This window comes from Burkholderia sp. D-99, assembly GCF_011605345.1.
GTDB lineage: Bacteria > Pseudomonadota > Gammaproteobacteria > Burkholderiales > Burkholderiaceae > Burkholderia.
This window is the reverse complement of record NZ_JAAOXM010000012.1, coordinates 112,731-170,401: the sequence shown is the minus strand read 5'-3', so window position 1 is coordinate 170,401 and position 57,671 is coordinate 112,731. Positions and strand designations below refer to the sequence as shown.

Genomic DNA, 57,671 nt, shown 5'->3' with positions numbered 1-57,671 from the left:
AGGTCGTGAAGAAGCTGTCGGGCGGTATCCGTACCGACCTCGCGCAGTACCGTGAACTGGCTGCATTCGCACAGTTCGCATCGGACCTCGACGAAGCGACCCGCAAGCAACTCGAGCGCGGCCGCCGCGTGACGGAACTGCTGAAGCAGCCGCAGTACCAGCCGCTGCAGGTGTGGGAACTGGCCGTGTCGCTGTACGCCGCGAACAATGGCTACCTCGACGACCTCGACGTCAAGCAAGTGCTGTCGTTCGAGAAGGGCCTGCGCGAAAACCTGAAGACCAGCCACGCTGACCTCATCAAGCGCATCGAAGACACCAAGGATCTCTCGAAGGACGACGAAGGCGCACTGCGCTCGGCGATCGAATCCTTCAAGAAGTCCGGTGCCTATTGATCCGCGAGTGACACACTGAGGCCGCGCGGGTGCTGATGCGCCCGCGCCGCTTCGGTCAAGGAGCAAGCTATGGCTGGAATGAAGGAAATTCGCGGCAAGATCAAGAGCGTGCAGAACACGCGCAAGATCACGAAGGCGATGGAGATGGTGGCCGCATCGAAGATGCGTCGCGCGCAGGAACGCATGCGCGCCGCTCGTCCGTATGCGGACAAGGTCCGTGCCATCGCCGCGCACATGAGCCGCGCGAACCCGGAGTACCGCCACCCGTTCATGGTGGCGAACGAAGGCACGAACACGGCCGGCATCATCCTCGTCACGACGGACAAGGGTCTGTGCGGCGGTTTGAACACCAACGTGCTGCGTGCGACGGTTCAGAAGTTCAAGGAACTGGAAGAGAAGGGCCAGAAGGTCGAAGCCACGGCGATCGGCAGCAAGGGCCTCGGTTTCCTGAACCGCTTCGGCGCGAAGGTGATGTCGCAGGTCGTGCACCTCGGCGACACCCCGCATCTGGACAAGCTGATCGGCGCCGTGAAGACGCAGCTCGATCTGTACTCGGAAGGCAAGCTGTCGGCGGTTTATATCGCTTACACGCGCTTCGTCAACACGATGAAGCAGGAAGCCGTGATCGAGCAGCTGCTGCCGCTGTCGTCGGAACACTTCGAAGCCGATGACGGTACGCCGGCCACGTCGTGGGATTACATCTACGAGCCGGACGCGCAGGCAGTCGTCGACGAACTGCTCGTGCGTTACGTCGAGGCGCTGGTGTACCAGGCCGTCGCGGAAAACATGGCGTCCGAGCAATCGGCGCGCATGGTCGCGATGAAGGCCGCGTCCGACAACGCGAAGACGGTGATCAGCGAACTGCAGCTCGTGTACAACAAGAGCCGTCAGGCCGCGATTACGAAAGAACTGTCGGAGATCGTCGGCGGCGCAGCCGCTGTTTAAGCGCGCGCCACGGACGACAACTGCGCCTTTGCGCGAGTAAAGAATCAGGTATTTAAAGGAAAAGCGATGAGTACTGCTGCTTTGGTAGAAGGCAAGATCGTACAGTGCATCGGCGCCGTTATCGACGTGGAATTCCCGCGCGACAGCATGCCGAAGATCTACGACGCGCTCATTCTCGATGGCTCGGAACTGACGCTCGAAGTCCAGCAGCAGCTGGGTGACGGCGTGGTCCGGACCATCTGTCTGGGTGCATCCGACGGCCTGCGCCGCGGTCTGGTGGTGAAGAACACGCGCAAGCCGATCTCGGTGCCGGTCGGCAAGCCGACCCTCGGCCGGATCATGGACGTCCTCGGCCGTCCGATCGACGAAGCTGGCCCGATCGAAAGCGCAACGACGCGTTCGATCCACCAGAAGGCTCCGGCGTTCGACGAACTGTCGCCGTCCACCGAACTGCTCGAAACGGGTATCAAGGTCATCGACCTGATCTGCCCGTTCGCAAAGGGCGGCAAGGTTGGCCTGTTCGGCGGTGCTGGCGTGGGCAAGACCGTCAACATGATGGAGCTCATCAACAACATCGCGAAGGAACACGGCGGTTACTCCGTGTTCGCGGGCGTGGGCGAGCGTACCCGTGAAGGGAACGACTTCTACCACGAAATGAAGGACTCGAACGTTCTCGACAAGGTCGCGCTGGTGTACGGCCAGATGAACGAGCCGCCGGGCAACCGTCTGCGCGTCGCGCTGACCGGCCTGACGATGGCCGAGCACTTCCGTGACGAAGGCCTCGACGTGCTGTTCTTCGTCGACAACATCTACCGTTTCACGCTGGCCGGTACCGAAGTGTCGGCACTGCTCGGCCGTATGCCGTCGGCAGTGGGCTATCAGCCGACGCTGGCTGAAGAAATGGGCAAGCTGCAAGAGCGCATCACGTCGACCAAGAAGGGCTCGATTACGTCGGTCCAGGCCGTGTACGTCCCTGCGGATGACTTGACCGACCCGTCGCCGGCTACGACCTTCGGCCACCTGGACGCAACCGTCGTTCTGTCGCGTGACATCGCTTCGCTGGGTATCTACCCGGCGGTCGACCCGCTCGACTCGACGTCGCGCCAGATCGACCCGAACGTGATCGGTGAAGAGCACTACTCGATCACCCGTCGTGTTCAGCAGACGCTGCAGCGCTACAAGGAACTGCGCGACATCATCGCGATTCTGGGTATGGACGAACTGTCACCGGAAGACAAGCTGTCGGTCGCGCGCGCTCGTAAGATCCAGCGTTTCCTGTCGCAGCCGTTCCACGTTGCTGAAGTGTTCACGGGCTCGCCGGGCAAGTACGTGCCGCTGAAGGAAACGATCCGCGGCTTCAAGATGATCGTCGACGGCGAGTGCGACCACCTGCCGGAACAGGCGTTCTACATGGTCGGCACGATCGACGAAGCCTTCGAAAAGGCCAAGAAGATCTCGTAAGGATTCGAGTGAGTCGCACGGCGCGTGCCAGTCGGGATTAACAGTCGGACTGATAACCCTGGCCGGTCGCGCCGACCGCAACACGCTCAATCCGCCGTGCATGGGACGAGGGCGGGCGCCTCGAGGCGTTCGCACTCGTTGACAGGAGTCGATATGGCAACCATCAAAGTAGACGTCGTCAGCGCGGAAGAGCAGATCTTCTCGGGCGAGGCGAAATTCGTCGCGCTGCCGGGCGAAACGGGTGAGCTGGGTATTTTGCCGGGCCACACGCCGCTGATCACGCGGATTCGTCCGGGTGCGGTGCGCATCGAAGTCGAGGGCGGCAACGACGAATTCGTGTTCGTCGCGGGCGGCATTCTCGAAGTGCAGCCGGGCGCCGTGACGGTGCTCGCCGATACCGCGATCCGCGGCAAGGACCTCGACGCGGCGAAAGCCGAGGAAGCGCGCAAGCGTGCCGAGGAAACGCTGCAGAACGCGAAGTCGGATCTCGACCTCGCGAAGGCGCAATCCGAGCTCGCGACCGCGATGGCGCAGCTCGAAGCGATCCAGCGTCTGGCGAAGATCCGCAGCCGGCACTGAGCCGCGCCGCGTATCCCGCGAAAGAAAGCAGCCTCCGGGCTGCTTTTTTTTCGCCTGTCGTTTTCGTCTGCTTTTTTTGCGGGTCGGATCATTCCGTCCGGTCGTGCTATTTCACCCGCCTGCCGCGATTCGATGTCAGAGTGTCGTCAGCGGAGCGCGGCATCATCCGCGGAGAGGCAGTCCGCCGCGATGGCGGCGGAGCAGGCGCGCGTGAGCCGCGTGCCGGGCCGATCAGACAAAAACGGACGGAGACATTCATGACAGCAGACCTTGGCGTGGGCGCGCTGATCGCGCCCGAAAACGGCTTGTCGTACGTGCGCGGCACGACCGACGTGCCGCTCTCCGAAGCGACGATCGGCCGGTTCCTGCTCGACACGGCCGGCCGCTTTCCCGATCGTCCGGCCGTCGTGTTCCGCGAGCAGCAGGTGCGCTGGACCTGGCGCGAGTTCGCGAACGAGGTCGATGTGCTGGCGTCCGGGCTGGCCTCGCTCGGCATCGTGAAGGGCGATCGCGTCGGCATCTGGTCGCCGAACCGCAGCGAATGGCTGCTCACGCAGTTCGCGACCGCGCGGATCGGAGCGGTGCTCGTCAACATCAATCCGGCCTACCGGCTGTCGGAGCTCGAATACGCGCTGAACAAGGTCGGCTGCAAGGCCGTGATCGCCGCCGAGCGCTTCAAGACGTCCGCCTACGTCGAGATGCTGCAGACCATCGCACCGGAGCTCGCGACCGCGACGCCGGGCGACCTGCATGCGGCGCGCGTGCCGAGCCTGCGCACGGTCGTGTCGATGGGCGACGTCGCGCCGGCCGGTATGTTCCGCTTCGCGGACGTGATGGCGCGCGGCCGCCAGGCCGTCGATCCCGCGTTGCTCGATGCGATCGGCGCGACACTCGCGGCCCATGAGCCCATCAACATCCAGTTCACGAGCGGCACGACGGGCAGCCCGAAGGGCGCGACGCTCACGCATCGCAACGTCGTCAACAACGGGCGCTCGATCGCGACCGCGATGCGCTTCACCGAGCAGGACACGCTGTGCATCCCGGTGCCGCTGTATCACTGCTTCGGGATGGTGCTCGCGGTGCTCGCGTGCGTGTCGAAGGGCGCGGCGATGGTGTTCCCGGGCGAAGCGTTCGACCCGGTCGCGACGCTCGCGGCGGTGGCGGACGAGCGCTGCACCGCGCTGCACGGCGTGCCGACGATGTTCATCGCGGAGCTCGATCATCCGGCGTTCGCGCAATTTGACCTGTCGACGCTGCGCACCGGGATCATGGCTGGCTCACCGTGCCCGATCGAGACGATGAAGCGCGTCGTGTCGCAGATGCACCTGTCGGAGATCACGATCGCGTACGGGATGACGGAGACGAGCCCGGTGTCGTTCCAGAGCTCGACCGACGATCCGCTCGAGAAGCGCACGACGACGGTCGGCCGCATCCAGCCACACCTGGAAGTGAAGGTCGTCGATCCGGGCGGCGATATTGTGCCGGTCGGCGCGACGGGCGAGCTGTGCACGAAGGGTTATTCGGTGATGCTCGGCTACTGGGACGACGACGCGAAGACGCGCGAGGTGCTGGTGGACGGCTGGATGCATACGGGCGACCTCGCGACGCTCGACGCGGACGGTTACTGCAACATCGTCGGCCGGCTGAAGGACATGGTGATTCGCGGCGGCGAGAACGTCTATCCGCGCGAGATCGAGGAATTCCTGTTTCGGCATCCGAAGATCCAGAGTGCGCAGGTATTCGGCGTGCCCGATGTGAAGTACGGCGAGGAGCTGTGCGCGTGGATCGTGCTGCGCGCGGACGAGCAGATGACCGAGGACGACGTGCGTGCGTTCTGCAGCGGGCAGATCGCGCACTACAAGATCCCGCGCTATATCCGCTTCGTCGACGAGCTGCCGATGACGGTGACGGGCAAGGTGCAGAAGTTCGTGATGCGCGACCGGATGATCGAGGAGCTGAAGCTCGACGTGCAGAAGACCGCGTAGCGCGGCAGGAAGGCGGGAAAAAACGTGGCGGCCTGCGGGCCGTTACGCTTTCGATGGACGAAAAAAAGCGGGCTTATTAGCCCGCTAAAAACCACACGCTACGGGGTTAGCGCGAGGAGACCAAAGATGAAACCGAGTCCGGCGGGGGGCCGGAAACGACTCCAACAGGGATGCCCCTCGGAAGGGCTTCGGTACGTGACCGACTGGCTCGCAGCGCTTCGCGTCCGCTCACACTTGGCACACGAGACCGCATCCGTGTTGAAACCGTTGAGGCCATTGTGGGCGAATTAATGACCCCTCGCGGTAACAAAGTGTTTCAGGTTGTAACGCCCGCCAGATAAGGCTTTCCGGGATTTTTTGCTGTTTTTGAGGGCCGGGAAAAGGTCATTTTTACCCATATTTTCCGCAGCGTTTTCAGCGCATGCGCACGATGCGTTTTTCGTGCGTATCAGGCGCGACGAATTGCCGATTTTCACGCGAGAAAATGCGCGGTTCGGCCGATACCGCGCATGACGATTCATTCGTCAGAAAGATTTTGAAACGTGATTGGCATGCATGGAAGTCGGCCGTTCGGCCAGTTCACCGGCTTCGGGCCGATTTTGCCGGCGCCGACACGCTGCGTCGAAGTGTAACGGCGGCGATTCGGCCGCCGCCGCACAGCCACTTTCGCGGGCGCTGGCCGCGGGGTCGGTGCCCGCTAAAGTCGCTGCGGGCAGCCGCGTGCGAACCCGCTTACTTCAGCCATTTGTCGGAAATCGCCTGGTATTCGCCGGTCGACAGCGCGAGATGCAGCCACTGATCGACGTACTGCTGGAACGCAACGTCGCCGCGCGGCACCATGTATGCCTTCTCGCCGAACTGGAACGGCTTGTCCGGATGCACCGAGCACAGGCCCGGATTCAGCTTTTGCTGCAGCAGCGTCTCGGACGCATCCGTCACCATCACGTCCGCCTTGCCCGCGAGGATCTGCTTGAAGATCGTTACGTTGTCCGGATAGACGGTCAGGTTCGCGTGCGTGAAATACTGCTTCGCGAATCGCTCGTTGGTGCCGCCCGGGTTCACGATCACGCGCGTTTCCGGCCGGTCGATCTGCGCGACGGTCTGGTATTTGTCGGCGTCCGCGCAGCGCACGATCGGCGTCTTGCCGTCCACGACGTACGGCTGCGTGAAGAACACGCGCTTCTGGCGCTCGAGCGTCGTCGAGACGCCGCCCACCGCGACGTCGCATTTCGCGACGAAGTCGCCGGTCAGGTTCGGCCAGCTCGTCTTCACGTAGTCGGTCTTCACGCCGAGCGATTTCGCGAGCGATTCGGCCATGTCGATGTCGATGCCCTCGAAGCGGCCGTCCGCGCGGTAATACGAATACGGCTTGTAGTCGCCCGTCGTGCAGACGCGCAGCGTGCCGCGCGCGAGCACGTCGTCGAGCCGCGAGCCGGCGCCCGGTGTGGCCGAGGCTGCGCCCGCGGCGGTCTGCGCGTGCGCGGCGGCGCAGCACAGCAACGCGGCCGCGGCGAGCGTGGCGAATGGTTTCATCGGTCTCCTCCGTCGTTTCGTTCGATATGAGCGTCCGATCATAACGGAGCCATCGCGCGCGTCATATGGCCGCCATCGCGTCGGGATGTGCAGCCTGGCGGCGGCTGTCCGGTAAAATGCCGCTTTGCCTTCGCATCGTCGCTCCTACCGTGGCCCATACCCTGCTCAACGACACCTTCCTGCGTGCGCTTCTGCGCGAGCCGACCGACTACACGCCGATCTGGCTGATGCGCCAGGCCGGCCGCTACCTGCCCGAATACAACGCGACGCGCGCGCGTGCCGGCAGCTTCCTCGGTCTGGCGAAGAATCCCGACTACGCGACCGAAGTGACGCTGCAGCCGCTCGAGCGCTTTCCGCTCGACGCCGCGATCCTGTTCTCGGACATCCTGACGATTCCTGATGCAATGGGGCTCGGCCTCGACTTCCAGGTTGGCGAAGGGCCGAAGTTCGCGCACCCGGTGCGTACCGAGGCCGACGTCGCGAAGCTCGCGGTGCCGGACATCGAGGAGACGCTCGGCTACGTAACGGGCGCGGTGCGCGAGATTCGCCGCGCGCTCACCGACGGCCAGGGCCGCCAGCGCGTGCCGCTGATCGGCTTTTCGGGCAGCCCGTGGACGCTCGCGTGCTACATGGTCGAAGGCGGTGGGTCGGACGATTTCCGCACGGTGAAGTCGATGGCGTATTCGCGCCCCGACCTGATGCACCGGATCCTCGACGTGAACGCGCAGGCGGTGGCCGCGTACCTGAACGCACAGATCGAAGCGGGCGCACAGGCCGTGATGATCTTCGATACGTGGGGCGGCGCGCTGGCCGACGGCGCATACCAACGCTTCTCGCTCGACTACATCCGCCGCGTGGTGTCGCAACTCAAGCGCGAGCACGACGGCGAGCGCGTGCCGGTGATCACGTTCACGAAGGGCGGCGGGCTGTGGCTCGAGGAGATCGCGGCGACCGGCGTCGACGCGGTCGGGCTCGACTGGACGGTCAACCTCGGCAAGGCGCGCGAGCGCGTCGGGGGCCAGGTCGCGCTGCAAGGCAACCTCGACCCGACGATCCTGTTTGCGCCGCCCGCCGCGGTGCGCGAACAGGCGCGCGCGGTGCTCGACAGCTACGGCAACCATCCGGGCCATGTATTCAACCTCGGGCACGGCATTTCGCAATTCACGTCGCCCGATCACGTCGCCGAACTCGTCGACGAGGTGCATCGCCACAGCCGCGCGATCCGTAGCGGAGCCGCCGGCTGAACGCAAGCGCTGTCATGCTGCACCGCGGGGTGACAGTGTTTCGTTATTGAAACTAAACAGGGCGCAACCCCGCACCGGTTGCCGATTCAGTGCTTGTCAAGACTTGACTTATACACATTTTCCACGTTGCAGCGCGGTAGAGCCCTGTATCGGTCAAATTGTCTCGCTATGGTTCGGTAATTTGAATAGCAGCCTTATGGAATAAGGCTCCGCGGGGCGCCGCGACAAGCGGTCAAAATCAGCGGAAAGCGCGGCCCCGCGTGCGTTGCGGCCCGTGAGCGGCGAGTTCTCAACAAAGTTATCCACAGGCTGGGCAGGGTATACGGCGATTCCTAATGCGAATCCAAAACTTAGCGCCGAATCTGAAGTTTTTCTTTAAGTCCGTCGCCCCGATGCGGACGCGGATGCCGGCTGTCCATGCAGTGCATGCCCCCGGCGGAGCGCCGCGATGAGCGGCACCTACCTGCGCGTCGCGCTCGACCATCCGCTCGCCACCCTGTTCGACTACCGCTGCGACGCGCAGCCGACACCCGTGCCCGGCACGCTCGTGCAGGTGCCGTTCGGCAAGCGGCAGGCCGTCGGGCTCGTCTGCGAAGTGACGACTCACACCGATGTGCCGCCGTCCCGGCTGCGCGCGATCGACGCGATCTGCACCGACCTGCCGCCGTTGTCGCCGGATTGGCTCGCGCTCGTGTCGTTCGCCGCCGACTACTACCAGCGCGGGCGTGGCGAGGTCGCGCTGCCGGCGCTGCCGCAGGCGCTGCGCGATGCGGGGCGCTGGGGGCGGCTGCTCGCGCCCGAGGTGCGCTACCGGCCGACGGAGGCCGGCCGCGCGGCGCTGCCCGATGCCTTGCCCGCTCGCGGGGCCGCGCTGCGGCGGCTCGCGCAGGCGCTGGTCGACACCGGCTCGCTGGCGCTGCCCGATGCGCGCGCGCTGCACCCGAAGGCGGCCGCGACGCTCGACGACTGGGCGGTGCGCGGCTGGGTCGACGTCGAGGAGATCGGCTGGGCCGATGCGCCTGTGCCCAAAGCTGTGGATAACCTGTTGGCAGCCGGTGGACGAACTGTGCCCCCGGCGCTCACGGACCAGCAGGCCGAGGCGCTCGACGCGATCCGCGCCGCGCAGGGCTTTGCGCCGTTCCTGCTGCACGGCGTGACGGGCAGCGGCAAGACCGAGGTCTACCTGCATGCGCTCGCATCGCTGCTCGACGCCCGGCCGGACGCGCAGGCGCTCGTGCTCGTCCCCGAAATCAACCTGACGCCGCAGTTCGAGGCCGCGTTTCGCGCGCGCTTCGCGGGTGCGCTCGCCGACGACGCGATCGTCACGCTGCACAGCGGGCTCGCCGAGGGCGAACGTGCGCGCAACTGGCTCGCCGCGCATACGGGCCGTGCGCGGATCGTGCTCGGCACGCGCCTCGCGGTGCTCGCATCGATGCCGACGCTTGCGCTGATCGTCGTCGACGAGGAGCACGAGCCCGCGTACAAGCAGCAAGAAGGGCTGCGCTATTCGGCGCGCGATCTCGCCGTGTGGCGCGCGAAGCAGCTCGGCCTCACGGTCGTGCTCGGCTCGGCGACGCCGTCGCTCGAAACCTGGTGGCAGGCGGAGCAGGGCCGCTACACGCGGCTCACACTGTCGCGCCGCGCGGTGGCCGACGCGACGCTGCCGACCGTGCGGCTGATCGATCTCGAAGAGGAGCGGCGGCGCGGCCGCGCGTCGATGGGCGGGCTGTCGGGGCCGCTCGTCGCGGCGCTGAAGGCACGGCTCGAGCGGGGCGAGCAGAGCCTCGTGTTCCTGAACCGGCGCGGCTACGCGCCGCAGCTCGCGTGCGATGCGTGCGGCTGGGTCGCCGGTTGCCCGCGCTGCAGCGCGTACGTCGTGCTGCACAAGCCCGAGCATGCGCTGCGCTGCCATCACTGCGGCTGGGAAGCGCGCATTCCGCGGTCGTGCCCCGAGTGCGGGAATGTCGATATCGCGCCGCTCGGGCGCGGCACGCAACGCATCGAGGAGGCGCTCGCCGAGGCCGTGCCGGGCGCGCGCGTGCTGCGGATCGACGCGGACAGCACACGCCGCAAGGGCAGTGCGCAGGCGCTCTTCTCCGATGTGCATGCGGGCGAGGTCGATATTCTCGTCGGTACGCAGATGATCGCGAAAGGGCACGACTTCCAGCGCGTGTCGCTCGTCGGCGTGCTCAATGCCGACACGGCGCTGTTCTCGCACGACTTCCGCGCGAGCGAGCGGCTGTTCGCGCAGCTGATGCAGGTGAGCGGCCGCGCGGGGCGTGCCGGGCTGCCGGGCGAGGTGATGGTGCAGACGCGCTACCCGCGTCACGCGCTGTATCACGCGCTCGGGCGGCAGGATTACGTCGGCTTCGCGAATTCGACGCTTGGCGAGCGCCGGGACGCGCACCTGCCGCCGTTCGTCTATCAGGCGCTGCTGCGCGCCGAAGGGCGCACGCTCGACGCGGCGCTCGGGTTCCTGCTGCAAGCCGCGGCCGCGTTGCCGGGGCTGCCGGGTGCCGATCGCGTGACCGTGTACGACGCGGTGCCGATGACGATCGTCAAGGTCGCGAACGTCCATCGCGCGCAGTTGCTGCTCGAAAGCGCGTCGCGGGCGGCGCTGCAGCATGCGCTGCGCGCATGGCAGCCGGAGCTGCGCGCGCTGAAGGGCGTGCTGCGGTGGAGCGTCGAGGTCGATCCGCTGGACATCTGAGCGCCGCGCCATGCGGCCGTCGTGCCGCGTGCCGCTGCGTTGAAGCCCGGGCCAGCGGGCACCCCGAAGCGTCTCTTGCCGCCCGGTCGCGCCCGGGTGCCACATCCGCCGTCACACCCAGTGCAACCCGTTTTCCCCCGCCGCCGCGCGCGGCGAAGGTTGCGCACGCGTGTCAAACCGGCCCGCTCAGGGAAAACACCGATCCTCCGACCACGGGCAACTCCTAGGTTGCAACCGCATAAGTGGCTGATTATATTGGCTAACTTGTGGGTGCAACCTATCTCGCAATTTGGTTGCACCTTTTTATTGCGTGCCGTAGGATTTCGCGCATCCTCTCACACCACATTGCCGGGCTCGCACCGGCGCACGAACCCACCATGGCAAGCACGACTCTCGGCGTCAAGGTCGACGACCTTCTCCGCTCGCGCCTCAAGGACGCAGCCGCGCGTCTCGAGCGCACTCCCCACTGGCTGATCAAGCAGGCGATCTTCGCGTATCTCGAGCGGATCGAGCACGGCCAGCTGCCGCCCGAGCTGTCGGGCAACAGCGGCGTGACGGAGCTCGCCGACGGTCAGGTCGCGGACGGTGACGACGACAACTCGCCGCATCCGTTCCTCGAGTTCGCGCAGAACGTGCAGCCGCAATCGGTGCTGCGCGCGGCGATCACGGCTGCGTACCGCCGCCCCGAGCCGGAATGCGTGCCGTTCCTGCTCGGCCAGGCGCGCCTGCCCGCGAACCTGCAGGCGGATGTTCAGGCGCTCGCGACGAAGCTCGTCGAGGCGCTGCGCGAGAAGAGCTCGGGTGGCGGCGTCGAAGGGCTGATCCACGAATTCTCGCTGTCGAGCCAGGAAGGCGTCGCGCTGATGTGCCTCGCCGAAGCGCTGCTGCGCATTCCCGATCGCGCGACGCGCGATGCGCTGATCCGCGACAAGATCAGCAAGGGAGACTGGCGTTCGCACGTCGGCCACGCGCCGTCGCTGTTCGTGAACGCGGCGACCTGGGGGCTGATGATCACCGGCAAGCTCGTGACGACCAACAGCGAAGCGGGGCTGTCGTCGGCGCTCACGCGCCTGATCGGCCGCGGCGGCGAGCCGCTGATCCGCAAGGGCGTCGACATGGCGATGCGCCTGATGGGCGAGCAGTTCGTCACCGGCGAGACGATTTCCGAAGCGCTCGCGAACAGCCGCAAGTACGAAGCGCGCGGCTTCCGCTACTCGTACGACATGCTCGGTGAAGCGGCGACGACGGAAGAGGACGCGCAGCGCTACTACGCGTCGTACGAACAGGCGATCCACGCGATCGGCAAGGCGGCCGGCGGCCGCGGCATCTACGAAGGCCCGGGCATCTCGATCAAGCTGTCGGCGCTGCATGCGCGCTACTCGCGCTCGCAGCAGGACCGCACGATGAGCGAGCTGCTGCCGCGTGTGCGCGCACTCGCGCTGCTCGCACGCCGCTACGACATCGGCCTGAACATCGACGCGGAAGAAGCCGACCGCCTCGAACTGTCGCTCGACCTGCTCGAGGCGCTGTGCTTCGACCCGGATCTCGCCGGCTGGAACGGCATCGGTTTCGTGGTGCAGGGCTACCAGAAGCGCTGCCCGTTCGTGATCGACTACCTGATCGATCTCGCGCGCCGCAGCCGTCACCGCCTGATGATCCGCCTCGTGAAGGGCGCGTACTGGGATAGCGAAATCAAGCGTGCGCAGGTCGACGGCCTCGAAGGCTACCCGGTCTACACGCGCAAGATCTACACGGACGTGTCGTATCTCGCGTGCGCGAAGAAGCTGCTCGCGGCGCCGGATGCCGTCTATCCGCAGTTCGCGACGCACAACGCGCACACGCTGGCCGCGATCTATCAGCTCGCGGGCCAGAACTACTACCCGGGCCAGTACGAATTCCAGTGCCTGCACGGGATGGGCGAGCCGCTGTACGAGGAAGTCACGGGCCGCGACAAGCTGAACCGTCCGTGCCGCGTCTACGCGCCGGTCGGCACGCACGAGACGCTGCTCGCGTACCTGGTGCGCCGCCTGCTGGAAAACGGCGCGAACACGTCGTTCGTGAACCGCATCGCCGATAAAGCCGTGCCGGTGAAGGAACTGGTCGCCGATCCGGTCGACGAGGCGTCGAAGGTCGTGCCGCTCGGCGCGCCGCACGCGAAGATCCCGCTGCCGCGCAACCTGTACGGCGACGAGCGTCCCAACTCGATGGGCCTCGACCTGTCGAACGAACACCGTCTCGCATCGCTGTCGTCCGCGCTGCTCGCGAGCGCGCATTTCCCGTGGCGCGCGGCGCCGATGCTCGACGACGACACGCTCGTCGACGCACCGGCACGCGACGTGCGCAACCCGGCCGATCAGCGCGACCTGGTCGGCACGGTCAGCGAAGCGACGGCCGAACACGTGAGCGCGGCGCTCGCGCATGCGGTGGCCGCCGCGCCGATCTGGCAGGCGACGCCGGTCGATGCGCGCGCCGACTGCCTGGTGCGTGCGGCCGACCTGCTCGAAGCGCAGATGCACACGCTGATGGGCCTGATCGTGCGCGAAGCCGGCAAGTCGCTGCCGAACGCGATCGCCGAAATCCGCGAAGCGGTCGACTTCCTGCGCTACTACGCCGCGCAGATCCGCGACGAATTCTCGAACGACACGCACCGTCCGCTCGGCCCCGTGGTCTGCATCAGCCCGTGGAACTTCCCGCTCGCGATCTTCATGGGCCAGGTGGCCGCGGCACTCGCCGCCGGCAACACGGTGCTCGCGAAGCCGGCCGAACAGACGCCGCTGATTGCAGCACAGGCCGTGCGCCTGCTGCGCGAGGCCGGCGTGCCGGCCGGCGCGGTGCAACTGCTGCCGGGCGACGGCGAGACCGTCGGTGCGGCGCTGGTCGCCGATCCGCGCACGCGTGCGGTGATGTTCACCGGTTCGACCGAAGTCGCGCGCCTGATCAACAAGACGCTCGCCGCGCGCCTCGACCCGGACGGCAAGCCGATTCCGCTGATCGCCGAAACGGGCGGCCAGAACGCGATGATCGTCGACTCGTCGGCGCTCGCGGAGCAGGTCGTCGCGGACGTGATGCAGTCGTCGTTCGACTCGGCCGGTCAACGGTGTTCGGCGCTACGCGTTCTGTGTCTGCAGGACGATGTCGCGGACCGCACGCTGACGATGCTGAAGGGCGCGATGCACGAGCTGGCGCTCGGCAACCCCGACCGGCTGTCGACGGACGTCGGCCCGGTGATCGACGGCGAAGCGAAGCAGACGATCGACACGCACGTCGCGGCGATGAAGGACAAGGGCCACGCGGTCACGCAGCTGCCGTCGCCGGAAGCCTGCGCGCACGGCACGTTCGTGCCGCCGACGCTGATCGAGATCGGCACCATCGACGAGCTGAAGCGTGAAGTGTTCGGCCCGGTGCTGCACGTGGTGCGCTACCGCCGCAGCCAGCTCGACAAGCTGCTGGAGCAGATCCGCGCGACCGGTTACGGGCTGACGCTCGGCATCCACACGCGGATCGACGAGACGATCGCGCATGTGATCTCGAATGCGCACGTCGGCAACATCTACGTGAACCGCAACGTGATCGGCGCGGTGGTCGGCGTGCAGCCGTTCGGCGGCGAAGGCCTGTCGGGCACGGGCCCGAAGGCCGGCGGCGCGCTGTACCTGCAGCGCCTGCTCGCGACGCGTCCGTCGGGCCTGCCGCGCTCGCTCGCGCAGTCGCTGATCGCGGACGGCGCGGTCGAAGGCGATGCGCGCGGCAACCCGGCGGCAGCACTCACGACGCTGCGTGACTGGTTGATCGAGCAGCGCGAGCCGGTACTGGCCGCACGTTGCGACGGCTATCTGGCACAGGTGCCGGCCGGCGCGACCGCCGTGCTGACCGGGCCGACGGGTGAGCGAAACACGTATACACTCGGCCCGCGCGGCACGGTGCTGTGTGTCGCGGCCACGCCGGGCGGTGCGCGCGCGCAGTTCGCGGCGGTGCTGGCGACCGGCAACCGTGCGCTGTTCGCAGGCGCGGCCGGCGAGGCGCTGGTCGCCGCGCTGCCGGCGTCGCTGAAGGCGCATGCGAGCGTGCGCAAGCAGGCCGACGTGCCGTTCGACGCGGTGCTGTTCGAAGGCGACAGCGACGAACTGCAGACGCTCGTGAAGGACGTCGCGCAGCGGCCGGGCCCGATCGTGTCGGTGCAGGGCGTGTCGGTGGGCGCGTTCGAAAACGGCGATGCGGAAGATTACGCGCTGGAACGGCTGCTGACGGAGCGCTCGGTGAGCGTGAACACGGCGGCGGCCGGCGGCAATGCGAATTTGATGACGATCGGCTGATCATCCTTGCCGTTCGGATCAAACAAAGGAAGCGGCAAGGCGATCCCGAAGCCGCTCCATTTACCCTGGTACCAAGGAGATGCTATGCAACACACGATGAAAAAGCTGGCAGGCGCGACGTTTGTCGCCGTCATGTCGCTGGCGGGGACGGCCCATGCGGATGACGTGAAGATCGGTTACGCAGGGCCGATGACGGGCGCGCAGGCGCACTACGGCAAGGATATGCAGAACGGGATCGTGCTCGCGCTGGAAGACTTCAACGCGACGAACCCGAAGATCGGCGGCAAGCCGGTGAAGTTCGTGCTGAACACGCAGGACGACCAGGCTGACCCGCGCACGGGTACGACGGTCGCGCAGAAGCTCGTCGACGACGGCATCAAGGGCATGCTCGGCCACTTCAACTCGGGCACGACGATTCCCGCCTCGCGCATCTACGCGAACGCGGGCATTCCGGAAATCGCGATGGCGACGGCGCCGGAATACACGCAGCAGGGTTACAAGACGACCTTCCGCATGATGACGTCCGACACGCAGCAGGGCTCGGTGGCCGGCACGTTCGCGTCGAAGGATCTCGGCATGAAGAAGATCGCGATCGTCGACGACCGCACGGCCTACGGCCAGGGTCTCGCCGACCAGTTCGAGAAGGCTGCGAAGGCCGGCGGCGCGACGATCGTCGACCGTGAATTCACGAACGACAAGGCAGTCGACTTCAAGGCGATTCTGACCAAGATCAAGTCGACGAAGCCGGACCTCGTCTACTACGGCGGTGCGGATTCGCAGGCAGCGCCGATGGTCAAGCAGATGAAGACGCTCGGCATCGCCGCACCGCTGATGAGCGGCGAAATGGTGAAGACGCCGACGTTCCTGAAGATCGCGGGCAACGCGGCCGACGGCACGATCGCTTCGCTGGCCGGCCTCCCGCTGGAAGAAATGCCGGGCGGCAAGACCTACGCCGACAAGTACAAGAAGCGTTTCGGCGAAGACGTGCAGACGTACTCGCCGTACGCGTACGACGGCGCGATGGCGATGCTGAACGCGATGAAGAAGGCCGATTCGACCGATCCGGCGAAGTACCTGCCGGTGCTCGCGAAGTCCGACATGGCCGGCGTGACGTCGACGCACGTCGCGTATGACGCGAAGGGCGACCTGAAGAACGGCGGCATCACGATGTACAAGGTCGAAAAGGGCGAGTGGAAGCCGCTGAAGAGCATCGGCGGCAAGTAAGCAGCCAGTGACGTGACGAACGGGCGGCGGCGCACGTCGCTGCCCCGCCGGTCATGCGAAAAAGCCACCGGGCCGTCGGGCCGGGTGGCTTTTTCTTTTTCCGTGGGCGGGCAAGCGGCTAGTCGCGACGCACGCGCAGCAGGAACTTCTGCAGCTTGCCCGTGGGCGTACGTGGCAGCGCCTGCGCGAACGTGAATTCGCGCGGAATCTTGTACGCGGCGAGCCGGGCGCCGCAGAACGCGCGCAGTGCGTCCGCGTCGGGCACGGTGCCCGCGCGCATCACGACGTGCGCCACGACCGTCTCGCCCCAGTCGGGATGCGGAACGCCGACGACGGCCGCCTCGGCGATGTCCGGGTGCGCGCCGAGCACGTCCTCCACTTCCTTCGAATAGACGTTCTCGCCACCCGTCACGATCATGTCCTTCAGCCGGTCGACGATGAACAGGTAGCCATCCTGATCGATCCGCACGATGTCGCCGGTGCGATACCAGCCGTCCGGCGCGAACGCGGCGCGTGTCGCGGCCGCATCGTCGAGATAGCCGAGCATCATGCTGTCGGTCTTCAGCCAGATCTCGCCGGTTTCGCCCGGCTGCGCATCGATGCCGTCCATCCGCACGACGCGCAGGTCGACGCCCGGGCCGCCGTGGCGGCCGATCGAACCGGCCTTCGCGATCTGCTCGTCCGGATACAGCGTCGTGCCGGCCGGGCCCGCTTCCGTCATGCCGTACACGTGGAAGAACGCGTCGCTGCGATACGCGCGCGCGAGCCGTTCGGCCTGCGCGGTGCCGATCGGGCCGCCGCCGTACAGCCATGCGCGCACGCTCGACAGGTCGAACGCCGCGAAACCGTCGATCGTGTCGAGCGGCAGCAGGTACGACACCGGCGCGCCGAAATACAGCGTCACGCGCTCGCGTTCGATGGCCTGCAGGAACCGCAGCGGATGGTATTCGCGCAGCAGCACGACGGTGCCGCCCGCAACCAGCGTGCCGCCGAACCAGTTGTTCAGCGGCGACGAATGCCAGATCGGCATCGCCATCAGCGTGCGCTCGTTGCGGCCGATGCCGGTCGCGAGTGCCGCCTGCATCGCCGCGAGCGTCACGGTGCGATGGCTGTGCACGCAGCCTTTCGGGTGGCCGGTCGTGCCGGACGTATAGAGGATCTGCGCGATGTCGCCGTCGGCCGGATCGATGCCCGCGAGGCCGTCCATCGTTGCGCACAGCGTGTCGAAGCACGGCACGCCGTCGAGCTCGCCTTCGGTCACGAGCCGCCGCGCGGGATACACGAGGTGCTCGACCACCGGCGCGAGCGCCACGTCGAACAGCAGCGCCTTGCCGCGGCTGTGTTCGAGCACGTAGTCGACTTCCGGTGCCTGCAGCTTGTGGTTGATCGGCACGAACGTGGCGCCGAGCCGCCACGCGCCGAACATCAGGTCGACGAAGGCCGGCGTGTTGAAGCACATCGCGGCGACACGGTCGCCGGCCGCGATGCCGAGCGCGCTCAGCACGGCTGCCGCGCGGTGCGAGCGCTCGCGCGTGGCGGCATAGGTGATCGTCGCGGATTCGCTGACGAGGAACGGCTTGTCGGGCGTCGCACGGGCGGCGCGGTCGAGGGCGGCGACGAGGTTCATCGGGGCTCCGGGCGGGCGAACGAAGGCGAAATGGGTTACCGGGCCGGGCGAACGGGCGTCAGGCCGGGTACGCGCGCTGCAGCAGCGCGGCGACGTCGATCGCGTGCGGGTCGAAGCCGCCCGCGATGCGGCCCCAGTCGGGCGCGGCGAGCCGCGTCGCGACGAACGCGTCGGCGACGGCCGCCGGCGCATCGCGGCGCAGCAGGCAAGCCTGCGCGACGACCGCGAGGCGCTGCGCGAACACGCGGCCCGACGCCTCGAGCGTGTCGGCCGGCGCGTCGAGCATCGCACGCAGCGCGTCGAGCGCCGCGCGGATGCGCGGTTCGCCCGCGCCGAGATCGGCGAGCTCGGTGAACAGCGCGGCCGCCGCGTCGGGCTCGCGCGATACCGCACGCAGCACGTCGAGGCACATCACGTTGCCCGAGCCTTCCCAGATCGAGTTGACGGGCGCTTCGCGGAACAGCCGCGCGATCGGGCCGTCGTCGACGTAGCCGTTGCCACCGAACACTTCCATCACCTCGCCGGTCAGCTCGACCGCGCGCTTGCACACCCAGAATTTCGCGGCGGGCGTGACGATGCGCTTCCACGCACGTTCGCGCGGCGAGTCGTCGCGCTCGAACGCGTCGGCGAGACGCATCGCAAGCACGAGCGCGGCTTCGCTTTCGAGCGCGAGATCGGCGAGCACGGTGCGCATCAGCGGCTGCTCGGCGAGCGCGCGGCCGAACGCATGGCGCTGGCGCGTGTACGCGATCGCCTGCACGACGCCCTGGCGCAGCATCGCCGCACTGCCGACCACGCAATTCAGCCGCGTGTAGGTGGCCATCTCGATGATGGTCGGAATGCCGCGGCCTTCGTCGCCGAGCATGATGCCCCACGCGTCGTTCAGCTCGATCTCGCTGCTCGAGTTGCTGCGGTTGCCGACCTTGTCCTTCAGCCGCTGGATTTCGACCGCGTTCTTCGTGCCGTCCGGCCGCCAGCGCGGCACGTAGAAGCACGACGGGCTGCCGCCCTCGGTGTGCGCGACGATGAGGTGTGCGTCGCACATCGGCGCGGAGAAAAACCACTTGTGGCCGCGCAGCCGGTATTCGCCGCCGCGTCCGCCCGCGCCGACGGCGGTCGCGAGCGTCGTGTTCGCGCGCACGTCGGAGCCGCCCTGTTTCTCGGTCATGCCCATGCCGAACCAGATCGCGCGCTTGTCGGCGACCGGCACGTCGCGCGGATCGTAGTCGTCGCTGTAGAGCTTGTCGCGCAGCAGCGCCCACAGCGCGGGCTCCTTCTGCAGCACGGGGATCGCGGCCTGCGTCATCGTCGCCGGGCACAGCGTGCCGGCCTCGATCTGGCCGTGCAGGTAGAAGCCGGCCGCGGTCGCGGCCCAGCGGCCGCGGCGCGACTCGCGGAACGCGAGCGACACGAAGCCTTCGTGGCGGTATTGACCGAGCAGCGCGTGCCACGCCGGGTGGAAGTCGACGCGGTCGATGCGCCGGCCGCGCCGGTCGAACGTGTTCAGTTCCGGCGTGTGGCGGTTCGCTTCGTCGGCAAGTCGTGCGGTGTCGGCACTGCCGAGCCGCGCGCCGTATGCGTCGAGCTGCGACACGGCCCAGTCGGCGCCTGCGCGGGCGAGCGCGTCGCGCAGCGCGATGTCCGTCGCGAAGAGGTTATAGTCGACCAGTTCGTCGAACTGGTTCGTGACGGCGTGAGTCGATTCGGTCATCGAGGTTGTCTCCGGTCTCATGCTGCGCGGGCAGCCGGCGTCATGCCGCGCGGAGGGCGCTTCGGCGCCGGTTCCGGCCCCCGGTAAAACGCATTCCCTGCTGATTTCCAGAGTAGCAAATATGCCGCCGCGACATGTTCAGGTTCCGGCGCCGCCCGGCCAGCCGGCGGCGCAACCCGCGCCCGCATTGCGTCGCCGGCCGCGCCAGTCGCGTGCCCAGGCGAGTTCCGACGCGCTGCAGCAGGCGTTCGTTCAGCTTTTGCTCGAACGCGGCTACGCAAAAGCGACGATCCGCGAGATCGCGGCCGTCGCGGGCGTCAGCATCGGCACCTTCTACGAGTATTTCGGCGACAAGCAGAGCCTCGCGGCGCTCTGCATCCATCGGCACGTGCTGGCGCTGGCCGACCGGCTGCGCGACGCTGTGGCGCGGCTGCGCGGCGCGCCGCGGGCCGAACTCGCCGCCGCGCTCGTCGACCTGCAGGTCGATGCGATCGGCGCCGACGCGGCGCTGTGGGGCGCACTCTTCGCGCTGGAGCGGCAGGTGTCGCCGCTCGACGCCTACCGCCGGCATTACGACGCGTACGTTGCGCTGTGGCGCGACGCGCTCGCGCACGCGGCCGATCCGCCGCCGGCCGCGCGGCTCGACGGGCTCGCGCGGATGGCGCATACGATCTGCTACGGCGGTCTCTCGCAGGCGTTGCTGACGCTCGGGCCTGCGTTCGACATCGCCGCGCTGCGCGACGAACTGCGGGCCGTGCTGCTTGCGTATCTGGCGGCGGCCGGCCGGTAGCATTCCCTAGGGGAAATGCCCGATTCGCATGTCGGCCCGGCGGGTGAGCCTTGCCACTGTGTACGTCTTTCCATAGGCCATGAGAAAAATGCATGGCCGCCATGACGAACTTTCGTTTGTCCGCCGATATTGGCTCGGGCTAAATCATGCGGCAGAGGCAGGCCGCGCGCGTCGCGCGGGCCGCCCGAAGGACATCAGAAGGAGGAGTCATGCGAAGCGCCACCGCGCCCCGTTCGAAGCTGCCCGACGTCGGGACGACGATCTTCACCGTGATCGGCCAGCTGGCCGCTCAGCACGATGCGTTGAACCTGTCGCAGGGCGCGCCGAATTTCGCGCCCGATCCGGCGCTCGTCGAAGGCGTTTCCCGCGCGATGCGCGACGGTCACAACCAGTACGCGCCGATGGCCGGCGTGATGGCGCTGCGCGAGCGGCTCGCGGAAAAGACCGAGGCGCTGTACGGCGCGCGCTACGACCCGGCCACCGAGATCACGGTGATCGCGAGCGCGAGCGAAGGGCTGTACGCGGCGATCAGCGCGCTCGTGCACCCGGGCGACGAGGTGATCTACTTCGAACCGTCGTTCGACAGCTATGCGCCGATCGTGCGGCTGCAGGGCGCGACGCCGGTCGCGATCAAGCTGTCGCCCGAGCATTTCCGCGTGAACTGGGATGAAGTGGCGGCCGCGATCACGGCGCGCACGCGGATGATCATCGTCAACACGCCGCACAACCCGACCGCGACCGTGTTCTCGGCCGACGATCTCGAGCGGCTTGCGCAGCTCACGCGCGACACGGGCATCGTCGTGCTGTCCGACGAAGTCTACGAGCACGTCGTGTTCGACGGCGCGCAGCACCAGAGCGTCGCGCGCCACCGCGAGCTGGCCGAGCGCAGCGTGATCGTGTCGTCGTTCGGCAAGTCGTTCCACGTGACGGGCTGGCGGGTCGGCCATTGCCTCGCGCCGGCCGAACTGATGGACGAGATCCGCAAGGTGCACCAGTTCATGGTGTTCTCGGCCGATACGCCGATGCAGATCGCGTTCGCGGAGATCCTCGCACGGCCGGACAGCTATCTCGGCCTGTCGGCGTTCTACCAGGCCAAGCGCGACCTGCTCGCGCGCGAGCTGGCCGATTCGAGTTTCGAGCTGCTGCCGAGCGAAGGCTCGTTCTTCATGCTCGCGCGCTTCCGGCACTTCTCGGACGAAAGCGACAGCGATTTCGTGCTGCGCCTGATTCGCGACGTGCGGGTCGCGACGATTCCGCTGTCGGCGTTCTATACCGACGGCACCGACGCCGGCGTGATCCGGCTCAGCTTTTCGAAGGACGACGCGACGCTGGTCGAAGGCGCGCGGCGGCTGCGTTCGCTGTAAGAAACCGGCGACGGGCACCCGGCGACGGGCGCGTCGCATCGACCAGTCACAGGAGATCACGATGAAGCACACGGCCACCCTGAAACTCGCGTTCGCACTCGCGTGCGCAATCGGCTCCGGCGCGGCGCTCGCCGATGCGCAGACGCTGCGCTTCGGCCTCGAGGCGCAATACCCGCCGTTCGAATCGAAAGCGCCGAACGGCGACCTGCAGGGCTTCGACATCGACGTCGGCAATGCCGTCTGCCAGACGGCGAAGCTGTCGTGCAAATGGGTCGAGACGTCGTTCGACGGCCTGATTCCCGCGCTGAAGGGCCGCAAGTTCGACGCGATCAACTCGGCGATGAATGCGACCGAGCAGCGGCGCCAGGCGATCGACTTCACGACGATCATCTATCGCGTGCCGACCCAGCTGATCGCGCGCACCGGCAGCGGCCTGCTGCCGACGCCGGAATCGCTGAAGGGCAAGCGGGTCGGCGTGCTGCAGGCGTCGATCCAGGAAACCTTCGCGAAGGCGCACTGGGAGCCGGCCGGCGTCGCGATTGTCGCGTACCAGGACCAGAACCAGGCGTACACGGATCTCGTGTCGGGCCGTCTCGATGCGACGCTCGTGCTCGCACCGTCCGGCCAGCGCGGCTTCCTGTCGCGTCCGGACGGCAAGGGTTTCTCGTTCGTCGGCCAGCCCGTGCACGACGACAAGATCCTCGGCAGCGGTATCGCATTCGGGCTGCGCAAGGGCGACAGCGCGCTGAAGGCGAAGCTCGACGCGGCGATCGACAAGCTGAAGACGGACGGCACGGTGAAGTCGCTCGGCCTGAAGTATTTCGGCGATATCGACATCTCGACCAAGTAAGCGGGGCGGCGCGATGCAGAACCGGGATACGGTTGGCGCGGGTGGTGAACCGCGCGACGTGCGGCTGTCGGGCGAGGCGCGCGACGCCGTGCTCGTCGCCGAACTGGGCGACGCGCTCGTCACGCGTTCTGCCGACATCGATCCGCGCTACTTCACCGCGTACAACGAGCCGGCCGGCGTGCGGCCGCGCGCGCTGGTACGCCCGCGCAGCGTTGACGACGTGTCTCGCACGCTCGCACTGTGTGCGCGACTCGGGCAGCCGGTCGTGCCGCAGGGCGGGCTGACCGGGCTCGCGCGTGGCGCGGTCGCGCTCGGCGGCGAGGTTGTGCTGTCGATGGAGCGCTTTGCCGGTATCGAGGCGATCGACGCGGCGGCCGGCACGATGACCGTGCGCGCGGGAACGCCGCTGCAGACGGTGCAGGAAGCCGCGGAAGCGGCGGGCTTCACGTTCGGTGTCGATCTCGGCGCACGCGGCTCATGCCAGATCGGCGGGATGCTCGCGACCAACGCGGGCGGCACGCGCGCGATCCGCTACGGAATGATGCGCGAGCAGGTGCTCGGGCTCGAGGCCGTGCTCGCGGACGGCACGGTCGTGTCGTCGATGAACCGGATGCTGAAGAACAACGCGGGCTACGACCTGAAGCAGCTGTTCATCGGCAGCGAGGGGACGCTCGGCGTCGTCACGCGCGCGGTGTTGCGACTGCATCCGCTGCTCGCCGCGCCGGCTACCGCGCTTTGCCGTGTGCGCGATTACGACGCGGTGGTCGAGTTGTGGAACCGCGTGCGCACGTTGCCGGAGGTCGTCAGTTTCGAAGCGATGTGGCCGGCGTTCTACGATTACGTCGCGCGTCATACGCCGGGTGTCTCGGCGCCGTTTGTCGGCGACGATGGCTTCGCGGTGCTGATCGAATGCGCGACGAGTGCACCGGTCGGTGATGCGCACCAGGCGCTGGAAACGGGCCTCGCGGCCGGGTTCGATGCGGGGCTGGTGGACGATGCGGTGCTCGCGACGTCGGAGCGGCAGGCGCGCGACCTGTGGACGCTGCGCGAAGGCCTCGCGATCGATGCGCTGCCGCATCTCGTGAATTTCGACGTGAGTTTGCCGACGGGCGAACTCGGCGCGTTCGCCGAACGCTGCGAGGCGGCACTACGGGCGCGCTGGCCGGAGGTCACGTGCCTGTTCTTCGGCCATGTCGGCGACGGCAACGTGCATATCGGCGTATCGCTGGCCGGGATGACCGACGCGGACCTCGATGCGCTCGATCACTGCGTGTACGCGGTCGTGCGCGACATGGGCGGCTCGGTGTCGGCCGAGCACGGGATCGGCGCGCTCAAGCGCCCTTATCTCGCGCACACGCGCAGCGATGCGGAAATCGGGCTGATGCGACGCCTGAAGGCCGCGCTGGACCCGCACGGCATCCTCAATCCCGGCAAGGTACTTTGACGGGGGCGATTCCCGTGACGGACGGGAATCGCCCTGCGTGATACGTCAGCCGTCCACCCAGCGCAGCGCGCCGATCTTCAGGTGTTCGACGACGCTACGCGCCCAATCGAGCTCCGCATTGAGCAGCACCAGCGCATGTTCGTTCTGCAGCAGGAACAGGCGCGGCACCTGGTCGGCCTGCGCGGTGGCGCGCAGCGCTTCCAGCCGTTCGCGTTCGGCGTCGAGCCGCGCAATCCGCAGTTCGAGTTGATGGCGGGCATTTTCGGCGTCGAGCAGCGGCAGGAACGCGAGGCCCGCGCCGAACGCCGGGAATTCACGCGCGGGCTCCGCGAGCAGCGCATGCAGCCACGCCTGCCCGGCCGTGTGCCCGGCCTCGGTCAGCGCATACAGCGTGCGCTCCGGAAAAGCGCCGTCGCGTTCGGTGTCGTGCACGGCGATCAGCCCGTCGCGCAGCAGCCGGTCGATCGTCTGGTAGAGGCTCGTGCGCTGCCGTACGTTGACGACTTCGTCGTACCCGCGGGCCTTCAGTTGCTGCAGCATCCCGTATGGATGCATCGGCGTTTCGGTGAGCGTCGCGAGGACGGCCAGCGCGAGCGGGGATGGGCGGCTCGTGGACATGAATAGTTATTAAGTGTCTAGTAAGAATATAACTATTCTCGCCGAGACTATCTTATTTCACAAGGGTTTCAGCCGAGGTGCGAGCGCTTCGCAGCCGGCGCGACGGTTTCCATCGTCGCGAGACCATGCACGATGCCGCAATCCTCGACCGAATGCTCGCCGACGCACTGGCGGCGCAATTCGGTGAGCTGGTCGCGCAGATGCGTGAGTTCCGCGAGGCGCGCATCGACGTGCCCGATGTGTTCGTCGAGTAGCGAATTGATCGAATCGCAGGGATCGGCCGGTGTGTCGGTGAGCTGCAGCAGCGCGCGGATTTCGTCATGCGCCATGTCGAGCGCGCGGCAGTTGCGGATGAAGCGCAGCCGTTCGACATGCACGTCGGTGTAGTTGCGGTAGTTCGAGTCGGTGCGCTCTGCATCCGGCATCAGACCCTCTTTCTCGTAGAAACGGATCGTCTCGGGTGTGCAGCGGGCCGCTTTGGCCAGTTCGCCGATCTTCATGCCTTTCTCCCGTGTAAGGGTTGACCTTGTAGTGGCTTCAGGGTGTTAACTCTACACCGTCAAGCCACAAAGGAGGTTGTCATGACCGACGCCAAGCGTACCCACGACCCACGACACCGCCATGCCGGCGGCGCCGATACGTGCTGCGCCGATCCGCGCGACACGCAGCTGGCGACCGTTGCCGATGCGGCGCCGGCGGCCGGCGAGCACGCGCACGGCGAGGCCGACTCGCACCGCCATGACCACGATCACGATCACGCACGCGGCGATACGCATGTGCATGGTGCGTCGTGCTCGCACGGGCATGCCAAGCATGGCGAAGCTGGCCACGATCACGACCATGCATGCGGTGATACGCATGCGCACGGTGCGTCGTGCTCGCACGGGCACGCCAAGCATGGCGAAGCTGGCCACGATCACGACCATGCACACGACGACACGCATGTGCACGGTGCGGCGTGCTCGCACGGGCATGCCAAGCATGGCGAAGCTGGCCACGATCACGACCATGCACGCGGCGATACGCATGTGCACGGTGCGGCGTGCTCGCACGGGCATGCCAAGCATGGCGAAGCTGGCCACGATCACGACCATGCGCACGACGACACGCATGTGCACGGTGCGGCGTGCTCGCATGATCACGCAGCGCTCGACCATGCCGGTCACGACCACGACCACGACCACGACCACGATCACGCGGCCGGCGACTGCTGCGCGCCTGCCGCGCTGACGCTCGCGCCGCTGCCGGTCGCGCAGGCGACCGCGTCGGGCCACGTGCGCTCCGCGTTCCGGATCATGCAGATGGACTGCCCGACCGAGGAAACGCTGATCCGCAAGAAGCTCGGCGGGATGAACGAGGTGTCGGCGCTCGAATTCAACCTGATGCAGCGGATGCTGACCGTCGACCACGTGCCGGGTGCTCAACCGGCGATCGAAAGCGCGATTCGCACGCTCGGGATGACGCCCGAGGCAGCCGCGGCCGGCGCGCCGGCGTCGCGCGTCGTCGACGCGCCCGCGAAGCCGTGGTGGCCGCTGGCGCTGGCCGGCGTCGCCGCGATCGCGTCCGAGGGCGCGACCTGGGCCGGGCTGCCCGTGTGGCTCGCGGCGGCGCTCGCGCTCGCGGCGGTGCTCGCGTGCGGACTCACCACGTACAAGAAGGGCTGGATCGCGATCCGCAACGGCAACCTGAACATCAACGCGTTGATGAGCATCGCGGTGACGGGTGCGATGGCGATCGGCCAGTGGCCCGAAGCCGCGATGGTGATGGTGCTGTTCACGATTGCCGAGCTGATCGAGGCGAAGTCGCTCGACCGCGCGCGCAATGCGATCCAGGGCCTGATGCAGCTCGCGCCGGACACGGCGACCGTGCAGCAGGCCGACGGTTCGTGGCGCACGATCGAGGCCGCGCAAGTGGCACTCGGCGCGGTCGTGCGCGTGAAGCCGGGCGAGCGGATCGGGCTGGACGGTGAAGTCGTCGCGGGCCGCTCGACGGTGAACCAGGCGCCGATCACCGGCGAGAGCCTGCCCGTCGAGAAGACGACCGGCGACGCCGTGTACGCGGGCACGATCAACGAATCGGGTTCGTTCGAATACCGCGTGACGGCCGTCGCGGCGAACTCGACGCTCGCGCGGATCATCCACGCGGTCGAGGAAGCACAGGGCGCGAAGGCGCCGACGCAGCGCTTCGTCGACCAGTTCGCGCGCGTCTATACGCCGATCGTGTTCGCGGTCGCGCTGCTGGTGGCGGTGGTGCCGCCGATCGTGATGGGCGGCGCGTGGCACGACTGGATCTACCGCGCGCTGGTGCTGCTCGTGATCGCGTGCCCGTGCGCACTGGTGATCTCGACGCCGGTGACGATCGTGTCGGGGCTCGCGGCCGCGGCGCGACGCGGGATTCTCGTGAAGGGCGGCGTCTACCTGGAAGAAGGGCGCAAGCTCGCCTGGCTCGCGCTCGACAAGACCGGCACGATCACGCATGGCAAGCCGGTGCAGACCGACTTCGACCTGCATGCGACCGATGCCGATACGGTGCGTGTGCGGTACCTCGGTGCGAGCCTCGCGGCGCGCTCCGATCACCCGGTGTCGCAGGCGATTGCTGCCGCGGCCCGTGACGCCGGCACGACGGCATTTGCCGATGTGCAGGAGTTCGAAGCGATCGTCGGGCGTGGCGTGCGCGGCACGATCGACGGCACGCGCTACTGGCTCGGCAACCACCGGCTCGTCGAGGAGCTCGAGCGCTGCTCGACGGCCCTCGAAGCGAAGCTCGATGCGCTCGAGCGGCAGGGCAAGAGCGTCGTGGTGCTGGTCGACGAAGCGCGCGTGCTCGGCATCTTCGCGGTGGCCGACACGATCAAGGACACGAGCCGTGAAGCGATCGCCGATCTGCACGCGCTCGGCATCCGCACCGCGATGCTGACGGGCGACAACCCGCATACCGCGCAGGCGATTGCGAAGCAGGCCGGCATCGACGACGCGCGCGGCAACCAGTTGCCGGAAGACAAGCTCGCGGCGGTCGAGGAACTGTCCGCCGGCGGCGCGGGTGCGGTCGGGATGGTCGGCGACGGGATCAACGATGCGCCGGCGCTCGCGCGCGCCGACATCGGTTTCGCGATGGGGGCGATGGGCACCGACACGGCGATCGAGACGGCCGACGTCGCGCTGATGGACGACGACCTGCGGAAGATTCCCGCGTTCGTGCGGCTGTCGCGTGCGACGCATCGCGTACTGGTGCAGAACATCGGCTTCGCGCTCGGCGTGAAGATCGTGTTCCTCGGCCTCACGGTCGCGGGGCTCGGCACGATGTGGATGGCAGTCTTCGCCGACGCGGGCGCAAGCCTGATCGTCGTGGCCAACGGTTTGCGGCTGCTGTCGTCCTCGGGGGCGTTCGGTGGCGCGCAGGCCAAGCGTTGAGGAGCACGCGATGAGCTTTCTGAAACGAATCCTGGGCGGCCACGGCGGTGGGCACGGCAACGGCGGCAACAGCGGCCACGGTGGCGGGCATCACGGCGGGCAGCGCCAGGACGGGCATGGCAGCCACGATGCGCGCGGCCGCGATCGCCACGGCTGGGGTTGGCAGGCGCCGGCCGACAGTCGAGGCGGCCAGGGCGGCAATGTGCCGCTGAGCCAGCTCGCCTGTGCGGGCTGCGGCGCACTCAACGCGACGGATGCGCGCTTTTGCGCGCAGTGCGGTGCCGCGCAACGCGGCAAGTCCTGCAGCCGCTGCCACTCGGCACTGGCGGACGACGCCCGGTTCTGTCCCGGGTGCGGGACGCAGGCCGCGTAAGCATGTCGACCATTCGTACCGGCGGCGCATGAGCGCCGGCCGGCGCGGTTCGTTTCACGGCCGGTGCCGGCGCACCGGCCTTTCGATCAGCGCACCGGCTCTTCGATCAGCGCAGCGGCAGGTAGATCTCGGTGCGCAGGTCGGCCGGCGCCGCATCCATCGGCGTATTGAGGTACAGCTCGAACGGCGGCGCGTCGGCGGCTTCGCGGCCCGAATGACGCAGCCAGTCGCCGTAGAGCCACTGGTAGGCCGTCTTCAGGTCCGCATACGGCCCCGTATGCAACAGCACCGCGTATTCGCCGCCCGTCACCGTCGCGCGCTCCACCGGCGGCACGGGCTCGACGTCCGGCGTGCCGTCGGCCGGCATGAAGCAGGCCTTCGCACGCAACTGCGCTTCGGGTGTCGTGTCCGGATCGTCGTAGAAGATCCCGATCATCTTCGCGCCCGGGCCGATCAGTCCGTGCTGCCCGACCCACGCGCCGATCCGCATGAACGCTTCGCTCACCTTCAGGTACGAACCGGTGTATGCCACCGCATAGCCGTGCAACTCGGGCAACCGCCGGATCTCGACTTCATGCTTGAACATGTCTTCTCCTCCTCGCTGTAGCGGATAGATGGGCCGGTGGCTGCCCGTGCGCCGGTGCTGCGCGGGGGCGGCACGCCGTACGCGTCGCGAAACGCCCGCGCGAACGCGTGCGTCGAACCGTAGCCCGCGCGCCGCGCAATTTCGTCGATCGGCCGCGCCGTGCACACGAGATCCGCGGACGCGCGCACGATCCGCATCCGCCGCACCGTCAGCACGATCGACTCGCCGTACCGCGCGATAGACGCGCTGCCGTTGACACGGCGACAGGCACGCGACTTCGGCGAGCCGGTTCAGGTCGAGCGGGCCGTCGAGATGCGTGCGAATGGTTTCGTGAACGCGCGCCACGCTGGCCGCGTAGCGGATCCAGGCAGGCTGGTCGGGTTTCGTTTCGACGGTCATCGGCGTGTCCGCGCTGGAACCGACGCCACGGTAGCACGGCCCGAATGGGTCAATCTTGCGGAAATGCGTAGGAGGCCGACAAATCAGGCCCTTTTTTATTGTGACGAAATGGGGTCTTGCCCCCCTGCGATCTACGACTAAAGTTAAAGACGGTGAAATCGGGTGATCGCGTCATTTTTCTCGGGTAAGTTGCTCCGTCGGGGCAGCACGCTTTTCGAAGTACGCAGGTAGTTCGTCGATGTTCAATCGCAACACCACGTTTTCGGGAGAAGAAGAAATGGATGCTTCCAGCTTCATCACGTCGCTGCAGGCCACGCTAGGGGGGTATCTGCCAAAGATCGCCGGCGCGATCGGCATCCTGGTGATCGGCTGGCTGATCGCCGTCGTGGTGCGGGCCGGCGCGATGCGCCTGCTCGGCGCGCTGAAGGTCGATCAGCGGATCACCGACAGCACCGGCCAGGGCGCGTGCGTCGAGCGCATCATCGCGGGCGGCCTGTTCTGGCTCGTGCTGCTCGTCACCGCGGTGGGCATCTTCAACGTGCTCAACCTGTATGCGGTCTCCAACCCGTTCTCGCTGCTCGTCACGCACATCGTCAACTACCTGCCGAACCTGATCGGCGGCGCGGCGCTGACGCTGATCGCGTGGCTGATCGCGTCGTTGCTGCGCAGCCTCGCGAACCGCGCGCTGAAGGCGAGCAAGATCGACGACAAATTGTCCGAAGGCGCTGGCATGCAGCCGATGAGCGGCTATCTCGGCGACGTGCTGTTCTGGCTCGTGATCCTGATGTTCCTGCCGGCGATCCTCGCGTCGTTCGCGCTGTCGGGGCTGCTGTCGCCGGTGCAGGGGATGGTCGACAAGCTGCTCGCGATCGTGCCGAACCTGTTCGCGGCCGCGGTGATCGGCATCGTCGGCTGGATCGTCGCGCGCGTGCTGCGCGGCCTCGTGACGAACCTGCTCGTCGCCGCCGGTGCCGACCGCCTCACGCAGCGTCTCGACAGCCCGACGCCCGTGCGCGTGTCGAGCCTGATCGGTACGATCGTCTACGTGTTCGTGTTCGTGCCGACGCTGATCTCCGCGCTCGACGCGCTGAAGATCGACGCGATCTCGGTGCCGGCCACCAACATGCTGAACCAGTTCCTCGGCGCGGTGCCGGACATCGTCGCGGCGATCGTGATCGTGCTCGTCACGTTCTACTTCGCGCGCTTCGTCGCATCGCTTGCGCAGAAGCTGCTGGAAGCCGCGGGCGTCGACGGGCTGCCGGCCGTGCTCGGCGTCGATCGCGTGTTCTCGGGCATCCTGCAGCCGTCGGTGCTGGTGGGCCGGCTGATCGTGTTCTTCGCGATGCTGTTCGCGTCGGTCGAAGCCGCGAACCGGCTCGGCTTCTCGCAGGTGCGCGACGTCGTCACGCTGTTCATCGAATTCGGCGGCCACGTGCTGATGGGCGGCGTGATCCTCGTGATCGGCGTGTGGCTCGCGGGCCTCGCGCGCCGCGTGATCGAGCAGGCCGACCGCGAGCACAGCGTGCTGTTCGCGCGCATCGCGCAATTCGCGATCCTCGGCCTCGTGTTCGCGATGGGGCTGCGCGCGATGGGCATCGCGAACGAGATCGTGCAGCTTGCGTTCGGCCTGGTGCTCGGTGCGATCGCGGTGGCGGTGGCGCTGTCGTTCGGCCTCGGCGGCCGCGAAGCAGCCGGCAAGCTGCTCGACCGCTGGTTCAACCAGCGCGGCGGCGGGCAGTAACGCCACGCGCGCACATCCCGTCCGGTCGCGTCGCCTGGCCGGACGGTATTGCACCTTCCATCGTTGTATCGCGTGGCGCGCGAACGGCACGCGGCAGCGCGCGTTCTGGCGTCGCCGCATGCGTGCGACCGCCGCGCCCGATCCGGCACAGGCCGCAGCGGCGTATCCGGCTCATCGCCGGGTGGCTTCGTCACCCGGCGCGGCCGGCGTTTCCGCAAGCGAAACGTAACCCGCGATCTTTGCCGAATTTCGATAACACGTCGTTTAATGACTCTCTAGCATCGATTCTCAGTCGCGCAGGCCGCCAGGCCCGGCGCCTTTGAGGAGAGAGTCCGATGAAAGCAGAGTCGAATGGCCGGCCCGTTGCCGGCGCCAAGTCGTCCGGCCAGCCCGCGCTGCAGCAGACGCTCGGGACCTGGCAACTGTGGGGCATCGCAGTCGGCCTCGTTATCTCCGGCGAATACTTCGGCTGGAGTTACGGCTGGGCGAGCGCCGGTACGCTGGGCTTCGTCGTCACCGCGCTGTTCGTCGCGGCGATGTACACGACCTTCATCTTCAGTTTCACCGAGCTGACGACGTCGATCCCGCATGCGGGCGGCCCGTTCGCGTATGCGCGCCGCGCATTCGGCCCGACGGGCGGCTATATCGCCGGCGCGGCTACGCTCGTCGAGTTCGTGTTCGCGCCGCCCGCGATCGCGCTCGCGATCGGCGCGTACCTGCACGTGCAGTTCCCGGGCCTCGAGCCCAAGCACGCGGCAATGGGCGCGTATCTCGTGTTCATGGCGCTGAACATCGTCGGCGTGCAGATCGCCGCGACCTTCGAGCTGGTCGTCACGCTGCTGGCGATCTTCGAGCTGCTGGTGTTCATGGGCGTCGTGTCGCCGGGCTTCGCGTGGAGCAACTTCATGAAAGGCGGCTGGTCGGGCGCCGATCATTTCAGCGTCGGCGCATTCCACGGGATGTTCGCGGCGATCCCGTTTGCGATCTGGTTCTTCCTCGCGATCGAAGGCGTCGCGATGGCCGCCGAGGAAGCGAAGAACCCGAAGCGCTCGATCCCGATCGCGTACGTGGCCGGGATCCTGACCCTCGTTGCGCTCGCGATCGGCGTGATGGTGTTCGCCGGCGGCGCGGGCGACTGGACCAAGCTCGCGAACATCAACGATCCGCTGCCGCAGGCGATGAAGTACATCGTCGGCGCGAACAGCGGCTGGATGCACATGCTCGTGTGGCTCGGGCTGTTCGGCCTCGTCGCGTCGTTCCACGGGATCATCCTCGGCTATTCGCGCCAGATCTTCGCGCTGGCCCGCGAAGGTTACCTGCCGGAATGGCTCGGCAAGGTGCATCCGCGCTTCAAGACCCCGCACCGCGCGATCCTCGCGGGCGGCGTGGTCGGCATCGCTGCGATCTACAGCGACGAGCTGATCCAGTTCGGCGGGCAGACGCTCACCGCGAATATCGTGACGATGTCGGTATTCGGTGCGATCGTGATGTATATCGTGAGCATGGCGTCGCTGTTCAAGCTGCGCCGCTCGCAGCCGAACATGGCGCGGCCGTTCCGCGCGCCGCTGTACCCGATCTTCCCGGCCTTCGCGATCCTGGCGGCGCTCGTCTGCCTCGGTACGATGGTGTACTTCAACGGGCTGGTCGCACTGGTGTTCCTGGGCTTTCTCGCGGTCGGCTACGCGTACTTCCTCGCGACGCGTTCGCAACGTGAGAGTGCGCCGGGCGACGTGCTGCTGGAGGAGTGAGCAGGTGAAGGTGAACGGCCGTTCCTGACGGCATCCGGCGCGCCCCGTCGAACGGGCGCGCCGTCGGCTTTTGGCAAGGAGACTCGCACGATGTCCTACACGGAGACGATCGGACCGCGCACGTACCGCTTCGCGGACCTGAAGACGCTGCTCGCCAAGGCGAGCCCGCTGCGTTCCGGCGACCAGCTCGCCGGTGTCGCAGCGGCGAGCGAGGAGGAGCGCGTCGCCGCGAAGATCGCGCTCGCGGGCGTGCCGCTGAAGGCATTCCTGAACGAAGCGGTGATTCCGTACGAAGACGACGAGGTCACGCGCCTCATCGTCGACGATCACGACGCTGCCGCGTTCGCGGAAATTTCGCATCTCACCGTTGGCGATTTCCGCAACTGGCTGCTGTCGCCCGCGGCCGACGGCGCGGCGCTCGAACGCATCGCGCCGGGCCTCACGCCCGAGATGGTCGCGGCCGTGTCGAAACTGATGCGCAACCAGGACCTGATCGCGGCGGCGAGAAAGCGCCGCGTCGTCACCCGGTTCCGCAACACGGTCGGGCTCGCCGGCCGGATGTCGGTGCGGCTGCAGCCGAACCACCCGACCGACGACGTGAAAGGGATCGCCGCATCGATGCTCGACGGGCTGATGTACGGCTGCGGCGACGCGATGATCGGCATCAACCCGGCCACCGACAGCCTCGCGGCGATCGTGAAGCTGCTCGCGATGATCGACGGGTTCCGCGAACGCTACGGCGTGCCGACGCAGTCGTGCGTGCTCACACACGTGACCAATACGATCGCGGCGGTCGAGAAGGGCGCGCCGGTCGATCTCGTGTTCCAGTCGATCGCGGGCACCGAGAAGGCGAATGCGAGCTTCGGCATCTCGCTCGCGCTGCTCGGCGAGGCGCGCGAGGCCGCGTTATCGCTCAAGCGCGGCACCGTCGGCAACAATCTCATGTACTTCGAGACGGGCCAGGGCAGCGCATTGTCGGCGAACGCGCACTTCGGCGTCGACCAGCAGACCTGCGAAGTGCGCGCGTATGCGGTGGCGCGCAAGTTCGAGCCGTTCCTCGTGAACACGGTGGTCGGCTTCATCGGGCCCGAATACCTGTACGACGGCAAGCAGATCATCCGCGCGGGGCTCGAGGATCACTTCTGCGGAAAGCTGCTCGGCGTGCCGATGGGCTGCGACATCTGCTACACGAACCACGCGGAAGCCGACCAGGACGACATGGACACGCTGCTGACGCTGCTGGGCGCGGCCGGCATCAACTTCATCATGGGGATTCCGGGCGCGGACGACGTGATGCTGAACTACCAGAGCACGTCGTTCCACGACCAGCTCTACGTGCGCGAGGTGCTCGGCCTGCGCCGCGCGCCGGAATTCGAGGAGTGGCTGGAGACGATGGAGATCGCCGACGCGCACGGTGCATTGCGCGCGGCGACGTCGCGCGTGCCGCTTCTGGCCGGCGCGAACGACTGGATGGGGATTTCGGCATGAGCGACGCCGTCGAAAAGAATCCGTGGGGCCAGCTGAAGTCGTTCACGAACGCGCGGATCGCGCTCGGCCGCGCGGGCAACAGCCTGCCGACCGCGCCGCTGTTGGCCTTCAACCTGTCGCACGCGCAGGCGCGCGACGCGGTGCACCAGCCGCTCGATTCGGACGTGTTGCGTCGCGAGCTGGAAGCGGCCGGCTTCGCGACGCTCGGCGTGCAGAGTGCTGCGCCCGATCGCCAGCATTACCTGCGCCGGCCCGACCTCGGCCGCAAGCTGTCCGACGACGGGCGTGCGCTGCTCGCCGGCCACGGCGCGGCGCTCGACGAGGCGCCCGATGTCGTGTTCGTGGTCGGCGACGGGCTCTCGGCGTTCGCGGCCGCGAAGCAGGCACTGCCGCTGCTGCAGGCCGTGCGGCCGCGGCTCGACGCGGACGGCTGGCGGATCGGCCCGGTGGTGGTCGCGACGCAGGCGCGCGTCGCGCTCGGCGACGAGATCGGAGAATTGCTGCGCGCGAAGGTCATCGCGATGCTGATCGGCGAGCGGCCGGGGCTCAGCTCGCCGGACAGCCTCGGCGTGTACCTGACGTGGGCGCCGAAGGTCGGTTGCCACGACGCGCTGCGCAACTGCATCTCGAACGTGCGGCCCGAAGGGCTGCCGTACGCGGGGGCTGCGCACAAGCTGCATTACCTGATGACGCATGCGCGCAGGCTCCAGCTGACGGGCGTCGGGCTGAAGGACGACAGCGATGCGTTGTTGCCGCAGGCGGAAGCGGAGCGGATCGGGGCGGACTGAAAAGGGTCGCACGCGGGCCGCTGCCGCGTGGCGGGTTGCGTGCCGTTCGGGCGGCACGAGGGGCGGCCGTCGAGGCGCCCGTTACCCGGCTACCTGAACAGCCGCTCGCACAGAAAATCGACGAACACGCGCAGCTTCGGTGACAGCTGCCGGCTCGACGGCCACACGATCGAGAACTGCCCCGGTGCGATCCGGTAGTCGTCGAGCACGGTGACGAGTGCGCCGTGTTCGAGCGCGTCGCGCGCGAGGAAGTCGGGCATGTAGCCGATGCCGAGCCCCGCGAGCACGGTGCCGCGCAGCGCTTCCATGTTGTTGCAGGTCATCGCGGTGCGCAGCTTCAGCGGCGTGCCGTCGTCGGCCGCGAGCGCCCAGTCCTGCAGCTTGCCGGTGGTCGGGAAGCAGTAGCGCACGCAGTCGTGCGCTTCGAGGTCGCGCGGCGTGCGCGGCGTGCCGGCCTGCGCGAGATACGCGGGCGTCGCGCACAGCACGAACGCGAACGGGCCGAGCCGCCGCGACATCAGGCTCGAATCGGACAGCGGCCCGCTGCGGATCACCGCGTCGAACCCGCCTTCGACGACATCCACCATCCGGTCGTTGAAATCGAGATCGAGCTCGACGTCCGGGTAGCGCTGCCGGAATTCGGGCAGCACCGGCAGCAGGAACCGATAGCCGATCACCGGCAGGCTCACGCGCAGCTTGCCGCGCGGGCGCTGCGCGGAGGCCGTGACGGTCGCTTCCGCGTCGCGGAAATCCTCGAGGATCCGCTGGCAGCGTTCGTGGAAGTGCCGCCCCTCCTCGGTGAGCGTGACGCGGCGCGTCGTGCGGTTGAAAAGCCGCACGCCGAGCGACTGTTCGAGCTTCGCGATCGTCTTGCCGACCGCCGACGCCGAGATGCCGAGCGCGCGGCCGGCCGCGACGAAGCTCAGCGCTTCGGCGGTGCGGACGAAGGCGACGATGCCGGTCAGGTTTTCCATCGAATCGAAGTGCGCGCGACGATGCACGCAGTGACGTGAATTGCGGAATTTTAGTCCGTTATATGTGGAGCTTCGCGTGGTTTTTCGCGAATTGAATCGGATTTATCTTCTGTCGCTCTGACGGCGCATCCGCGCCGGCGTTTCGAGGAGCGATGATGGATCAGCCTGTTTCAGCCGTTTCGGCCCAGTCGGCACGCCGGCGCGCATGGGTGCTGGCCGCCGTCTGCATGGCCGCCGTCGCGCTGCCGCTGTCGTTTTCGGGCGGCGCGGTCGCGACGCCCGCGATCGGCCGCGACCTGCACGGCGGTACGGTCGCGATGAACTGGATCACCAACGCGTTCATGCTCGCGTTCGGCAGCTTCCTGATGGCGGCGGGCGCGCTGGCCGACCAGTTCGGCCGCAAGCGCGTGTTCGCGATCGGCGTCGGCGGCTTCACGCTGATGTCGGTCGCGCTCGCGTTCGCGCCGTCGATGCTCGCGGTCGACCTGCTGCGCGCCGCGCAGGGTCTCGCGGCGGCCGCGGCGCTCGCGGGCGGCACGGCCGCGCTCGCGCAGGAGTTCGACGGCGCGGCGCGCACACGTGCATTCAGTCTGCTCGGCACGACCTTCGGCATCGGGCTCGCGTTCGGGCCCGTGCTGGCCGGCGCGCTGATCGGGCATGCCGGCTGGCGCGCGATCTTCGTGACGAGCGCGGTGGCCGGCGGCCTGTCGCTCGGCTTCGGGCTGCCGCGCATGCACGAGTCGCGCGACCCGCATGCGACGGGGCTCGACTGGCCCGGCACGGCGGCATTTACCGCCGCGCTGACGCTGTTCACGTTCGGCGTGATCGAGGCGCCCGCGCGCGGCTGGTCGGACGCGCTCGTGATCGCGCTGCTGGCCGGCGCGGTGCTCGGCGCCTGCGCGTTCGTGGCGATCGAGACGCGGGTTGCGCGGCCGATGCTCGACCTGTCGCTGTTCCGGATTGCGCGCTTCGTCGGCGTGCAGGTGCTGCCGGTGTCGACCTGCTGCTGCTACATCGTGCTGCTCGTCGTGCTGCCGCTGCGCTTCATCGGCATCGACGGCTTCAGCGAGATCGACGCCGGCTGGCTGATGCTCGCGATTTCCGCGCCGATGCTGGTCGTGCCGCTCGTCGCGGCGACGCTCACGCGCTGGTTGTCGGCCGGCGTGATCTCCGGGCTCGGGCTCCTGATCGCGGCGGCCGGGCTCGTGTGGCTGGGCGTCGCGCTGCGCGGCGGCGCGGGGCCCGCGGCGATCGCGCCGATGCTGGCGATCGGCGTCGGGGCAGGCATGCCGTGGGGGCTGATGGACGGGCTGTCGGTGAGCGTCGTGCCGAAGGAGCGCGCGGGGATGGCGACGGGAATCTTCAGCACGACGCGCGTGGCCGGAGAGGGGATCGCGCTCGCGATCGTCGGCGCCATATTGGCCGCGCTCGCGCAGACGGGGCTGCGACAGGCGGCCGGCGCCGCCGGCACGCCCGACGCGACGCTGCGTGCGGCCGCGCGGCTCGCGACCGGTGATCTCGCGGGCGCGGCGGCCGCGCTGCCGGGTGTCGGGCACGCGGCGCTGCTAGCGAGTTACACGCATGCGTTCGACCGGTTGCTGATCGGGCTGGCGGTCGTCACCGTGCTGTGTGCGGTGGTGGTGTTCGTGTTCCTCGGCGGGCGGCGAGCGGCTGCCGAAGGGGGCGACGAAACCGACGGGCACGCACATGCCGACGTGCCGGTGCGCAGCCGGATCGACGCGGCTTGTACGGAGGCGCACGGGCGTTGAGCGTCGCGTCGCCGCAGTGCACGGGCGCTTCGGTCGCGGCCGCCGGGGCGCCGCCTCAATTCGTCATTGCCGTATCCGCGCGCCGACGATACTCCACGCGCATCACGCGCATCACGCGCATCACGCACATCACGCGCATCAAGCACATCAAGCACATCAAGCACATCAAGCACATCAAGCACATCAAGCACATCAAGCCAGCACCAGCGGCGGCAGCGCCGCATCCGCGCGTGCCTGTGCCTGTTCCACTTCAACCACCACATAGCGCCGCGCGTCCGGCCACAGGTGAGCATGGCCTTCCGCATCCTGGTCGATCGTCGCGCGGCCCTGCACGAGCCAGGTCGTCTGGCGCACGAAATCGACGAACAGCAGCGCGACGGCCGGATTCACGAGCAGGTTGCCGATCGTGTTGAACAGGTTGTTGCCCGCGAAGTCGGGCAGCACGAGTGTGCGGCGGTCGGGCATGTCGACGAGCGGTTCGAACGAGCCGTCGGCGCGTGGCTGGCGGCCGCGGTACGAGCAGTCGCTGTTGCCACCTTCGTCGGCGGTCGCGACGATCAGGAACGCCTGCTCGCGGATGAACGCGATGGCGTCGTCGGTCAGGGGGCCGCGGTCGCTCATGGTGTCGGTCGGCGCACGCGCCGTTGCGTGGGAATGCGCGATGCGCACGCAAGCGACATGCCACGTGTCGCGGCCGGCATCCGCGCACCGGCGCGCGTGCGCACTGTGGAAATGTCGAACACCGGCCCGGCTGCTGCGCAATCGCGCTGTTCAGAATCGGCACACCCGTCATGCTGCGCGAGTGAACACGGCACGGTACGCACGCGGGCCGGCCGTGGTCGCCGTGTTTCCGTCCTCTTTGGCACGCATGTTGCGTAAACGGGGGCAGCGCATTCCAACCGGCGCTGTACTCACACAAGCACGATGAACAGGAGACATGCATGAACCCGTTTGACCTGAAGCAACTGGGCCTCGACGTCGAATACCCGTACCGTCAGCAATACGACAACTACATCGGCGGCAAGTGGGTTCCGCCGGTGAAGGGTGAGTACTTCGAGAACGTATCGCCGATCAACGGCCAGCCGTTCTGTCGCGTGCCGCGCTCGGGCGCCGACGATATCGAGCTGGCGCTCGACGCCGCGCATGCCGCGCGCCGCAAGTGGGGCAAGACGTCCGTGGCCGAGCGCGCGAACCTGCTGCTCGCCGCCGCCGACCGGATGGAAAAGAACCTGAAGCTGCTGGCCGTGGCCGAAACCATCGACAATGGCAAGCCGCTGCGCGAGACGATGGCAGCCGACCTGCCGCTCGCGGTCGACCACTTCCGCTATTTCGCGGGCTGCATCCGCGCGCAGGAAGGCGGCATCTCCGAGATCGACGACAACACCGTCGCGTACCACTTCCACGAGCCACTCGGCGTCGTCGGCCAGATCATCCCGTGGAACTTCCCGCTGCTGATGGCCGCATGGAAGCTCGCGCCGGCGCTCGCGGCCGGCTGCTGCGTCGTGATGAAGCCGGCCGAGCAGACGCCCGCGTCGGTGCTCGTGCTGATGGAGCTGATCGGCGACCTGTTCCCGGCCGGCACGATCAACATCGTGAACGGCTTCGGCAAGGAAGCGGGCGAGGCGCTCGCGACCAGCAAGCGGATCGCGAAGATCGCGTTCACCGGCTCGACGCCGGTCGGCAAGCACATCCTGCGTGCGGCGGCCGACAGCCTGATCCCGTCGACGGTCGAACTGGGCGGCAAGAGCCCGAACATCTTCTTCGCCGACGTGCTCGACCAGGACGATGCGTTCCTCGACAAGGCACTCGAAGGGCTCGCGATGTTCGCGCTGAACCAGGGCGAAGTGTGCACGTGCCCGTCGCGCATCCTGATCCAGGAATCGATCTACGAGAAATTCATCGAGAAGGCCGTCGCGCGCGTCGAGCGCATCAAGGCCGGCCATCCGCTCGACCTGCAGACGATGATCGGCGCGCAGGCGTCGCAGCAGCAGCTCGACAAGATCCTGTCGTACATCGACATCGGCCGCGGCGAAGGCGCGCAATGCCTGACGGGCGGCGAGCGCACGGCACCGGCGGCCGAGCTCGGCACGGGCTACTACGTGAAGCCGACGATGCTGCTCGGCAACAACAAGATGCGCGTGTTCCAGGAAGAGATCTTCGGGCCGGTCGCGTCGGTGATGACGTTCAAGGACGAGGCGGACGCGATCGAACTCGCGAACGACACGTTCTACGGGCTCGGCGCGGGGGTGTGGACGCGCAACGGCACGCGTGCGTACCGGATGGGCCGCGAGGTCGAGGCTGGTCGCGTGTGGACCAACTGCTACCACCTGTATCCCGCGCACGCGGCGTTCGGCGGCTATAAGCAGTCGGGGATCGGCCGCGAGACGCACAAGATGGCGCTGTCGAACTATCAGCAGACGAAGTGCCTGCTGGTCAGCTACCAGGCCGAGGCGCTCGGGTTCTTCTGACCGGGTCGTCAACGCAGTGGCAAAGCGCCGGGAGCGGCCGGTCGGCGGAGCAGCGCCGGCCGGTACGACAGCCGGGGTTCGATGGTGGTGTGCGTCGCGCGCGGGTTGCGTTCAACGTTTGATGGCCGGGTGACGTTTGCCCGTCCGTCGAGCGGTGCGCATGCAGGTGCGATGCGCCGTCCATCGGCCCATCCGGTCACCCGGCACTTCGCCATTTTCGACTTCGACATCCGTCCCCCGGCGTCAGCCGTGCATCGTCGCGGTCGGCGCCGGAAACGATACCGGCAGTCGCGCGCTCGCGGCGGCACGGTGTGCCGATGCGTGCAACGAAAACCAGCATGGCAGAACCGCCCCGATCCTTTCCGCGTCACCCCGTGTTCCACGCGGGCGAACTCGACGCGCAGCACCGCTTCGGCGTCGCCGACGAAGCCGAGCGGATGAGCGACGTCGTCACGACACGCGTGAGCATCGGCGTGCGGCAGTTCGTCGAATCGCAGCCGTTCATGTTCGTCGGCACCGCATGCGGCTCGCGCACATCCGTGACCTGCGACATCGTGCCGAGCATGCGTGATGCGAACGGCGATCTGCTGCCGGTCGTCCGCGTGACCGACACGAAGACGCTGCGGTTCGCGTTGCCCGCTCTCGGCGACGGCGGCCGGATCGACGCGGCGATGTGCGACGGCAGCGGTGTCGGGTTGCTGTTCGTCGACTTCGTGCGCGGCATCTGCTACCGGATCAACGGCCGCGCCACGCTGCGTGCCGATTTGCCCGAAGCGGACGCGGCACCGTGGCCGGCAGGAAGCGCGATCGTCGAGCTGGCGGTCGCTCAGGCGTATGGCAATTGCGGCACGCGGGTCGTACGGCTGAAGCCGGCCTGGTAGCGGTATTCGGTGGCCGGCGGCGGTTGATATGCGCGGTCGCCGCGCGGATCGCACCGGCGGCGTGCGCGGCACGCCGCCTTCGGGTGCGCCCGTATCGCGCGCGCCGGCCGGATAGCGTGGAATGACGGGTTGTTCGCCGGGCCATGCGGTTCGGCACGGGACTTGCGTGACACGCGTGGTTCCGGGCAGGTGAGGGAGGACACGATGGACCAACACGTGGCGTGTAGCGAAGAACCGACGGCCGAGGACACGCGGCGCAACGCGCAGGGTGACGATGCGCTGGCCGGGCAGGCGGTCGTGAGCGTCGCGCATGACGCCGACGAGCAGGCGCGCAACCTGATCGGCTGGCGGCAGACCTACGACCAGCTCGCGGCCGGCCGCTTCGTCGGCACGCTGACCGAGCTGCCGCTCGACACGATGAAGCTGTTCCGGGAATCGACGAGCCACCTGCTGCGCCAGGCGTGCGAGGTGCGCGGCGATGCGTACTGGTTCGGCATCCCGGTCGTGAGCGACGGCACCGCGCGTGTCGATGCGTGGCGCATCGGACCCGGCGCGCTCGCGTTCCGGCCCGGCAACGTCGAATTCGAACTGGTGACGCCCGCGCAGTTCTCGATCTACGGTGTCGTCGTGCGCGGCGACGTGCTGCGCCGCTATGCAGAGGAGGTCGAACGCCGTGCGCTCGACGAGCGGCTGTTCACGCAGCGCGTGATGCAGGTCGGCGATGCGCGGCTCGGGCACCTGTGTGCACTGCTCGGCCGCCGGCTCGACGGGGCGGTGGCGATGACCGGCCCGCTGGCCGACGCACAGCGCGACGACCTGCAGGCCGAGGTGCTGGCCGCGCTGTTCGATGTGTGCGCGCAACCGGCCGACGACGATGCCGGCCGGGCGCCGTCGATGCGCCGCTGGATCGTCGAACAGGCACGCGACTACGTGCTCGCGCACCGCACGCGCCCGGTCGGCGTGCCCGAGCTGTGCGAGCAGTTGCACGTGAGCCGGCGCACGCTGCAATACTGCTTCCAGGACGTGCTCGGCATGGCGCCCGCCACCTACCTGCGCACGCTGCGGCTGAACGGCGCGCGGCGCGACCTGTGCGGTCGCGCGGCCGGGTCGGTGCAGGACGTGGCGGAGGCGTGGGGCTTCTGGCATCTCAGCCAGTTCGCGACTGATTACCGGCGGCTGTTCGGCAAGCGGCCTTCGGAGACGCTGCGCGAGCGCGCGGTGATGGTGGCGGTGGGGTGAGCGCCGGAGCAGCAGTTGGAGCGAGTCCGGCTCAGGCTCCGGCTCAGGCTCAGGCTCAGGCTCAGGCTCAGGCTCAGGCTCAGGCGGCACGGGCACGCTACTGCGCCTTCGGCCACGCGGTAGGCGCTCGCGTCCGGTTTTCCTATGCGGCGGTCGCCGCGGCCTTGCGCGGCGCGGGCCAGGCCAGCGCGTTCCAGTCGATTGCCCGGTAAGCGGCTTCGACCGCCGTGAGATCGGCCGGTCGCTCGCTGCGATGCAGCCCGCGCAATTCGGCCGGCACGTCGAGCGCAACCGGCACGCAATGCGGATAGTCGCGTACGCGCAGCGCCGGCCCGATCGTCGTGAAGCACCCGAGCGTCGGCACGTCGAAACCGTCGGCGAGATGCAGCGCGGCGGTGTCGGGCGCGAACAGCAGGCTGGCGCCCTTGACCCATGCGATGAACCGGGCCGTATCGCCGGCCGCATCGGCGCTCACGTCGACATACGCGGGATGCGCGACGGGCCCGAACCCGGCCACCGGCAATCCGTAGCGCAGGGCGAGCTGTTCGACGAACGTTGCCCGGAGCGCAGGCGGCACGCTGCGCAATGCGGTGCTCGCATTCGGGCAGAACAGCACATACGGACGCTGCCATTGCGCAGGCAACGCCGGCAACGGCAGCCGCGCGAGCCAGCGGTTGCGCTTGGCCGATGCCGGCACCGATGCGGGTTCCACGCCGAGCGCATCCAGGAAGAAATCGATCATCGGCAGCCGCGCGAACGCGGGCCAGTACAGGTGATTGCCGACGTCGATGCACGGCGCGTCCACCGGCAGCGCGTCGGCGGGGTAGGGCAGCGCGCGCGACGGCGCGACGATGTCGGCCGCGAGCGCATACAGCGTGTCGACGTAGCGCGGCGCGCGGGCCGGCCGGTACAGCGTGAAGCGCAGGCCCGGGTGCGCGGCGCGCAGCGCGGCGAGGGCGGTGAGCCCGATCACCGAATCGCCGAGCGTGACGCCCATCCCGTTGATCACGTGCACCTGCCGTGCGCCGCCATAGTCGAGCCGGAACGGCCGGTGCGCGGCGTGCAGCAGGCCGCGCGCGGGCGCGGCCGGCACGTGGCCGGCGACACGCGCGCCGCCGTGCTCGAGGTCGTAAGGCGCGACGAGCGTGCCGTCCGGTGCGAGCAACGTGCCGGGGAGCGCGAGCGCGTCGTCGTGCGACAGCGCGACGGCGGGCGGCGCGGCATGCGTGTCCACCGTCATCCGCCGCGTGCGCGGCGGCCCTGTTCGCGGATCTGTTCGAGGGTTGCGGCCGGCGTGCTGGCGTCCTGCGGAATGCGGATCTCGATCAGCGCGGGCAGCCCGCAGGTCAGTGCGCGTTCGAGCGCGGGCGCGAAATCGGCGGTGCGCTCGACGATCTCGCCATGCGCGCCGAACGCGCGCGCATACGCGGCGAAATCGGGATTCGTGAGCCCCGTGCCGTGCACGCGGCCCGGGTAGTTGCGCTCCTGATGCATGCGGATCGTGCCGAAATGCCCGTTGTTGACGACGATCGCGACGATGTTCAGCCCGTACTGCATCGCGGTCGCGAGCTCGTTGCCGGCCATCATGAAGCAGCCGTCGCCTGCGAGCGCGACGACGGCCCGCGACGGGTACAGCGACTTCGCGGCGAGCGCGGCCGGCAACCCGTAGCCCATCGCGCCGCTGGTCGGTGCGAGCTGCGAGCGGAAGTGCCGGTACGCGAAGTGGCGATGCAGCCAGATCGCATAGTTGCCGGCGCCGTTGGTGAGGATCGCGTCGTGCGGCAGGCGCTCGCGCAACTGCACCATCACGTCGCCGAGCTGGACGTCGCCGGGCATCGGCAGCGGCGCATGCCATTCGCGATACGCGCGATGGGCATCGGCGGCGGTGCCGGCCCACACGGGGTGCTCGGGCGGCTCGAGCGCGGCGAGCGGCGCGGCGATCTCGGGCATCCCGGACACGATCGGCAGGTCGGCCGCATACACGCGGCCGAGCTCGTCCGCGCCCTGGTGCACGTGGACCAGCGTCTGGCGTGTCTTCGGGATGTCGAGCAGCGTGTAGCCGCCGGTCGTCGCTTCGCCGAGGCGCGGCCCGATCACGAGCAGCAGGTCGGCGTCGCGGATGCGCTTCGCGAGCGCGGGGTTGATCCCGAGCCCGACGTCGCCCGCGTAGTTCGGGTGCGCGTTGTCGATCGTGTCCTGGTAGCGGAACGCACAAGCCACCGGCAACTGCCAGCGCTCGACGAAGGTGCGCAGGTTCGCGCACGCTTCGGGCGTCCAGCCGCTGCCGCCGACGATCGCGAACGGCCGTTCCGCGCGCGCGAGCCGCTCGCGCAGCTCGTCGATCTGCGCGGCCGACGGCGCGGCCGCGACGCGCTTCGCGGCCGGCACGACGGGCTGCGGCGCACATGCTTCGGACAGCACGTCCTCCGGCAGCGCGAGCACAACCGGGCCGGGCCGGCCGGACGTCGCGACGTGGAATGCATGGCTCAGGTATTCGGGAATGCGGCGCGGGTCGTCGATCTGCGCGACCCATTTCGCCATCTGGCCGAACATCCGCCGGTAGTCGATTTCCTGGAAGGCTTCGCGGTCGAGGTGCTCACGCGCGCACTGGCCGACGAACAGGATCATCGGCGTCGAATCCTGGAACGCGGTGTGCACGCCGATCGACGCATGGGTCGCGCCGGGCCCGCGCGTGACGAACGCGATGCCGGGGTGGCCGGTCAGCTTGCCGACCGCCTCGGCCATGTTCGCGGCGGCCGCCTCGTGGCGGCAGACGACCGTCTGGATACGCGCGGTGTCGTCCGCGAGCGCATCGAGTACGGCGAGGAAGCTCTCGCCCGGCACGCAGAACACGCGTTCGACGTGATTGGCGAGCAACGCATCGACGAGCAGTCGCGCGCCGGTGGTGGCGGGCTGCTCGAGATCCTTGGAATGCGACATGGGCTGCCGTCTCCCTGGGTAGCGGGACGTACAGCTTACGCCTGTCGGCGGGGCGCCGGTACGCCGGCCGGTGAAAAGTGTCGGAACGGGGTGGGCGGGCGGCAGGGAACATGGATCGAACATTTCGGGTCCGATACGCATGCATACCATTCATCCATTCAGAATCGGCGATTCCTGGGCCGTGTCGATTCCCGACGAACTGGCCTATGAATGCGACGATATCGCACTCGAAATCGAGCGTGTCGGCGACGAGCTTCGTATTCGACCGGCAAGACGACCGTTATCCGGCGTGCTGGCAAAATTCGCGCAATTCGACGCAGGGATGACGGTGGAAAGACTCGACGAACACGGGCAGGGCGAGCGCGAGCCTCTTTGAAGCTGCGTACGCCCGCCCGCCATCATTACCTCAACACTCGACGATATTCACCGCGAGCCCGCCGCGCGACGTTTCCTTGTACTTCGTCTTCATGTCGGCACCCGTCTCGCGCATCGTCTTGATCACGGAGTCGAGCGACACGTAGTGCGAGCCGTCGCCGCGCAGCGCCATGCGCGCCGCGTTGACGGCCTTCACCGATGCCATCGCGTTGCGCTCGATGCACGGGATCTGCACCATCCCGCCGACCGGGTCGCAGGTGAGGCCGAGGTTGTGTTCCATCCCGATTTCGGCCGCGTTCTCGACCTGGTGCGGCGTGCCGCCGAGCACGGCCGCGAGCGCGCCGGCCGCCATCGAGCACGCGACACCCACTTCGCCCTGGCAGCCGACTTCCGCGCCGGAGATCGACGCATTCAGCTTGTAAAGAATGCCGATCGCGGCGGCCGTCAGCAGGAAGTCGATCACGCCTTGCTCGTTCGCACCGGGCGTGAAGCGCGTGTAGTAGTGCAGCACGGCCGGGATGATGCCGGCCGCACCGTTGGTCGGCGCGGTGACGACGCGGCCGCCGGCCGCGTTTTCCTCGTTGACCGCGATCGCGTACAGGTTGATCCAGTCGATCATCGACAGCGGATCCTGCAGCGCGCGCTCCGGGCTGCCCGTCAGCGTGCGGTACAGCTGCGGCGCGCGGCGCTTGACCTGGAACGGGCCGGGCAGGTTGCCGTCGGCATCGGGGTTGCCGATCCCGCAGCCGCGCGACACGCACGACTGCATCACGGCCCAGATCTTCAGCAGGCCGTCGCGCGTCTCTTCCTCGGTGTGCCACGCGCGCTCGTTTTCCCACATCAGCTGCGCGATCGACTTGCCGGTCGATTCGGTCAGCGCGAGCAGCTCCGCGCCGCTGCGGAACGGGTGCGTCATCTGCTCGGCCGCGCTCAGCACCTTCGTGTTCGGCGCGCCGGCCGTCACGACGAAGCCGCCGCCGACCGACAGGTAGGTGCGCTCGACCAGTACCGCGCCGTTCGCGTCGGATGCGCGCAGTTTCATCCCGTTCGGATGCTCGGGCAGCGCCTGGCGGTAGAACGCGATGTTCTCTTTCAGCACGAACGGCACCGAATGCGTGCCGAGCAGCGCGAGCTTCTTCGATTTGCGGATGTCTTCCAGGCGCGCGTCGATGGTTTCGGGATCGACGGTGTCGGGCGCGTCGCCGAGCAGGCCGAGCATCACGCCGCGGTCGGTGCCGTGGCCCTTGCCGGTGGCGCCCAGCGAGCCGTACAGCTCGACCTTCACGTGGGCGGTTGCATCGAGCATCCCGTCGCGCTCGAGGCCCTGGACGAACATCAGCGCCGCGCGCATCGGTCCGACCGTATGCGAACTGGACGGGCCGATGCCGATCTTGAAGAGGTCAAAGACGCTGACTGCCATTTCGATTCCTGCCTTGCTTTAAGAGTAGTGCTAGCGCGCCTGCAATGGCAGGCACGCGGCGAGCCATGCGGGCGGCGTTGGGGATAGTTGCTGCGCGACGCGGGCATAGCGCCCGTCGAGCCGCGCGGCCAGATGAAAGAGTTCGGTGGCGTTTTTCGGGTCCCACTGCCCCGTGTAGCCCGGCAGGCCGGCTTCGCGGCGCTTCGCGTCGAACGGCACCGGCGAATTCACGAATTCCTCGTGCGTTTTCTCGCCGAGCGCGTACGGCACGAGCCAGTCGAGTGCGGCGGCGAGCGTCGCGCCGTTCGCGCCGCGCTCGCGCAGCCAGTTGCGGTTGAAGCGGCGCGCGGCGAGCGCGGCCGTCACCAGCGGCTGCAGGTCGTAGACCGCGTAGTGCAGCGCATCGCGTTCCTCGAAGTCCCACGTCTTGCCGTCCGGGCCGATGTTGTCGGCGAGGTGCTCGACGAACAGCCGCTGCGCGGCGTTCATCATCCTGCGATCGCCGAGCGTGAACGCGGACAGCGCGATCAGCTTGATCCGGTGGCTCTGCCAGTTGTTGCGCCACGTACCGGTAAGCGGGCGCTTCTGCGCGTCGATCTGCGCGACATAGCCGGCGCCGAGCTTCGCGATGAACGCGGCCGTCGCGTTGCGAGTCTTGACCGGCAGCGCGCTTGCCGTCATGTCGTACGCGACGATCAGGCTCTCGAAGCGCGTTTCGTCGATCGGGTTGAAGCTCGGCTGGTAGGTCGCGACCCACGCGGACAGGAAGCGGTCGACGAGCTGCAGGTAGCGCGGCGCGTTCGTCACGCGCCATGCGAGCGCAGCATCGCGCATCAGGTCGAGATCCTTCAGCGCGGCGGCGCTCTGGTCGTAGATGCCTTCGTGGGGCAGCGTGCCCTCGGTGTGCACGCGCGCCATCGCCTTCGGCTGCTCGCCGATGCGTGCGTCGACGCTGCGGATCAGCGCCTGCACGCCCGGCTCGGCCTGCGTCGTCTCGCTCGCCTGCAGTGCCGGCGCCGCGCAGAAATTCATCGCCGCGCGCGCGCTGCCGGACGCGCCGAGGCCGGCGGCGGCCAACGACAGTGACGCGACGAGCATCGGCACGAAGCGGCGCGTGCGCGGCCGCCTTTGCATTGCACCATGGCCCGGAAACATCGGACGCACCATGCGGAACTCCTTCATTGGCTGGATCGCGTGTGATGTTAGCCGGATTGGCGGACGAACGTGAACCGGTTCGAGCGGCGAACAAAAAAACCGCACGCAACACGGAGTTGCGTGCGGTGCGGTCACCATCGGGCGGCTCCTGGCCTGGCGCGCGTTATGCGTATTCCGACATCGGTACGCACGAGCAGAACAGGTTGCGGTCGCCGTAGACGTTGTCCGCGCGGCCGACGGGCGGCCAGTACTTGTTCGTGCCGAGCGTCGCGACCGGGTACGCGGCCTGCTCGCGCGAATACGCGTGCGGCCATTCGTTCGCGGTGACGACGGCCGCCGTGTGCGGTGCGTGACGCAGCGGGTTGTCCTCGCGGTCGGCGCGGCCTTCCTCGACCGCACGGATTTCGTCGCGGATCGCGATCATCGCGGCGATGAAGCGGTCGAGTTCTTCCTGCGATTCCGATTCGGTCGGCTCGACCATCAGCGTGCCCGGCACCGGGAAGCTCATCGTCGGCGCGTGGAAGCCGTAGTCCATCAGGCGTTTCGCGACGTCGTCGACGCTGATGCCGCTCGATTCCTTGATCGGACGCAGGTCGAGAATGCACTCGTGCGCGACCAGCCCGCCCGGGCCCGAATACAGCACCGGGTAGTGCGGCGCGAGGCGCTTCGCGATGTAGTTCGCGTTGAGGATCGCGGTTTCCGTCGCGGCGGTCAGGTTCTTCGCGCCCATCATCGCGATGTACATCCACGAGATCGGCAGGATCGACGCCGAGCCGTACGGGGCAGCCGATACCGCGCCGATGCCGCTTTCGTCGCGCGCGTAGCCGGTCGAACGCTGGTTCGGCAGGAACTTCGCGAGGTGCGCGCCGACCGCGACCGGGCCGACGCCCGGGCCGCCGCCGCCGTGCGGGATGCAGAAGGTCTTGTGCAGGTTCAGGTGCGACACGTCGCCGCCGAACTGGCCCGGCGCGGTCAGGCCGACCATCGCGTTCATGTTCGCGCCGTCGACGTACACCTGGCCGCCGTGCGCATGGACGATCTCGCAGATCTCGCGGACGTTCTGCTCGAACACGCCGTGCGTCGACGGATACGTGATCATGATCGCCGCGAGGTCCTTCGCGTGCTCGTCGGCCTTCGCCTTGAGGTCGGCGATGTCGACGTTGCCCTGCGCGTCGCATGCAACGACCACGACCTTCATGCCGGCCATGTGTGCGGATGCCGGGTTCGTGCCGTGTGCCGATGCCGGGATCAGGCACACGTCGCGGTGGGCTTCGCCACGCGAGGCGTGGTACGCGTGGATGATCAAGAGGCCCGCGTACTCGCCCTGCGAGCCCGCGTTCGGCTGCAGCGACACGGCCGCGTAGCCGGTGGCCGCGACGAGCATCTGCTCGAGCTGGTCGATCATCTCGCGGTAGCCGACGGTCTGCTCGGCCGGTGCGAACGGGTGGATGCCGCCGAACTCGGGCCACGTGACCGGCAGCATTTCCGACGTCGCGTTCAGCTTCATCGTGCACGAGCCGAGCGGGATCATCGAGCGGTCGAGCGCGAGATCCTTGTCCGACAGGCTGCGCAGGTAGCGCAGCATTTCGGTTTCGGAATGGTGGCGGTTGAACACGTGGTGCGTCAGGTACGCGCTCGTGCGCTCGAGGCCGGCCGGCAGCGCGGCAACGCCGGCGAGGCCTGCGTCGAGGGCTTCGACGGCCGGCGCGGTGCCGCCCGCGGCTTGCGCGAACACGGCGAGGAGATCGGCGAGGTCGTCGCGCGTGGTCGTTTCGTCGACCGACACGCCGACTTGCGTGTCGCTCACGCGGCGCAGGTTGATGCGCTTGGCCTTCGCGTATTCGTGAACCTGCGCAGTGCGCGCGCCGGTGTCGATCGTCAGCGTGTCGAAGAACGTGTCGTTGACGGTCGTGAAGCCGAGCTGCTTCACGCCGGCGGCGAGCAGTGCCGCGATGCGGTTCACGCGCAGCGCGATCGTCTTCAGGCCGTGCGGGCCGTGGTAGACCGCGTACATGCTGGCCATGATCGCGAGCAGCGCCTGCGCGGTACACACGTTCGACGTCGCCTTTTCGCGGCGGATGTGCTGTTCGCGCGTCTGCAGCGCGAGGCGCAGCGCGGGCTTGCCCTGCGCGTCGACCGTCACGCCGACGAGGCGGCCCGGCATCTGGCGCTTGAATTCGTCACGCACCGCGAGATACGCGGCGTGCGGGCCGCCGAAGCCCATCGGCACGCCGAAGCGCTGCGTGTTGCCGATCGCGACGTCCGCGCCCCAGTCGCCGGGCGGCGTCAGCACGGTCAGCGCGAGCAGGTCGGCCGCGACGACCACGTGGCCGCCGGCCGCGTGGATCGCTTCGGTGAGCGCGCGGTAGTCGCGCACGTCGCCGTTCACGCCCGGGTACTGCAGCAGCACGCCGAATGCATTCGATTGGGCGGCATCTGCGGCCGGGCCCGTCTTGACCTCGATGCCGACCGGCAGCGCGCGCGTGCGGATCACTTCGAGCGTTTGCGGCAGCACGTCGTCGGCGACGTAGAACACGTTCGACGCCGGCTTGCCGGTGCGCTGCAGCAGCGTCATCGCTTCGGCCGCGGCGGTGGCTTCATCGAGCAGCGACGCGTTCGAGATCGCGAGGCCCGTGAGGTCGGCCACCATCTGCTGGAAGTTCAGGAGCGCCTCGAGGCGGCCCTGGGAAATTTCGGGCTGGTACGGCGTGTAGGCCGTGTACCACGCCGGGTTTTCGAGCACGTTGCGCAGGATGACGGCCGGCGTGTGCGTGTCGTGGTAACCCTGACCGATATACGAGCGGAACACCTGGTTCTTGTCCGCGAGAACCCGCAGCGCGGCGAGGGCTTCGGCCTCGCTCTTCGGCTGCGCGAACGGGCCGAGCGGCAACGTTTCGGCGCGGCGGATCGAGGCCGGGATCACGGCGTCCATCAGGGCGGCGCGCGACGCGAAGCCGAGCGTGTCGAGCATGGCCTGCTGGCTGGCGGCGTCGGGGCCGATGTGGCGTTCGGCGAACGCGTCGTGCGTTTCGAGCGCGGCGAGCGAGAGGGGCGTGCGGTTCATCAGGCGGTCCGGGTGTTCGAGCTTCATGGCGTGACTCTGGTCCCGCGCGAGCCGGCTGGCTGGCCGGCCGCGCGCAGTTCGGGTAAGGGAATTAGTCGATCAGCTTGCTGTAGGCGGCAGCGTCGAGCAGGCTGTCGGTCGATGCACCGGCCGCGAGCTTGATCTTGAACAGCCACGTGTCGTACGCGTCGCTGTTCACCTCTTCCGGCGTGTCGACTGCGTCCGCGTTGATCGCGACCACCTCGCCCGACACCGGCGAATAGATGTCCGACGCGGCTTTCACGGATTCGACGACGCCGATCGCGTCGCCTGCCTTCACCTGCTTGCCGACGGGCGGCAGTTCGAGGAAGACGATGTCGCCGAGCGTGTTCTGCGCGTGATCGGTGATGCCGATCGTCAGCGTGCCGTCGGCTTCAGTGCGGATCCACTCGTGTTCGTCGGTGTACTTCAGATCGGCCGGGACGTTGCTCATCGGATGCTCCTGATAAAAGGGTTTGTTCGTTCTGTTGGCGCGCCGCCGGGGCGCGCCGGGTGTGGTGTTGCGCCGGGCGCCATCTCCCGGCTTCCCGGGAGGCGGGCCTCCCGGCCGTTACGCAGCGAGGACCTTGCCGTTGCGCACGAACGGCAGTTTTACCACGCGCGCGGGAAGATTCTTGTCTCGAATTTGCACCTGGACCAGGTCGCCGATCTGGACGGCCGCCGGCACGCGTGCGAACGCGATCGATTCCTGCATCGACGGCGAGAACGTGCCGCTCGTGATCTCGCCTTCGCCGTGCGGCGTGACGACCTTCTGGTGCGCGCGCAGCACGCCGCCCGCCTTGCCGTTTTCCTTCTGCAGGATCAGGCCGACGAACGCGGCGCGGGTGCCGTTGGCTTCCAGTGCGGCGCGGCCGACGAACTCGCGTGGGGCGCTGAGGTCGACCGTCCACGCGAGGCCCGCGTCGAGCGGGGAGACGGTGTCGTCCATGTCCTGGCCGTACAGGTTCATGCCGGCCTCGAGGCGCAGCGTGTCGCGCGCGCCGAGCCCGCACGGACGCACGCCGTTTTGCTGCAGCGCGTTCCACAGCGCTTCGACGTGCACGGCCGGGACGATGATTTCGAAGCCGTCTTCACCGGTATAGCCGGTGCGTGCGACGGTGAGATCGCCGAACGGCGTGGCGGCGACTTGCGCGGCGTTGAACGGCTTCAGCTCGCTGGTGGCGGCGCGCGCGGCGGGCACCGTCGTCCAGGCCTTTTCGCGGGCGTTCGGGCCTTGAACGGCGACGATCGCGAAATCGCGGCGCGGCGTGATCGTGACGCCGTAGCCGCCTTGCTCGTTCAGCTGGTTGAACCACGCGATGTCTTTCTCGGCCGTGCCGGCGTTGACGACGACGCGGAAGAATTCTTCGGTGAAGTAGTAGACGATCAGGTCGTCGATGACGCCGCCCTGCGGATTGAGCAGGCACGAGTAGAGTGCCTTGCCGGGCGTCTTGAGCTTGCCGACGTTGTTCGCGATCGCATGCTCGAAGAACGCGCGCACGCGGCTGCCGGTGAAATCGACCACGCACATGTGCGACACGTCGAACATGCCGGCGTCGGTGCGCACGGCTTCATGTTCTTCGATCTGCGAGCCGTAGTTGACGGGCATGTCCCAGCCGCCGAAGTCGACCATGCGGGCATTGAGCGCGCGGTGCGCGGCGTTGAGCGGGGTGTGATTCAGTGCAGTCATCGAGGCCTCAGGCAAGGCGCTTGCGCGCGGATCAGAACGGCCATGTGCCGACCACTGCGGCCGACGGCCTGCGAGCGATCCGGTACATGCCCCTCTGTCCTCGATACCTGAGAGATTGCGCTGCCGGCAAAGCCTGGCGAACGCGCGCCCCTTCGGTGGGCAGCTTGCCCGCGCAGCCTATGCGCTGCGGGCTACTGCCGCTCTCCAGAGTGCGGGGAGAGTGTGCCCGCGCGATGCGCGGACGGGATTCCCCGACGCGGTCGGTCCTTTTGCCTGAGAGTTTGCGGGTGTGCCCCTTCGGCGGCGCAACCGGGCTGAAACAGCACGGTTACACGCTCTCCCGACGCGTGCGGGCGACTGTACGCGAGCGGGTGGGCCTTGTCAATTTGAGCAAAAGAATGTCGCTTCGCGACAAGCGACTACAAGCGGCGGCAGCCGGTGCCGCCGCTTTTTCCGCTCCGGCGGGCGCCGGTGCGTTACTCGCCGATCGCGCGCGCGGCCGTGTCGAGTTCCTGGTTCAGCACGCGCTGCTCGTCGCCGGACAGGCCGCCGCTATGTTGTGCGGACATGTCGTTCGCTTCCTGGCGGATCACGTCGAGCCGGTGGTGAAGTTGCGCGCCGTACGGCGGCGGGTAGTAGCCGCCGTTCACGCGCGCATCGATGCGGCGGTGCAGGTTGTCGATCCGGCCCTGGATCTGCTGCATCCGCTCGTTCGCGACGACCTGCGGGTTCGGCCGCGGCGGGGGTGCCGGGCGGACCGGCTGCTGCGGCTGCACGATACAGGCCGCAAGCGAGGAAACCAGGACGCAGCACGCTGCTGCGCGAATCAACCGTTGCATCAACATTCTCCAGACGGATTGGTGTCGGATCGACTTTTTTGAGAAACGCATCAGACCGGTCGGACGCTGACTTTCGTTCCCCCGGCATTTGTAACCGAATGTTCCTGTAATCGAATCCGCCGGGCCAGCCGCGCGCGTGCCGGCCGGCCGCGACTGGCACGCGCGCGGTGTCAGATCGCGCGGCGCACGAACGGCAGCCGGCGGCCGTCGTGCTCGCTCTGCGCGGCGAGCTCGATGATCGTCATCACGTCGACGGCGTCCTGCGCGGTGACGGGGAACGGCGCACCGTCGCGGATCGACGCGGCGAGCGCGCGGTAGAACTCCGCGTACTGGCCGTCGAGTGTCGGCACCGGGCGCTCGACCTCGACCTCGCCGTCGAGTACGCGCAGCAGGCCGGGCGGGTTGCCGCCGCCGAATTCGACGTCGTCCGCGGTGAGGCCGGCCTTGAGCTGGTCCTCCTGCGTGTCGAGGCCGAACTTCTGGTAGCTGCCGCCTGTGCCGTGCAGCGTGAAGCGAGCGGGCTCGATCGCTGACAGCGCGCTCGCATGCAGCGCGACGTCCTTGTCCGGATAGCCGAGCTGCAGATGCACGAAATCGGGCGCCGTGCCATGGTCGCGGCGCGTCTTGACGGTCGCGCTCACCGTATCCGGCAGGCCGAACAGCGCGAGCGCCTGGTCGATCAGGTGCGGGCCGAGGTCGAGCAGCAAGCCGCCGCCGCGGGCCGGCTCCTCGCGCCAGCGCGTGCGCGGCGTCGGGCGGAAGCGGTCGAAATGCGACGCGAAATAGGTGAGGCGGCCGAGTTCGCCCGATTTGACGATGTCGCGCACGGTGAGGAAATCGCCGTCCCAGCGGCGATTGTGGAACGGCGCGAACAGCCGGCTGCGTGCGTTCGCGAGCCGGGCGAGCGCGAGCGCCTCGTCGGCGGTGAGCGTGACGGGCTTGTCGACGACCACGTGGCGGCCGGCTTCGAGCACCTGGCGCGCGAGCGCGAAGTGCGTGTCGTTCGGCGTGGCGATCACCACGCATTCGATGTCGTCGAGGCCGAGCAGCGTGTCGAGATCGGGGACGACGCGCGCGCCCGGATACGCGGCCTGCGCGCGATCGGGCTGCCCCGTCGCGATCGCGGCGACTTCAGTGCGGCCGCTCGTGGCGATCACGGGCGCGTGGAACGTCGCGCCGGCGAAACCGAAACCCATCAAACCAATCCTGAGCAATGACGACATGGCAATCCCTGGCTGCGAAGGAAACTAAAGGATGGTGCGCCGAGACGGCGCGAAGACGACCGGCTATTTTGGCATGGCGCCGCCGCTTGTACTGGCGCGTTCCGGCGAAACGCGCGGCGCGACGCGGCGCTTGCGCAAGGAAAGCCGGCATTTTGCGCGGGCCCGCGTGCCGTACGTGCGGGCCCGCCCGGCTGCCCGTGCGGCGAACGTCCGGTGCAGGGCGCCGCGCCGCGTCATGCGGCTGCCCGCTGCAGCACGGCGGCGGCGACCTGCGCGGCCCACACGGCGCAGGCGGCTGCACCGGGATGGAAGCCGTCGGTGGCCATCAGGTGGCGCTCGAGCGGCAGCTCGACGCGCAGGAACGTGCAGTGCGGCTGCGCGGCGGCCCACCCGGCGAGCACCGTGTTGAGCCGCTTTGCACGCAGCCCGAGGTACCACGCGAGCGGCTGCGGCAGTGCCGGAAAGCGTTCCATCGGCGGCACCGCCGACAGGATCGCGTGCCCGACCCGGAAGCGCGCGGCGAGCAGCCGGACGAGCTCGGCCTGCTGCGCCTGCCAGCGGGCCGGCGGCACGCCGCCCGTCACGTCGTTGACGCCGAGCGACGTGACGGCCACGTCGAACGGCTCGGCCGGCTCGGCGGCGAGCCAGTCGACGAGCTCCTGTGTAGTGAGGCCCGTGCGCGCGAGCAGCTTCCAGCTCACGCGGTGGGTGGCCGCGAGCGCATTCGCCAGCTGGCCGGACAGCGCGTCGCGCTGCGTCGCGACGCCGACGCCCGCGGCGGCCGAATCGCCGACCACCAGCACGCGCAGCGGCGGGCCGTCGCCCGCTTCGCCGCTGCGCGGGCCGGCCGCCTCGGGCAGCCGCGGCGTGACGCGGCGCACGTAGCGTCCCTGCGCGAACAGCAGCGGGCCAAGGGCGGCGGTGGCGAACGGGTATCCCATGATGTTGATCCGGTGGCGGTTCAGGCGGGCTCGCGCGGAGCGGCGCCGGGTGCGCATATTGTGGCCGATCGGTGCGCGAACGGGGCCGGATTGGCCGGACGGACAGGGGGCGGCCGCGGGATCCGCCCGCGCAGCCCCGCCCGGCGGCGCTCCCGAAAAGCGCGCCGCCGACGTGTTAACATGCGCGTCCTGCCCCGCGTGTCCGCCTGCTTCGCCAGCCCGTCGCGCACGGCATCCTCCCGGCGTTCCGCCGTCAACCGCAACACCATCCGCCATCATGTCCGCAGGCCTCAATCCCGCCCAGAACGAAGCGGTGCGCTACCTCGACGGTCCCTGTCTCGTGCTCGCCGGCGCGGGCAGCGGCAAGACCCGCGTGATCACGCAGAAGATCGCGCACCTGATCGAAGCGAAAGGCTTCGAGCCGCGCCACATCGCCGCCGTCACGTTCACGAACAAGGCGGCCGCCGAAATGCGCGAGCGCGTGGGGAAGCTGCTCGAGGGCAAGACGCTCACCACGCCCGGCAAGGAAGGCCGCAAGGTGCCCGTCAACCAGCTCACCGTTTGCACGTTCCACTCGCTGGGTGTGCAGATCCTGCGCCAGGAGGCCGAGCACGTCGGCCTGAAGCCGCAGTTCTCGATCATGGATTCGGACGACTGCTTCGGGATGATCCAGGAGCAGCTCGGCACGACCGACAAGGGCCTGATCCGCAAGGTCCAGAGCATCATCTCGCTGTGGAAGAACGGCCTGATCATGCCCGACGAGGCGATGGCGATCGCGGCCAACGAGGACGAGCACCAGGCCGCGCTGGTCTACCGCAACTACGTCGCGACGCTGCACGCGTACCAGGCGGTCGACTTCGACGACCTGATCCGCCTGCCAGCCGAACTGTTCGCGAAGAACGAGCAGGTGCGCGACCGCTGGCAGAACAAGCTGCGCTACCTGCTGATCGACGAGTACCAGGACACCAATGCGTGCCAGTACGAGCTGCTGAAGCAGCTCGCGGGCCCGCGCGCCGCGTTCACGGCGGTCGGCGACGACGACCAGGCGATCTACGGCTGGCGAGGAGCGACGCTCGAGAACCTCGCGCAGCTCGGCAAGGATTTCCCGAAGCTGCACCTGGTCAAGCTCGAGCAGAATTACCGGTCGACGGTGCGCATCCTCACCGCCGCGAACAACGTGATCGCGAACAACCCGAAGCTGTTCGAGAAGAAGCTGTGGTCCGAGCACGGGATGGGCGATTCGATCACCGTCACGCCGTGCAACGACGAGGAGCACGAGGCCGAATCGGTCGTGTTCCGGCTGTCCGCGCACAAGTTCGAGCGGCGCGCGCAGTTCCGCGACTACGCGATCCTGT

The 57,671-nt window shown here is 68.2% G+C and carries 42 protein-coding genes, 1 pseudogene and 2 riboswitches (2 of these 45 cut by a window edge); of the genes and pseudogenes, 25 read left to right on the top strand and 18 right to left on the bottom strand.

What is annotated here, in order from left to right; genetic code table 11:
• The 5 genes from atpA to HAV18_RS31595 all read left to right on the top strand — a co-directional run.
• Positions 1-392: the 3' end of a F0F1 ATP synthase subunit alpha gene (atpA, locus tag HAV18_RS31615; RefSeq protein ID WP_021160444.1), read on the top strand. Its footprint begins 1,150 nt before the window's first position; 392 of the gene's 1,542 nt are visible here — the last part of the coding sequence; its start codon lies beyond the left edge, outside the window; it ends in the stop codon at positions 390-392.
• 69 nt (positions 393-461) lie between these two features.
• The gene (atpG, locus tag HAV18_RS31610; protein WP_166963895.1) at positions 462-1,337 is read left to right on the top strand and encodes a F0F1 ATP synthase subunit gamma; all 876 of its coding nucleotides are present in this window, start codon (positions 462-464) and stop codon (positions 1,335-1,337) included.
• Between the two features lie 66 nt (positions 1,338-1,403).
• Positions 1,404-2,798, top strand: a complete 1,395-nt coding sequence (atpD, locus tag HAV18_RS31605) for a F0F1 ATP synthase subunit beta (protein ID WP_166963893.1) — start codon at positions 1,404-1,406, stop codon at positions 2,796-2,798.
• A gap of 153 nt (positions 2,799-2,951) precedes the next feature.
• Positions 2,952-3,377 carry a F0F1 ATP synthase subunit epsilon gene (locus HAV18_RS31600; protein ID WP_006477288.1) on the top strand — a complete coding sequence of 142 codons (426 nt, stop codon included), beginning with the start codon at positions 2,952-2,954 and terminating at the stop codon, positions 3,375-3,377.
• Positions 3,378-3,634: 257 nt separating this feature from the next.
• On the top strand, positions 3,635-5,362 hold the full coding sequence (locus tag HAV18_RS31595) for an AMP-binding protein (protein WP_166963891.1): 1,728 nt from the start codon (positions 3,635-3,637) through the stop codon (positions 5,360-5,362).
• Positions 5,363-6,094: 732 nt separating this feature from the next.
• On the opposite strand, the gene HAV18_RS31590 is transcribed toward HAV18_RS31595, so the two are convergent.
• The gene (locus HAV18_RS31590; protein WP_166963889.1) at positions 6,095-6,895 is read right to left on the bottom strand and encodes a transporter substrate-binding domain-containing protein; all 801 of its coding nucleotides are present in this window, start codon (positions 6,893-6,895) and stop codon (positions 6,095-6,097) included.
• Between the two features lie 149 nt (positions 6,896-7,044).
• Here HAV18_RS31590 and hemE point away from each other — a divergent pair, with 149 nt between their 5' ends.
• The 4 genes from hemE (at position 7,045) to HAV18_RS31570 (ending at position 16,383) form a co-directional block, all read left to right on the top strand.
• Positions 7,045-8,139: a uroporphyrinogen decarboxylase gene (gene hemE, locus HAV18_RS31585; protein WP_347814790.1), complete on the top strand. Its 1,095-nt coding sequence runs from the start codon at positions 7,045-7,047 to the stop codon at positions 8,137-8,139.
• A 448-nt stretch (positions 8,140-8,587) separates the two neighbouring features.
• Complete coding sequence (locus HAV18_RS31580) at positions 8,588-10,849, top strand: primosomal protein N' (protein ID WP_166963885.1); 2,262 nt, start codon at positions 8,588-8,590, stop codon at positions 10,847-10,849.
• A gap of 377 nt (positions 10,850-11,226) precedes the next feature.
• Entirely contained in the window at positions 11,227-15,159 is a 3,933-nt protein-coding gene (gene putA / locus HAV18_RS31575) for a trifunctional transcriptional regulator/proline dehydrogenase/L-glutamate gamma-semialdehyde dehydrogenase (protein ID WP_166963883.1), read from the top strand.
• An 84-nt stretch (positions 15,160-15,243) separates the two neighbouring features.
• A complete protein-coding gene (locus HAV18_RS31570) occupies positions 15,244-16,383 on the top strand; it encodes a branched-chain amino acid ABC transporter substrate-binding protein (RefSeq protein WP_166963881.1) in 1,140 nt (379 codons plus the stop codon).
• A gap of 118 nt (positions 16,384-16,501) precedes the next feature.
• Here HAV18_RS31570 and HAV18_RS31565 read toward each other — a convergent pair whose 3' ends face one another.
• Positions 16,502-18,010, bottom strand: coding sequence for a class I adenylate-forming enzyme family protein (locus tag HAV18_RS31565; RefSeq protein ID WP_166963879.1), 1,509 nt, complete (start codon positions 18,008-18,010; stop codon positions 16,502-16,504).
• A 58-nt stretch (positions 18,011-18,068) separates the two neighbouring features.
• Positions 18,069-19,721, bottom strand: a complete 1,653-nt coding sequence (locus tag HAV18_RS31560) for an acyl-CoA dehydrogenase family protein (protein ID WP_166963877.1) — start codon at positions 19,719-19,721, stop codon at positions 18,069-18,071.
• A gap of 121 nt (positions 19,722-19,842) precedes the next feature.
• Here HAV18_RS31560 and HAV18_RS31555 point away from each other — a divergent pair, with 121 nt between their 5' ends.
• The 4 genes from HAV18_RS31555 to HAV18_RS31540 all read left to right on the top strand — a co-directional run bounded on the left by HAV18_RS31555 (position 19,843) and on the right by HAV18_RS31540 (position 24,169).
• Positions 19,843-20,511: a TetR/AcrR family transcriptional regulator gene (locus HAV18_RS31555; protein ID WP_166963875.1), complete on the top strand. Its 669-nt coding sequence runs from the start codon at positions 19,843-19,845 to the stop codon at positions 20,509-20,511.
• A 209-nt stretch (positions 20,512-20,720) separates the two neighbouring features.
• A complete protein-coding gene (locus tag HAV18_RS31550; RefSeq protein ID WP_166963873.1) occupies positions 20,721-21,875 on the top strand; it encodes a pyridoxal phosphate-dependent aminotransferase in 1,155 nt (384 codons plus the stop codon).
• 61 nt (positions 21,876-21,936) lie between these two features.
• Complete coding sequence (locus HAV18_RS31545) at positions 21,937-22,725, top strand: ABC transporter substrate-binding protein (protein ID WP_166963871.1); 789 nt, start codon at positions 21,937-21,939, stop codon at positions 22,723-22,725.
• Between the two features lie 13 nt (positions 22,726-22,738).
• Positions 22,739-24,169 carry an FAD-binding oxidoreductase gene (locus tag HAV18_RS31540; protein WP_166963869.1) on the top strand — a complete coding sequence of 477 codons (1,431 nt, stop codon included), beginning with the start codon at positions 22,739-22,741 and terminating at the stop codon, positions 24,167-24,169.
• A 45-nt stretch (positions 24,170-24,214) separates the two neighbouring features.
• On the opposite strand, the gene HAV18_RS31535 is transcribed toward HAV18_RS31540, so the two are convergent.
• Positions 24,215-24,787, bottom strand: a complete 573-nt coding sequence (locus HAV18_RS31535; protein ID WP_166963867.1) for a PadR family transcriptional regulator — start codon at positions 24,785-24,787, stop codon at positions 24,215-24,217.
• A gap of 68 nt (positions 24,788-24,855) precedes the next feature.
• A complete protein-coding gene (gene cadR, locus HAV18_RS31530; RefSeq protein WP_011350541.1) occupies positions 24,856-25,287 on the bottom strand; it encodes a Cd(II)/Pb(II)-responsive transcriptional regulator in 432 nt (143 codons plus the stop codon).
• Positions 25,288-25,368: 81 nt separating this feature from the next.
• Here cadR and HAV18_RS31525 point away from each other — a divergent pair, with 81 nt between their 5' ends.
• Both HAV18_RS31525 and HAV18_RS31520 read left to right on the top strand, forming a co-directional pair.
• A complete protein-coding gene (locus HAV18_RS31525) occupies positions 25,369-28,197 on the top strand; it encodes a heavy metal translocating P-type ATPase (RefSeq protein ID WP_166963865.1) in 2,829 nt (942 codons plus the stop codon).
• Positions 28,198-28,207: 10 nt separating this feature from the next.
• Positions 28,208-28,570 (top strand): zinc ribbon domain-containing protein, encoded by a 363-nt coding sequence (locus tag HAV18_RS31520; protein ID WP_166963863.1) that lies wholly within the window; start codon positions 28,208-28,210, stop codon positions 28,568-28,570.
• A gap of 106 nt (positions 28,571-28,676) precedes the next feature.
• On the opposite strand, the pseudogene HAV18_RS40315 reads toward HAV18_RS31520, so the two are convergent.
• Positions 28,677-29,555: pseudogene (locus tag HAV18_RS40315) on the bottom strand (GyrI-like domain-containing protein).
• A 277-nt stretch (positions 29,556-29,832) separates the two neighbouring features.
• Here HAV18_RS40315 and HAV18_RS31505 point away from each other — a divergent pair.
• The 4 genes from HAV18_RS31505 to eutC all read left to right on the top strand — a co-directional run bounded on the left by HAV18_RS31505 (position 29,833) and on the right by eutC (position 35,320).
• A complete protein-coding gene (locus tag HAV18_RS31505) occupies positions 29,833-31,296 on the top strand; it encodes a mechanosensitive ion channel (RefSeq protein ID WP_166963857.1) in 1,464 nt (487 codons plus the stop codon).
• A 335-nt stretch (positions 31,297-31,631) separates the two neighbouring features.
• Positions 31,632-33,044 carry an ethanolamine permease gene (gene eat, locus HAV18_RS31500; RefSeq protein ID WP_166963855.1) on the top strand — a complete coding sequence of 471 codons (1,413 nt, stop codon included), beginning with the start codon at positions 31,632-31,634 and terminating at the stop codon, positions 33,042-33,044.
• A 90-nt stretch (positions 33,045-33,134) separates the two neighbouring features.
• Positions 33,135-34,532, top strand: a complete 1,398-nt coding sequence (locus HAV18_RS31495) for an ethanolamine ammonia-lyase subunit EutB (RefSeq protein WP_166963853.1) — start codon at positions 33,135-33,137, stop codon at positions 34,530-34,532.
• Positions 34,529-35,320, top strand: coding sequence for an ethanolamine ammonia-lyase subunit EutC (eutC, locus tag HAV18_RS31490; protein WP_166963851.1), 792 nt, complete (start codon positions 34,529-34,531; stop codon positions 35,318-35,320). The genes HAV18_RS31495 and eutC overlap by 4 nt, the downstream gene beginning before the upstream one ends.
• An 89-nt stretch (positions 35,321-35,409) precedes the next feature.
• On the opposite strand, the gene HAV18_RS31485 is transcribed toward eutC, so the two are convergent.
• Positions 35,410-36,294, bottom strand: a complete 885-nt coding sequence (locus tag HAV18_RS31485) for a LysR family transcriptional regulator (RefSeq protein ID WP_166963849.1) — start codon at positions 36,292-36,294, stop codon at positions 35,410-35,412.
• A 155-nt stretch (positions 36,295-36,449) separates the two neighbouring features.
• On the opposite strand from HAV18_RS31485, the gene HAV18_RS31480 reads away from it, so the two are divergent.
• Entirely contained in the window at positions 36,450-38,063 is a 1,614-nt protein-coding gene (locus HAV18_RS31480; protein ID WP_166963847.1) for an MFS transporter, read from the top strand.
• A 192-nt stretch (positions 38,064-38,255) separates the two neighbouring features.
• Here the strand turns inward: HAV18_RS31480 and HAV18_RS31475 are convergent, their stop codons facing one another.
• Complete coding sequence (locus tag HAV18_RS31475) at positions 38,256-38,684, bottom strand: pyridoxamine 5'-phosphate oxidase family protein (protein WP_243771800.1); 429 nt, start codon at positions 38,682-38,684, stop codon at positions 38,256-38,258.
• A 320-nt stretch (positions 38,685-39,004) separates the two neighbouring features.
• On the opposite strand from HAV18_RS31475, the gene HAV18_RS31470 reads away from it, so the two are divergent.
• From HAV18_RS31470 to HAV18_RS31460, 3 genes are all read left to right on the top strand, one after another.
• Positions 39,005-40,531, top strand: coding sequence for an aldehyde dehydrogenase family protein (locus HAV18_RS31470; protein ID WP_166963843.1), 1,527 nt, complete (start codon positions 39,005-39,007; stop codon positions 40,529-40,531).
• Positions 40,532-40,869: 338 nt separating this feature from the next.
• The gene (locus HAV18_RS31465; protein ID WP_166963841.1) at positions 40,870-41,412 is read left to right on the top strand and encodes a hypothetical protein; all 543 of its coding nucleotides are present in this window, start codon (positions 40,870-40,872) and stop codon (positions 41,410-41,412) included.
• A 204-nt stretch (positions 41,413-41,616) separates the two neighbouring features.
• Positions 41,617-42,651, top strand: coding sequence for a helix-turn-helix domain-containing protein (locus tag HAV18_RS31460; RefSeq protein WP_166963839.1), 1,035 nt, complete (start codon positions 41,617-41,619; stop codon positions 42,649-42,651).
• A 142-nt stretch (positions 42,652-42,793) separates the two neighbouring features.
• Here the strand turns inward: HAV18_RS31460 and HAV18_RS31450 are convergent, their stop codons facing one another.
• Both HAV18_RS31450 and HAV18_RS31445 read right to left on the bottom strand, forming a co-directional pair.
• The gene (locus tag HAV18_RS31450; protein WP_166963837.1) at positions 42,794-43,891 is read right to left on the bottom strand and encodes a glycosyltransferase family 9 protein; all 1,098 of its coding nucleotides are present in this window, start codon (positions 43,889-43,891) and stop codon (positions 42,794-42,796) included.
• Positions 43,888-45,591, bottom strand: a complete 1,704-nt coding sequence (locus tag HAV18_RS31445; protein WP_166963835.1) for a thiamine pyrophosphate-binding protein — start codon at positions 45,589-45,591, stop codon at positions 43,888-43,890. Before HAV18_RS31445 ends, HAV18_RS31450 begins: the two co-directional genes overlap by 4 nt.
• A 139-nt stretch (positions 45,592-45,730) precedes the next feature.
• On the opposite strand from HAV18_RS31445, the gene HAV18_RS31440 reads away from it, so the two are divergent.
• On the top strand, positions 45,731-45,967 hold the full coding sequence (locus HAV18_RS31440) for an AbrB family transcriptional regulator (RefSeq protein WP_243771799.1): 237 nt from the start codon (positions 45,731-45,733) through the stop codon (positions 45,965-45,967).
• 30 nt (positions 45,968-45,997) lie between these two features.
• On the opposite strand, the gene HAV18_RS31435 is transcribed toward HAV18_RS31440, so the two are convergent.
• The 8 genes from HAV18_RS31435 to HAV18_RS31400 form a co-directional block, all read right to left on the bottom strand.
• A complete protein-coding gene (locus HAV18_RS31435; protein WP_166963833.1) occupies positions 45,998-47,386 on the bottom strand; it encodes an L-serine ammonia-lyase in 1,389 nt (462 codons plus the stop codon).
• A gap of 30 nt (positions 47,387-47,416) precedes the next feature.
• Positions 47,417-48,553 (bottom strand): alginate lyase family protein, encoded by a 1,137-nt coding sequence (locus HAV18_RS31430; RefSeq protein WP_166963831.1) that lies wholly within the window; start codon positions 48,551-48,553, stop codon positions 47,417-47,419.
• Positions 48,554-48,704: 151 nt separating this feature from the next.
• On the bottom strand, positions 48,705-51,632 hold the full coding sequence (gcvP, locus tag HAV18_RS31425; RefSeq protein ID WP_166963829.1) for an aminomethyl-transferring glycine dehydrogenase: 2,928 nt from the start codon (positions 51,630-51,632) through the stop codon (positions 48,705-48,707).
• 64 nt (positions 51,633-51,696) lie between these two features.
• Complete coding sequence (gene gcvH / locus HAV18_RS31420; RefSeq protein WP_059232767.1) at positions 51,697-52,077, bottom strand: glycine cleavage system protein GcvH; 381 nt, start codon at positions 52,075-52,077, stop codon at positions 51,697-51,699.
• A gap of 117 nt (positions 52,078-52,194) precedes the next feature.
• Positions 52,195-53,313, bottom strand: a complete 1,119-nt coding sequence (gcvT, locus tag HAV18_RS31415; protein ID WP_166963828.1) for a glycine cleavage system aminomethyltransferase GcvT — start codon at positions 53,311-53,313, stop codon at positions 52,195-52,197.
• Between the two features lie 84 nt (positions 53,314-53,397).
• Positions 53,398-53,531: riboswitch (glycine riboswitch) on the bottom strand.
• 32 nt (positions 53,532-53,563) lie between these two features.
• Positions 53,564-53,666, bottom strand: a riboswitch (glycine riboswitch).
• A 123-nt stretch (positions 53,667-53,789) separates the two neighbouring features.
• Positions 53,790-54,152, bottom strand: coding sequence for a hypothetical protein (locus tag HAV18_RS31410; protein WP_027788671.1), 363 nt, complete (start codon positions 54,150-54,152; stop codon positions 53,790-53,792).
• A 170-nt stretch (positions 54,153-54,322) separates the two neighbouring features.
• The gene (locus HAV18_RS31405; protein WP_166963827.1) at positions 54,323-55,375 is read right to left on the bottom strand and encodes an oxidoreductase; all 1,053 of its coding nucleotides are present in this window, start codon (positions 55,373-55,375) and stop codon (positions 54,323-54,325) included.
• Between the two features lie 233 nt (positions 55,376-55,608).
• Positions 55,609-56,316, bottom strand: a complete 708-nt coding sequence (locus HAV18_RS31400; RefSeq protein WP_166963825.1) for an SGNH/GDSL hydrolase family protein — start codon at positions 56,314-56,316, stop codon at positions 55,609-55,611.
• Between the two features lie 277 nt (positions 56,317-56,593).
• On the opposite strand from HAV18_RS31400, the gene HAV18_RS31395 reads away from it, so the two are divergent.
• On the top strand, positions 56,594-57,671 hold the 5' portion of the coding sequence (locus tag HAV18_RS31395; protein ID WP_166963824.1) for a UvrD-helicase domain-containing protein. It continues 1,010 nt past the right edge of the window; 1,078 of the gene's 2,088 nt are visible here — the first part of the coding sequence; it begins with the start codon at positions 56,594-56,596; its stop codon lies beyond the right edge, outside the window.

Coding starts and splice junctions, on each gene's coding strand:
- gcvP (WP_166963829.1), bottom strand. CDS start 51,632: ATGAAGCTCGAACACCCGGACCGCCTGATGAACCGCACGCCCCTCTCG.
- HAV18_RS31400 (WP_166963825.1), bottom strand. CDS start 56,316: ATGGGATACCCGTTCGCCACCGCCGCCCTTGGCCCGCTGCTGTTCGCG.
- HAV18_RS31590 (WP_166963889.1), bottom strand. CDS start 6,895: ATGAAACCATTCGCCACGCTCGCCGCGGCCGCGTTGCTGTGCTGCGCC.
- HAV18_RS31570 (WP_166963881.1), top strand. CDS start 15,244: ATGCAACACACGATGAAAAAGCTGGCAGGCGCGACGTTTGTCGCCGTC.
- eutC (WP_166963851.1), top strand. CDS start 34,529: ATGAGCGACGCCGTCGAAAAGAATCCGTGGGGCCAGCTGAAGTCGTTC.
- putA (WP_166963883.1), top strand. CDS start 11,227: ATGGCAAGCACGACTCTCGGCGTCAAGGTCGACGACCTTCTCCGCTCG.
- HAV18_RS31405 (WP_166963827.1), bottom strand. CDS start 55,375: ATGTCGTCATTGCTCAGGATTGGTTTGATGGGTTTCGGTTTCGCCGGC.
- HAV18_RS31410 (WP_027788671.1), bottom strand. CDS start 54,152: ATGCAACGGTTGATTCGCGCAGCAGCGTGCTGCGTCCTGGTTTCCTCG.
- HAV18_RS31595 (WP_166963891.1), top strand. CDS start 3,635: ATGACAGCAGACCTTGGCGTGGGCGCGCTGATCGCGCCCGAAAACGGC.
- cadR (WP_011350541.1), bottom strand. CDS start 25,287: ATGAAGATCGGCGAACTGGCCAAAGCGGCCCGCTGCACACCCGAGACG.
- HAV18_RS31440 (WP_243771799.1), top strand. CDS start 45,731: ATGCATACCATTCATCCATTCAGAATCGGCGATTCCTGGGCCGTGTCG.
- HAV18_RS31430 (WP_166963831.1), bottom strand. CDS start 48,553: ATGGTGCGTCCGATGTTTCCGGGCCATGGTGCAATGCAAAGGCGGCCG.
- HAV18_RS31450 (WP_166963837.1), bottom strand. CDS start 43,891: ATGACGGTGGACACGCATGCCGCGCCGCCCGCCGTCGCGCTGTCGCAC.
- HAV18_RS31495 (WP_166963853.1), top strand. CDS start 33,135: ATGTCCTACACGGAGACGATCGGACCGCGCACGTACCGCTTCGCGGAC.
- HAV18_RS31480 (WP_166963847.1), top strand. CDS start 36,450: ATGGATCAGCCTGTTTCAGCCGTTTCGGCCCAGTCGGCACGCCGGCGC.
- HAV18_RS31460 (WP_166963839.1), top strand. CDS start 41,617: ATGGACCAACACGTGGCGTGTAGCGAAGAACCGACGGCCGAGGACACG.
- HAV18_RS31600 (WP_006477288.1), top strand. CDS start 2,952: ATGGCAACCATCAAAGTAGACGTCGTCAGCGCGGAAGAGCAGATCTTC.
- HAV18_RS31565 (WP_166963879.1), bottom strand. CDS start 18,010: ATGAACCTCGTCGCCGCCCTCGACCGCGCCGCCCGTGCGACGCCCGAC.
- HAV18_RS31520 (WP_166963863.1), top strand. CDS start 28,208: ATGAGCTTTCTGAAACGAATCCTGGGCGGCCACGGCGGTGGGCACGGC.
- HAV18_RS31525 (WP_166963865.1), top strand. CDS start 25,369: ATGACCGACGCCAAGCGTACCCACGACCCACGACACCGCCATGCCGGC.
- HAV18_RS31465 (WP_166963841.1), top strand. CDS start 40,870: ATGGCAGAACCGCCCCGATCCTTTCCGCGTCACCCCGTGTTCCACGCG.
- HAV18_RS31470 (WP_166963843.1), top strand. CDS start 39,005: ATGAACCCGTTTGACCTGAAGCAACTGGGCCTCGACGTCGAATACCCG.
- HAV18_RS31475 (WP_243771800.1), bottom strand. CDS start 38,684: ATGAGCGACCGCGGCCCCCTGACCGACGACGCCATCGCGTTCATCCGC.
- HAV18_RS31545 (WP_166963871.1), top strand. CDS start 21,937: ATGAAGCACACGGCCACCCTGAAACTCGCGTTCGCACTCGCGTGCGCA.
- HAV18_RS31535 (WP_166963867.1), bottom strand. CDS start 24,787: ATGTCCACGAGCCGCCCATCCCCGCTCGCGCTGGCCGTCCTCGCGACG.
- atpD (WP_166963893.1), top strand. CDS start 1,404: ATGAGTACTGCTGCTTTGGTAGAAGGCAAGATCGTACAGTGCATCGGC.
- HAV18_RS31580 (WP_166963885.1), top strand. CDS start 8,588: ATGAGCGGCACCTACCTGCGCGTCGCGCTCGACCATCCGCTCGCCACC.
- gcvT (WP_166963828.1), bottom strand. CDS start 53,313: ATGACTGCACTGAATCACACCCCGCTCAACGCCGCGCACCGCGCGCTC.
- HAV18_RS31505 (WP_166963857.1), top strand. CDS start 29,833: ATGGATGCTTCCAGCTTCATCACGTCGCTGCAGGCCACGCTAGGGGGG.
- atpG (WP_166963895.1), top strand. CDS start 462: ATGGCTGGAATGAAGGAAATTCGCGGCAAGATCAAGAGCGTGCAGAAC.
- HAV18_RS31435 (WP_166963833.1), bottom strand. CDS start 47,386: ATGGCAGTCAGCGTCTTTGACCTCTTCAAGATCGGCATCGGCCCGTCC.
- gcvH (WP_059232767.1), bottom strand. CDS start 52,077: ATGAGCAACGTCCCGGCCGATCTGAAGTACACCGACGAACACGAGTGG.
- HAV18_RS31550 (WP_166963873.1), top strand. CDS start 20,721: ATGCGAAGCGCCACCGCGCCCCGTTCGAAGCTGCCCGACGTCGGGACG.
- HAV18_RS31485 (WP_166963849.1), bottom strand. CDS start 36,294: ATGGAAAACCTGACCGGCATCGTCGCCTTCGTCCGCACCGCCGAAGCG.
- HAV18_RS31445 (WP_166963835.1), bottom strand. CDS start 45,591: ATGTCGCATTCCAAGGATCTCGAGCAGCCCGCCACCACCGGCGCGCGA.
- HAV18_RS31555 (WP_166963875.1), top strand. CDS start 19,843: ATGCCGCCGCGACATGTTCAGGTTCCGGCGCCGCCCGGCCAGCCGGCG.
- eat (WP_166963855.1), top strand. CDS start 31,632: ATGAAAGCAGAGTCGAATGGCCGGCCCGTTGCCGGCGCCAAGTCGTCC.
- HAV18_RS31560 (WP_166963877.1), bottom strand. CDS start 19,721: ATGACCGAATCGACTCACGCCGTCACGAACCAGTTCGACGAACTGGTC.
- HAV18_RS31540 (WP_166963869.1), top strand. CDS start 22,739: ATGCAGAACCGGGATACGGTTGGCGCGGGTGGTGAACCGCGCGACGTG.